This is a genomic window from Enhydrobacter aerosaccus (genome assembly GCF_900167455.1).
GTDB lineage: Bacteria > Pseudomonadota > Alphaproteobacteria > Reyranellales > Reyranellaceae > Reyranella > Reyranella aerosaccus.
Genome location: NZ_FUWJ01000003.1, coordinates 277,640 through 334,716, shown reverse-complemented (window position 1 = coordinate 334,716; position 57,077 = coordinate 277,640). Strand labels below are relative to the sequence as shown.

Genomic DNA, 57,077 nt, shown 5'->3' with positions numbered 1-57,077 from the left:
TAGAGCATCACGCCATCTCCTCATGTTCGGCGAGCGCGGCTCGCACGAGGTTGGCGAGGCCCGCGATGAACTGCGGATGCGTGCCCACGGTTGGGACGCGCACATACTTGGGAACACCCGCCTTGTCGGCAAGATGGCGATATTCGATGTCGAGTTCCACCAACGTTTCCGAATGTTCGGACACGAAGGAAAGAGGATAGAGGACCACCCCGACCTTGTCGGCGCCGGCACGCGCGATCTCGGCATCGGTGGAAGGACCGATCCATTTCAAAGGTCCGACGCGGCTCTGATAGCAGACCGTCCAATCGACTCCGCCGAGTTGTGACGCAATCGCTTCGGCGGTCTGTTCGACCTGCCGTTGGTATGGATCTCCTGCCTTGATTACTTTTTCCGGCAAGCCATGCGCCGAGAAGAGCACGCGTCTCGGAGCAGCGCCGACTTCCGACAGCCCCTGCTTCACGAGTTCCACCGATGCGGCGATGAACCCGGGTTCCACGGGATAGCTCTCGACAGTGCGGGTCGGCGTCTTGAAATGAGCGACCTTGTGCCAAGCCCGGAACGAAGAGGCGGTGGTGGTGGTCGAGAATTGCGGATAGAGCGGCAGCAGGACAATACGGTCGGGGGCAAAGCGCGCTACCGATTTGACGACGGCGTCGGTCAGGGGATGCCAGTAGCGCATGCACACATAACCGCGCCATTCATGGTGATTGCCCTGGCTCAATGCCTCTTCGAGCGCGCGAGCCTGCGCCTCGGTTTGCCCCAGGATCGGAGAGCCGCCGCCGATCTGCTCATAGATGCCCAGCGCCTTGGGCGCGCGCCGCTTGGAAATGAAATGGGCCAACGGCAAGCGCAGCCAGGATGGCAGCGTGATGATTGCCGGATCGCTGAAGAGGTTGCGCAGGAAGGGCTGCACCGCTTCGAGCGAATCCGGGCCGCCCAGATTGAACAGGATGATGGCGATCTTCATGGCTGGTCGCTCACGAGGAAGAAGGCTTCCAGTGGCGCACGATATCGACGAGCTGTGCCACATGCTCGGGCGGTGTCTGGGGCACCACACCGTGGCCGAGATTGAAGACAAAGGAACCGTGACCGAGCTTGTTCAGGATACGGTGCGCCTCGCGTTCGAGCGCCGGTCCGCCGGCGACCAGCATCAGGGGATCGAGATTGCCCTGGAGGCAGATATGCGGCTGCAGTTCCTGCATGGCCCAATGCGCGCCGATGCCGGTATCGATCGACAGAGCTGCGAATGCGTCCGGCCGGCGATACATCAACGCCGCAGGACCGACCGCGCGGGGAAAGGCAATGATCGGCACTTTGGGATGGCGCGCATGGAGAGCGTGCGCAATCCGGATCATCGGTTCGAGCGACCAGCTGAAGAGCTGCTCCTCGGGCAGGACACCCGCCCAGGAGTCGAACAGTTGGACGGCGTCTGCACCGGCTTCGACCTGATAGGCCAGATGATCGACGATCGCCTCGACGAGAAGATCGATCAGCAGACCAAAGGAATCGGGATGACGATAGGCCCAGAGCTTCACCTTGGCGAAGTCACGGCTGCCGGCTCCCTCGATCATGTAGCAGGCAAGGGTGAAAGGCGCGCCGGCAAAGCCCAGCAAGGCAGTCTCGCGCGGCAAGGCGGCCCGCGTTGCCGTGATGGCCTGGTAGACCGGAGCCAGATGATCGGCCAGCCGGGCGCGAGACAACTGCCCGAACTGCACCGGGTCGGTCAGCGCTTCAAGCTTCGGTCCTTCGCCTTCCTCGAACCAGACTTTTTGGCCAAGTGCATGCGGCACGACGAGGATGTCGGAAAAGATGATCGCCGCATCGAGTCCAAAGCGACGGATCGGCTGCAAAGTGACCTCGACCGCCTTGTCGGGCGTGTAACAGAAATCGAGGAACGAACGCGTGGTGGCCCGGACGGCACGATACTCCGGTAGGTACCGGCCGGCCTGACGCATCAGCCAGATCGGTGGCGTCGGAAAGCGCGTCCCGGCTAGCGTGGCCAGAAATTTCCCGTGGCTCAAGTTCGTCCCCTCATGCCTTCCTCTTACTCTTTCATAATAGGTTGTAGGAGTCGTTGAGCGTGTGGAGCATGGGGATCAGCATGATTAGACAGTGGTCCCCAGGCGGCTGTGGATCGGAAAAGCGCGGTTCATGAGCTCTGGATACGTTTCTTCCCGATTCGCAGACCATTCATTTCATCTTATCCGGAGGGGATGACGAACGGGATGGGGCAGGCGAGTCGGGTCCCAAACCGGGCCCGATGGGAAAAGAGGTGCCCTTGTCCCCGTTTTGCTACCGCGAAACCGGATTTCTCCCCGGACCGCTGTGGAGTAAGTTGAGACGTGGCCAACCGAAATTTCCATGTCCATCTGGTGTCCGACTCGACCGGCGAGACCGTGTCGAGCGTGGCCCGCGCCTGCCTGGTGCAATATGAGGGCGTGTTCGTCCAGGAACATGTGTGGTCCCTGGTGCGCACCAAAGGGCAGATGGAAAAGGTCATGCAGGCGGTCGAGCGCGATCGCGGCCCTGTGCTCTACACGCTGGTCGATCCGGAATTGCGCGACTGCGTGCGAGATCATTGCCGCCGCCTGCAGCTTCCCTGCGTGGGCGTGCTCGATCAGGTGATGAGTGTCCTGGCCGTTCATTTTCACTCGAAGAGCGAGCAGTGGCCGGGCCGCCAGCATCAGCTCGACGATGGCTATTTCGACCGTATCGATGCGATGCACTACACGCTGGCGCACGATGATGGGCAATCCACGCACGACCTCGACGATGCCGACGTGGTCCTGGTCGGGCCGTCGCGGACCTCGAAGACGCCGACTTGCGTCTATCTGGCCAATCGCGGCGTTCGCGCCGCCAATATCCCGCTGGTGCCGTCGGTCCCGCCGCCGCCGGAACTGGAAGCGGCAACGCGGCCGCTGGTCGTGGGGTTGATCACCGATCCCGAGCGGCTGGTGCAGATCCGTGTGAACAGATTGCGGCTGCTGCAGCAGGATACCGAGACCGAGTACACGGACATGGAGCAGGTCCAGCGCGAAATCCAGGACGCGCGACGCCTCTATGCCCGGCGGCAATGGGCGACGATCGATGTCACGCGGCGATCGATCGAGGAAACCGCTGCGGCGATCCTTCAGATGTTGAATGTGCGGCGCGAACGGCGCCTACAGGCGGGAGAAGCCTCGACGCCCTGAGGGAGGGCGCAATGCAGTTCGGCCCGGCGATCCTATCGATCCTCCTCTTTGCCTGGCCGGCGCTGGCCGCCGATCCGGTCATCGAAGTTCATCGTGGTGTCGACAAGATGCTCTATGGGAGCTGTGTCCCCAGTCTCGCCGTGGACAACAGATCGATGCAGACCATCGAGTATCTCGAAGTCGATCTTCTCCTCACCCTGGCCGATGGCGCGGAACGACGCCTCGAGCTGCAGTCGGCCTATCGCGAGGGGATTCTCTTTCCGATCGCTCCAGGTGCGACGGCGTTCCTGCAGCAACATCTCGATACCTCGCGCGCCTTGGGGGTGCCCTGCGATCAGGTGAAAGATCGCAAGGTCATCACCATCGTCTGCGAGGCCGCAGGCGGAAGCGCGTGCGCTTCGCCCGTGTCGGTGACGCCCTAGCAACGGCTGCTCGAGCAGCGGCGTTTTCGTTCGAAGCCGGGGGTGGAGGCGACAGCCATGAAAAGCAGGGATCGACGGTCGGCATCGAAGATGACCGTCTATGCGGCGCTGGCGGGAAATATCCTCGTCGCCATCACCAAGTTCGGCGCCGCGACTTTTACCGGAAGCTCGTCGATGCTGAGCGAGGGGATGCATTCCCTGGTCGATAGTGGCAACGAGTTGCTGCTGCTGTACGGATATCGCGCCTCGGCACGCAAGCCCGATCCATCGCACCCTCTGGGATATGGCCGCGAGCTGTACTTCTGGAGTTTCATGGTCGCACTGATGCTGTTCGCGGTGGGCGCCGGCGCTTCGATCTACGAAGGTGTCATGCATATGCGCGAGCCCGAGCCGATCGAGCACGCTGAGGTGAACTACGTCGTGCTGGCTCTGTCCCTCGTGTTCGAGGGCGCGTCATGGTGGACGGCGCTTCGGCTGTTTCGCGAAAGGAAGGGGACGAGGAACTATTGGCAGGCCGTCCATGAGAGCAAGGATCCGCCAGCCTTCATGGTGCTATTCGAGGATACGGCCGCGATCATCGGTATCGTGATCGCCGCGATCGGAGTGTTTTCGGCCGACCAGTTGAACATCCCGGAACTGGACGGGTTGGCATCGATCCTGATCGGGATCGTCCTGGCGGTCGCGGCCCTGATCCTGGCGCGGGAAAGCAAGGAGCTGCTGATCAGCGAACAGGCCAGCAAGCGGATTTCCAACTCCATCATCGAACTGGCCGCGAGTGAGCCCGGTGTGGAAAGGGCGACTGGCGTCTTCACCGTTCATCTTGCGCCGGACGAGATCCTCGCAGCGCTCAATCTCGAGTTCGATGACGAACTGAAAACGCCCGATATCGAACAAAGCGTCGTATCACTCGAGCGGCGGATCCGCGACAAGCATCCCGAGGTGGTGGCGCTGTTCGTGAAACCGAAGGCATGCGCCAAGCACGTAGCCTGACATCATTGCCATCGGTTGTGCGCGGCGGCGGCGCGGCGCATCAGGCGGTCCATGACCAGCCGGACTGTATTGACCGGGATGGCGAAGCCGATGCCCACATTGGCGCCGCTCGGACCGATGATCGCGGTGTTGATGCCGACGAGCGTGCCGTTCATATCGACCAGGGCGCCGCCGGAGTTGCCGGGATTGATGGCGGCGTCCGTCTGGATGAAGTTCTCCTGTTCGTCGTCGCCTATGCCAGTGCGGCGCACGGCGCTGATGATGCCATGCGTCACGGTCTGGCCGATGCCGAAGGGATTGCCGATGGCGATCACGTAGTCGCCGACCTGGAGGGCGTCGGCATCGCCGAACGGGATCGATTCGAGATGGTTGGGTGGCACCTGGATGAAGGCGATGTCTGCCCGCGCATCGCCGCCAATCTTGCGACCGCGGAGCTGGCGTCCATCGGCAAGGGTCACGGCGATATCATCGGCATGCTCAACGACATGATTGTTGGTGACGATGAGGCCTTGACGCGGATCGACGATCACGCCTGACCCGACCGCCTGGATCTCGTGCATGATCGGTCCTTCGGGGATGCCGAAGAACTGCCGGAACAGCGGGTCGCTGAAGAGTGGATTCTGCTCCATGGCGACGTGACCGCGAATGGAGATGCTGACGACAGCCGGGGCGACGCGGCGCACCAGCGGAGCGAGGGTCGGGGGCGACAGGACTTGCGATGCCGCAGCGCCCCGCTGAATCTGGGCTGTTGCCGGGACAGACACGGCAACGAGGGCGGCAAGCAGGATGGCCAGAAAACGCATGGCAGTCCTCTAAAGCGCGCGAACAGGGATGAAGTTGCCGCCAGCCTCGATCGGAATTGTGGCGCGAACAGGGGCCTATTCGGCGGCTTTCGGCACCGGTTCGAACCGGGCGTCGAACTCGCGAATGGATTTTTCGACCTCCTCCGCAATCTGCTTGAGCTTGTCCTGGTTGACGATCTTCAGGCCGAACAGGTCCTTGACGTAGAAGACGTCCACTGCCCGCTCGCCATAGGTGGTGATGTGCGCGGTGGCGATTTGCAGGTTCATGCGCGTCAGGGCGCGCGTGACGATGTGCAGGAAGCCTGGCCGGTCGCGGCCATTCACCTCGATCACGGTGAAGGTGTCGGACGCGTTGTTGTCCATCAGAACGCGCGGCTCGACCGTGAAGACGCGGTCGCGCTTGGGCCACGAGCTCTTCTGGCTGTCGAGTTCGCGGGCGATGTCGAGGCGGTTGGACAGCGCGATCTCGACGCGGGCGGCGAGCCGGGCAAGACGCTGCGGCCCGTCGAAGGGCTTGCCCTCGAGGTCCTGCAACCAGAAGGTGTCCAGCGCCATGCCGTTGGCCAGGGTGAAGATCTTGGCATCGACGATATTGGCGCCGCTGATCGCCATCGCGCCGGCAAGCCGCGCGAACAGGCCATGCGTGTCGAGCGTGTAGATCGTCACTTCGGTGACGGAGCGCTCGATATCGACGCGATGTTCGATGGCGAGCGGTTGATGATCGCGCTCGGCCCGGCGGACCAACTCGGCCTGTCGCGCCAAGGTGTCCGGCGGGAAGGACAGCCAGTACGGGGGATAGCCGCGGCCGAAATGTTCTTCCTTCTCGGCTTCGGTCCAGCCGGTCAGCCGCTTGGCCACCTCGGTCTGCACGGCCTTGATGCGCTCGGCGCGCCCGCCCGACAGTGTTCCGCCCGACAGGATGTGCTCGGTGGCATGATAGAGCTGACGCAGCAGGGCCGCTTTCCAGCCGTTCCACACATTCGGTCCGACGGCGCGGATGTCGCAGACGGTCAGCACCAGCAGCAGCCGCAGCCGCTCTGGGGATTGGACCAGAGCGGCGAAATTCTCGATCGTCTTGGGATCCATCAGGTCGCGCTGGAACGCCGTCGCTGACATCGCGAGATGATAGCGGACCAGCCACGCCACTGTTTCTGTCTCGGCGGCGCTCAGCCCCAGCCGCGGGCAGAGCTGCATCGCAACGTCAGCGCCGAGAACGGAATGATCGCCGCCGCGACCCTTGGCGATATCGTGCAGCAGGACGCCGAGATAAAGCACCGGACGCGATACGATCTTGTGCACCAGCGTGGCCGAGAGCGGATGGTCTTCCTTGGAGGAGCCGTTCTCGATGCTGGCGAGCACGCCGATGGCGCGGATCGTATGCTCGTCGACCGTGTAGGTATGATACATGTCGTGCTGGGTCTGGGCCACGACCCGGCCGAAGTCGGGAATGAAGCGGCCGAACACTCCGGCCTCGTTCAGCCGACGCAGCGTCGTCTCGGGATCGTGCGACGAGGTCAGCATCTCCATGAACAGGCGATTGGCCTCGGGATCGTTGCGCAGCTTGTCGACCAGCCGGATGTTCTGCGTGACCAGCCGCAGCGTGGCCGGATGTACGTCGAGGTCGTTCTCCTGCGCGACATGGAACAGGCGCAGGATCGCCACTGGATCCTTCTCGAATGCGTCGGGTGTCGCGGCCGCAACGCGCTCGCCGTCGAGACGGAAGCCGCCGAGCTGGCGCGGCCGCAGGCTTTGCCACAGGGCCGCGAGCTTGGGCTTGCGGCGATGGCTGTCTTCGAGCGCGGCCACGAAAATGCGGGTGAGATCGCCGACCGTCTTCGCGTGCAGGTAGTAGTGCTTCATGAAGCGCTCGACGCCGCGGCTGCCCGGCCGGTCCTGGTAGCCGAGGCGGACGGCAATCTCGCGCTGGAGATCGAACGACAGTCGGTCGTCCGGGCGGCCCGTGAGGTAATGAATGTGGCAGCGGACGGTGGAGAGAAACCGCTCCGCGCGCATGAAGTGATGCGCTTCGCCGCTCGTCAGCACACCCTTGGCCACCAGCTCGGACGGCTTGTCGACGCGATAGAGATATTTGGCGATCCAGAACAGCGTGTGCAGGTCGCGCAATCCGCCCTTGCCCTCCTTGACGTTCGGTTCAACGACATAGCGCGAGTCGCCCATGCGCAGGTGGCGCTGATCGCGCTCGCTCAGCTTGGCCTCGACGAAGTCGCGACCATCGCCACCGCCGAAATGCTGGGCGAAGCTTTTCAGCAAGTCGTCGCACAATGCCCGATCGCCCCAGATGTAGCGCGCTTCGAGCAAGGCCGTGCGGATGGTCTGGTCGCGCTCGGCGTAACGGATGCTCTCCTCGACCGTTCGGGTCGCGTGACCGACCTTCAGTCCGAGATCCCACAGGAGGTAGAGCATGTACTCCACGATCTGCTCGCCGCGCGGCGTCTGTTTGTAGGGACGCAGGAACAGCAGATCGAGGTCGCTGAGGGGGGCCAGTTCGCCGCGGCCGAAGCCGCCGGTCGCCATCACCCCCAAACGCTCCGCGGCGCTGGGATTGGCAGCGGGGAAGACCTTTCCATCGGCGAAATCGAAGATCACCCGGACCAGCTGGTCCATGAGGAACGAGGTGGCGACCAGCACGGCCGGCCCGTCGTTGCGCAACGGCCCCATGCCTTCGAAGCGGCCCCGAATTTCGGCCCGTCCCTCGGCCAGGGCTGTCCGCAACAGGGCCAGAACCTGTTGTCGCGGCGGCTCGTTGCCGGTGGAAAGGTGTTCCATCAGCTTGGCCAGGGCCTCCTCCAGCGCGCGGCGCCGGATGATCGCGCGGCGATCGGGGATGTGGTCGTAGGGAGTGGGCATGTGGGCCGATACTACAGGGCGGATTGAGCGTAAAATAGGGAGGTTCTTGTCCGAGGCCGGTGCTAGAGGAGGCCCATGGCCCGGACCGTTCGAGCGCTGTTGCGTTTACCCCTCCTTGTCGCGCTGCTTGTTGCCGTCGCCGCAACTGACCCTGGCTCTGCCGGCGCCCAGCCGAAACCGACAGCGACGCCGGCATCGAGCATGATCGATCTCAACTCGGCCAGCCGGGACGACCTGATGACGCTCGAGGGAATCGGCGAGGTCCGGGCCGACGCCATCATCCGGTCGCGTCCGTTTCGAGCCAAGACCGAGCTGGTCGAGCGCCATATCATTCCCGAATCGCTGTACGAGAAGATCAGCGACAAGGTCACGGCGCGGCCCCTGCCCGCGACACCAGCCGCGCCGGTCCGGCCGGCCAACCCGCCGCAGGGCGCGCCCAAACGCTGATGGACGGGTCGACGATCTACGCCCTGGGCACGCCGGCACCGACGCTGGTCAGGCCCGGTGCCCTGGCGGTGATCCGGTTGAGCGGGCCGCGGGCGGCGGATGCCCTGGTCTTCCTGACCGAGCGGCGAGCCTTCGAGCGCGGATACTCGGCGCGTGATCCCGCGCTGCCCCCGCCACGGCATATGGCGCTGCGGACCATCCTCGACCCGGTCACCGGCGAGGTGATCGATCGCGGACTGGTCGTGTGGTTCGAAGCGCCCCGGTCGGAGACCGGCGAAAGCATGGCCGAGCTGCATCTGCATGGCGGCCGGGCGGTGGTGAACGGGACGCTGGCAGCCATCCAGAAACTCGGCTTCTGTCGCCTCGCCGAGCCGGGTGAATTCACCCGTCGTGCTTTCGAGCACAACAAGCTGGACCTGACCCAAGCCGAGGCCATTGCCGATCTGGTTGCCGCCGAAACCGACCAACAGCGCCGCCAGGCGTTGCAGCAGATGGATGGCGCGCTACATCGGCTCTACGAGGAATGGCGCACGCTCGGGCTGCGGGCCCTGGCCCATCTCGAGGCGGCGATCGATTTTCCCGACGAGGATCTTCCTGTCGGCATTGCCGACGAGGTGCGGACGGAGATCACGCACCTGCGGTCGGAGATCGCTGCCCATCTCGAAGACAGGCGGGGCGAGCGGCTGCGCGAAGGGCTCAGCATTGCCATCATCGGGCCGCCCAATGCCGGCAAGTCGTCCCTGCTTAACCTGCTGGCCCAGCGTGAGGCCGCGATCGTGTCGGAGACGGCCGGTACGACCCGCGACGTGATCGAGGTCCATCTCGACCTCGGGGGCTGGCCCGTCGTGCTCGCCGATACGGCCGGATTGCGGGCCACCAGCGACGTCATCGAACAGGAGGGCGTGCGCCGGGCCCAGGCCCGGGCCGAGGCGGCCGATCTGCGCCTGCTGGTGCTCGATGCCACGACCGACTGGCGAGCCGAGATGACCGAACTGACCGCCAGGGGCACGCGCTGGGATCCGACGCACGATATCGTCGTCGTCAACAAGGTCGATGTCGCTCCTATCGATGCCGCCCCTGTCGATGCCGTGGACGTGGTGCCACTGTCGGCACGGTCGGGCAGCGGGCTGCCGGAGCTGCTGGTCCGATTGCAGCACTCGGCCGGCCTGCTCATGGAACAGGGAGCCGGCGCTCCCCCTCTTACCCGGGTTCGCCATCGCGAGGCCCTGATCGAGGCTGTTGCCGCGCTCGACCGTGCGCTTCACGCTCCGGAAGTTGCGCTGGCCGCCGAGGACCTGCGCCTAGCCATGCGCGCGATCGGGCGGATCACCGGCACCGTGCGCATCGACGAGCTTCTGGACGTGATCTTCCGCGACTTCTGCATTGGCAAGTAAGGGGAACCGGGGTAAGCGCCTCACGTTCACCTGACTGTGCAGCCGAGGTCTTCGATGCGCAGGGACAATCTCGCCTCCTATCGTGCCAAGCGCGATTTCAGCCACACCGACGAGCCCTCGGGCAAAGCTGCGGTGCCTGCGGCCGATCAGTTGCGCTTCGTCATCCAGCGTCACGATGCGACCCGCCTGCACTACGACTTCCGGTTGGAACTCGATGGCGTCTTCAAGTCGTGGGCTGTCACCAAGGGGCCCTCGCTCGATCCGCACGACAAGCGCCTGGCCGTCGAGGTCGAGGATCACCCGCTCGACTACGGCGATTTCGAAGGCACCATTCCCGAAGGCCAGTATGGCGGCGGGACAGTGCAGCTCTGGGATCGCGGCTACTGGATTCCCGAAGGCGATCCCCATGACGGGCTGAAGCGCGGCGATCTCAAGTTCACGCTGGTCGGCGGTCGCTTGAGCGGAAGCTGGGTGCTGGTGCGGATGAAGTGGGATCGGGAACGCAGTCGCGGCAGCAAGCGCAACAACTGGCTCCTGATCAAGCATCGCGACGAGGCCGCGGTCGATGGCGACGGCGATCGTCTGCTGAAGGATCCCAGTTCGATTGCGTCGGGCCGCACCCTGAAGGAGATTGCGCTCGGCAAGGGACGTGCGCCGACACCGTTCATGACGGCGAAGAAGCGCGGTGCGAATGCGGTCTGGGACAGCAACAAGAAGGGCGGCGGCGACAAGGTCACGCTGCCCGAGTCGAAGATCAAGGCACGGAAAGTTCGGTCGATGCCAGACTTCGTCGAACCGCAATTGTGCAAGCTCGTCGACCGCGCGCCGTCCGGTTCCGGCTGGGGACACGAGGTGAAGTTCGATGGCTATCGTTTGCAGCTGCGCATCGAGGATGGCGAAGCCACGCTGCGTACCCGCAAAGGACTCGATTGGACCGACAAATTCTCGGCGATCGCCAAGGCGGCGGAGAAGCTGCCGGACTGCATGATCGATGGTGAGGCGGTTGCGCTCGACAAGGCCGGCGCCCCCGATTTCGGGGCGCTGCAGGCCGCCCTGTCGGAGGGGCGATCGGAAGACCTGATTTTCTTCGCCTTCGACCTGTTGTTCGTTGACGGCGAGGATCTGCGGCCCCTGCCCCTGCGCGAGCGCAAGGAGCGGCTGAAGGAATTGCTGTCGAAGGTGAAGGGAAAGCACCCGCTGATCCGCTATGTCGATCACTTCGAGACGGCGGGCGATGCGGTGCTGGAGTCGGCCTGCCGCATGCATTTCGAGGGCATCGTCTCCAAGGAACTCGACGCGCCCTATCGCTCGGGTCGCCATGGCACCTGGACCAAGGCCAAATGCCGGGGCGGCCAGGAAGTGATCATCGGCGGCTGGACCACCACAGGCTCCAAGCTTCGATCGTTGTTGGCCGGCGTCTATCGCAACGACCGGCTGGTCTATGTCGGGCGCGTCGGCACGGGCTTCGGCGAATCGGTGATGCGCAGCCTCGTACCCAAGCTCAAGGCGGTCGAGAGCAAGACAACGCCCTTCGCGTCCGGCGCCAGTCCGCCCAAGGAAGCCAACATGCACTGGGCAAGTCCCGAGCTTGTGGCGGAGATCGAGTTCGCCGGCTGGACGCGGGACGGGAACGTACGACAGGCCGCGTTCAAGGGACTGCGCAGCGATAAGCCGGCGGAGGAAGTGGAAGCCGAGGAGCCCGTCGAAGCAACCAAGGCCGAACTGGCGGTGCCGAAGCCCAAACGAGGCCGAGCATCGAAGGCAAAGTCGAGTGGTGCGACCGCCCCCAACGGACCGGGCGTGGTCATGGGAGTGTCGATCTCGCACCCGGACAAGGCGTTGTGGCCGGACGAGGATCCGCCCGTCACCAAGCTCGAGCTGGCGCGGTACTACGAGGAGATCGGCGAGTGGATGCTGGGGCACATCAAGGGGCGACCCTGCTCCATCGTTCGGACGCCGGACGGCATCCACGGAGACCAGAAGTTCTTCCAGCGGCACGCCATGCCGGGTGGATCACATCTGATTACCGAGGTGGTGGTGCGTGGCGATCGCAAACCCTACCTTCAGATCGACCGGGTCGAGGCCCTGGCGGCGATGGCGCAGATCGGCGCGACGGAGCTTCATCCCTGGAACAGCCAGCCGGGTGCACCGGACCTGCCCGGCCGTCTGGTGTTTGATCTCGATCCCGCGCCCGATGTCGACTTCAAGGAAGTGATCAAGGGTGCCCAGGAGGTGCGGCGGCGCCTGGAGAAGCTTGGTCTCGTTCCCTTCTGCAAGACGACGGGCGGGAAGGGACTGCATGTTGTGGTGCCGCTCACCGATGACAAGAAGACGCCGGACTGGGATGCGGCCAAGATGTTCGCAAAGGAGATTTGTCGGCGTCTCGCCGATGCGGAGCCGGACCGCTACGTGCTCAACATGGCGAAGAAGGAACGTGGCGGGCGGATCTTTCTCGATTATCTGCGTAACGACCGCACCTCGACCGCGGTGGCGCCACTGTCGCCGCGCGCCCGGGATGGCGCGCCGGTGTCGATGCCGCTCGACTGGAGCCAGGTCAAGGCCGGACTCGATCCGCAGCGCTATACGATTCGCACCGCCGCGGCCTTGCTGCGCAAGAGCAAGCCGTGGCGGGGATATGACGAGGCGGCGCGGCCGCTGCGAGCGGCAATCGAGACGCTTGTGAACAGCGAGGAATAGCTTATGGCCAAAGGTCAGCGTAAGGCGCTCCGTCCGACCTGGGAGGGCCATCTGCGGCTGTCGCTCGTCACCTGCCCCGTCGCGCTGTACACGGCGACGGAGCGCACCGCCGATATCCACTTCAACCTGATCAATCCCAAGACCAACAACCGCATTCACATGCAGACGGTCGATGCCGTCACGGGAGAGCCCGTTGACCGCTCGGAGTTGGTGCGGGGATTTGCGGTTGCCAAGAACAAGTATGTGGTGGTCGACAAGGAAGAGCTCGATGCGGTGAAGATCGAGTCGACGCGACTCATCGATATCGAGCATTTCGTGAGTGCCAACGATATAGACCGCATCTATTGGGACGAGCCCTACTATCTGGCCCCATCGGGCAAGACCGGCGTGGAGGCCTTCTCCGTCATCAGGGCGGCCATGGCAAAGGAGAACAAGGTCGCGCTTGGCCGTCTGGTCCTGCATCAGCGGGAACGGCTTTGCGCCCTGGAACCGCGCGACAGCGGCATCTTGCTGACGACCTTGCGTACGCACGACGAGATCCGCAGCAGCGGCGAAATCTTCGACCGCAGCCTGCCAAAGCCCGATGCGCGCATGCTGGAGATCGCGCAGAAGATCATCGAGCAGCAGGAAGCGAGGTTCGATCCGTCGGAGTTCACCGACCGCTACGAGGACGCGCTGCGCGAGCTCATCGACCGCAAGCGCAAGGGTAAGCCGCTGGTTACGGCGGCAGAGGAAGAGCCCGAGGAAAAGGTCGTCGACCTGATGGATGCCCTGCGCCGCAGTCTGCACGGCGGCGGTGCCGGCCGCGAGAAGGCCGAGCGTTTCATGGCCGCTCACGCCAAGAAGAAGCGGGCCAAGACGCGTAAGCGCGGCGCCGGGCGGAAGCGCGCCGCCTGATCCCATTTGTCCATTAAATAAATGGACGAAAAATGGGGAAGTCCCCGGACAGGAAAGGGTGGCGCAGTCTGCATGATCGCCGATCCTAGCTGCAGGCTCTGGTGATAACCGATTCCGGTCGTCAATGAGCGGCTGGCTGGACCGGGGCCGGGTGTGGAGCGTACAAGGCCCGCCATGTCGGGTTTTTCCTATGACGTGATCGTGGTGGGAGCCGGCCATGCCGGTTGCGAAGCAGCGGCTGCTGCGGCGCGCCTGGGCGCGCGCACCCTGCTTCTCACCCATCGCCTCGACACGATCGGCGAGATGTCCTGCAACCCAGCCATTGGTGGCCTGGGCAAGGGCCATCTCGTGCGCGAGATCGATGCGCTGGACGGCGTCATGGGACGGGCCATCGATCAAGCGGGCATCCAATTCCGCACTCTCAACCTGTCCAAGGGCCCGGCCGTTCGAGGGCCAAGGGCACAAGCCGATCGCAAGCTCTATCGGCAGGCGATGCAGGTGCTGTTGGCCGAGCAAAGCAACCTGGAGATTCGGGCGGAAGCCGTCGGCGATATTCTGGTCGATACACGCGGGACGTGTGTCGGTGTGGTAACGGAGTCGGGCCGGGAGATCACCGCCGGGCGCGTGGTCCTGACGACTGGAACCTTCCTCAGAGGCCTTATTCATCTGGGCGAACAGACAATGCCGGCTGGACGGGCCCGCGGGCAACGCAATGGCCTGCCAGCCGATCTCGCGCCGAATGCCGTCGAAGAGCCGTCGACACCACTCGCTCTGAGGTTGCAGGCGCTTGGCTTCGCGCTCGGCCGCCTCAAGACGGGGACGCCGGCACGGCTCGACGGTCGCACCATCGATTATGCCTCGTTGGAGCGCCAGGAGGGCGACACCCCACCGCGCCCCTTCTCCTACCTGACGACCGAGATCACGACGCCGCAGGTCGCTTGCCACGTCACCGAGACGACGCCAGCGACCCATGACATCATCCGCGCCAATCTGCACCGCGCGCCGATGTATTCAGGGCAGATCGAAGGCGTCGGGCCGCGCTACTGTCCATCGATCGAGGACAAGGTCGTTCGTTTCGCACAGCGGGATCGCCATCAGATCTTTCTCGAGCCCGAGGGACTCGACGATCCCACTGTCTATCCCAATGGCATTTCGACCTCCCTGCCGCGCGACGTACAGACGGCGCTTCTGCGAACCATCCCCGGCCTGGAACGGGCGGTGATGCTGCGGCCGGGCTATGCCATCGAGTACGACCACATCGACCCGCGGGAGCTGTTTTCGACCTTAGAGACCCGGCGCGTGCCCGGTCTCTATATGGCTGGCCAGATCAATGGCACCACAGGGTATGAGGAAGCCGCAGCGCAAGGATTGGTAGCCGGATTGAACGCGGCACTGGCCGCAGGAGGATCCCAACCCTTCACGGTCGACAGAGCCGATGGCTACATTGGCGTGCTGATCGATGATCTCGTCAGTCTTGGCGTTACTGAGCCCTACCGGATGTTCACGTCCCGGGCCGAGTATCGGCTATGGCTGAGAGCAGACAATGCCGATCAGCGCCTGACCCCCAAGGGCATCGCAATAGGTTGTGTCAGGTCGGAACGCGTCCGGATGTTTCACGTGAAACAACGGGCCTTGGAGTCTGGACGGGAATTGGCTGGATCGCTCCGCGCAAGCCCATCGGCTCTGGCCAAGCTCGGGATCGTGATCAATCAGGATGGCGTCGTTCGCTCGGCGCTGGACTTGCTGGCCTACCCGGAGATGTCGTGGGAGCGGCTAGCGGGCATATGGCCACAACTGGCTACTATAGATAGTGGTGTCGTCGAACAACTAACCATCGACGCCCGTTACGACGGCTATCTCGATCGCCAGCGCCAGGATATCGCCGCGTACCGTCGGGACGAGGCCTTGGAACTACCGCCCGACCTCGACTACAGCGCAGTCGGAAGCCTGAGCAACGAGGTCCGTCAGAAGCTCCAGGCGCACAAGCCGGTCACCCTAGGGCAGGCGGCGCGAATCTCGGGCGTCACTCCGGCGGCGCTGGTCGCACTCCTCAAGCATGTTCGCCGACGGGCGGCTTGATGACCGATTGCCAATCCTGTTTGAGGCCTGGGCCGCTTGCCGTCCGAGGGTCTGTGCAAAGCGTGCAAAAGGTGAAAGCCGGGGATGAAGACATTCCGCGCCTAGTCCTGAGCGGTAGTTTTCCCGGGTGCGCCTCACGGCCGGACCGGCCGAACGGCCGCTCGCCATGAGCCACGTCCATGCCGGCCGAGAGCTCTTCCTCGAAGAGATGCGGGAACTCCGGGTGGATGTTTCACGTGAAACACGGGACCGTCTTGAGGCCCTCGTCCTGACTCTTGGTCGATGGCAGAAGGCCATCAATCTCGTCGGCCGGGCTACCCTGGAAGACATCTGGATTCGCCACGTCCTGGACTCTGCCCAGCTCGTGCCTCTCGTCCCGCGCGACGCCAAGAGCCTGACGGACCTCGGATCGGGGGGCGGCTTTCCCGGCCTGGTGCTGGCGGCGATGGTGCCGAGCTTGGCCATAACGCTGATCGAGTCGGACGCCCGGAAGGGCGCGTTCCTCGGAGAAGCAGCGCGCCGCATGGACCTGCCCAAGCCGCCAACAGTGGTCGTTGGACGCATCGAGACTGTCCCACCGGCCAAAGCCGATGTCGTGACTGCCCGCGCCCTAGCTCCGCTCAAACAGTTGCTCGTTTGGGCCGCCCCGCACCGGAACGACCCCGCTATTTGCCTTTTCCACAAAGGAAAAGGCTGGCAGGGTGAATTGACCGAAGCCCGTCAGGACTGGGACATTGAAGCTCAGCCTTTTACCAGCGTAACGGATCGTGACGCCGTCCTCCTCCGAATCACAGCCTACGCCGCCAAAGATCTTCGCCATCGCTAACCAGAAAGGTGGCGTCGGCAAGACGACAACGGCGATCAACCTGGCGACAGCCTTGGCTGCCGTCGGCGATCGCGTGCTGTTGATCGACCTCGATCCCCAGGGCAATGCGTCGACCGGGCTGGGGGTCGCGCGCAACAACCGGTCCCCCGGCTCCTATGAATTTCTGCTCGGCCTGACGTCGCTCACCGATTCCGTCCGGACCACCCAAATTCCGAACCTGTCGGTCATGCCGGCCTCGGTGCAGCTCGCTGGCGCCGAGATCGAATTGATTGATCTCGAACGACGGGAGCATCGTCTGGCAGATGCCCTGGCCGCTCCTGGAAACGACGCGCGCGCCCGCTGGGACACAATCCTGATCGATTGCCCGCCCTCGCTCGGTCTCGTGACCCTGAACGCCCTGGTCGCGGTCGATGCCGTGCTGGTGCCGCTGCAGGCCGAGTTCCTGGCGCTGGAAGGGATCGGCGCCCTCTCGAACACCGTAGATCGCGTCAAAAAGAAACTCAATCCAAAGTTGCATATCGCCGGGGTCGTTCTGACGATGGTCGATCGTCGCATGACGCTGAGCCAGCAGGTCGAAGCCGACGTGCGCGGCCATTTCGGCGAGCTGGTGTTCGGCACGACCATTCCGCGCAACGTGCGTATCGCCGAAGCGCCCTCGCACGGCCTGCCGGTGATCATCTACGACAATGCCTGCGCCGGATCGCAGGCCTATATCCTGCTGGCGAGCGAGTTCATCCGCCGCCGGCGCAATGCCGCGGAAGCGGCCGTTTCACAGGCATCCGATGAGCCAGTCTCCTAAAGCACGCGGTCTCGGCCGCGGTCTCTCCGCCCTTCTTGGCGACGAGGATGTCGCCGCCGCCGTGGCGCCGTCACCTCCTCCGGCACCGCCTCAACCGACGCCGAGCGAAGCGCCGCGACCGGCGGCGGCCGCGCGAGCGCCTGCGACCTTGCCGATCACCTATCTGCGCCCCGGCAAATTCCAGCCGCGTACAGTCTTCGAGGACAAGGATGGGCTGGTCGACTCGGTCAAGCAGTTCGGGCTTTTACAACCTATCCTTGTGCGACCGCTCTATGGCGAGCCGGATACCTACGAGATCATCGCTGGCGAGCGGCGCTGGCGGGCAGCGCAGAAGGCGCAGCTGCACGAGGTGCCGGTCGTCATCCGGACGCTCGACGATCTCGATGCCCTGCAGCTGGCGCTGATCGAAAACCTGCAACGGACCGACCTGTCGGCGATCGACGAGGCCATGGGTTATCGCCGCCTGATGGACCAGTTCAATCAGACCCAGGAGCAGGTGGCCGAGACGATGGGGCGGAGCCGCCCCCACATCGCCAACACCCTGCGTCTGCTCGACCTGCCCGAAGAGGTGCGGGACATGGTCCAGCGGCACGAGCTTAGCGCCGGTCAGGCACGCACCCTTCTCGCCTTCCCTGATCCCGTGACCATGGCCGAGCGCACGGTGAAGGAGAAGCTCAGCGTGCGCGAGCTGGAGCGCCTGGCCGCGGGCGACAAGCCGGCAGCGCCGAAGGCCAAGAATGGCAAGGTGTCGGCTCCCGTCGAAGGCACCAAGACCGCCGACACCAAGGCGCTCGAGCGGCGCCTCGAGGAGGCGCTCGGGCTCAAGGCGTCGCTGTCGCTTCGTGGGCTCGGTGAGCAAAGCATCCTGACGCTCGAGATCCGCGATTACGATCAGCTCGACCTCGTCGTCGAGCGCCTGACCCGCCGGTAAGGCGTTCGCTACCCTCGCGGCGGCGGCGTCGACCCCAGCCGGTTCGCCGCGCGCGCGAGCAGACTGCGGAACCACGCATGCCCGCGCTTGCCGCTGGCGGCCAGGCTCCAATAGGCGTCGATCATCAGCCGCCGATGCGGATAGGCAAGCTCGACCAGCCGCAGGCGTCTTGATCTCATCAATTCCTGCGCCACCTTGCGCGGCACCAGTGCCACGCAGTCCGCCTGCTCGACGATAGCACCCATCACCAGAAAATTCGGCGTGGTGCAGACCAGGGAGGTCTCCAGGGCCGATGTCGGCTGCAATGCAAGGCGGATATCCAGCGGCACGCGCGGGTCGGATTTCATGCCAACCTGACGTGCCTTCTGGAACTGCTCGGCCGTGATGCGTGCCGGAATCCGCGGGTTGCTCTCGGCGGCAATACAGACGATGTCGTCGCGCCAGAGCGGCATCGAGCCCACGCGCTTGCCGAGCCGCTCGCCGAAGGCGCGGGGTCCGATCATGAAATCGACCCGGGCGAGGTCGCCCAGATTGCGGGCCCGCGCCTCGGTGAATTCCAGGACGACATGCGGCGCCTCGGCGGCGCAGATCTCGGCCAGGATCGGCGCCAGGAGCAGGCCCACATAGTCCGCTGTCGCGATCACGACATGCACCGACTCGGTTGCTGGATCGAACGGATCGGTCGAATCAAGTAACAGGCCGATCTCGCTCAAGGCCCGGTGTAGCGGCCCGATCAAGGCTTCGGCGCGGACTGTCAGCTGGGCTTCCCGCCCGATGGTGACCAGGAGCTGGTCCTCGAACGTGGTCCGGAGCTGCCGCAGGACTCGGCTGATGCCCGGCTGGGTCATGCCGAAGGACCGCGCCGTGCGCGTGACGCTGCGCGTACGCAGCAGTTCGTGAAGGATGGGCAAGCTGTCGAGGTTGACCCGATGCAGGCGCGCCACGAGATCGCGCGTGTCTGATGCTGTCGGCGTGCGTGTCACCGCCATCCGATCCTCCCATAACGATTTGTTATATGTTCTATTTCTCCTTTGTCCGTTCCGGCAAGTACCGGCGCTGACTAGCATCGACCGCAATAAGTCGCGTTCAAGCGACGACAGATCCCGGGAGGATGCGATGGCGGCGCGGACAGGCGAACAATTCCTGCGTGGTCTGAAGGACGGCCGCGAATTGTGGGTTGGCGGCGAGCGCGTGCGCTCGATCGTCGATCATCCTGCGCTGACGGGTGCTGCCCATGCCTTGGCCGAGGTGTTCGATCTCCAGCACGCGGCAGCCGACGATTGCCTGATGCCTGACCCGGAGACGGGCGAGCCGATCAATGTCAGCCACATGATCCCGCATTCGCGCGAGGATCTCCTGCGGCGTCATCGCGGCCTCGAGCGTGTGGCCGAATACTCCGTCGGCCTGATGGGCCGCACGCCCGACTACATGAACGTGACCTTCGCCGGCTTCGCCGGCCGCCGCGACGAGTGGGCGCGCAACGGTAACGACGAGGGCGCGGATAATCTGGTCCGCTACCAGAAGAAGCTCGCGCGCGAGGACATCTCCCTCACCCACACGATCGTGCACTCGACGGTCGATCTGGCCAAGGGCAAGTATCCGGTAGGCTTCGATCCGGTTCAGCTGCACAAGGTCGAGAACACGTCGAACGGCATCCTGGTGCGGGGCTCGCGCGTGCTGGCGACGTTGGCGCCCTTCGCCGACGAACTCGCCGTCTATCCCGGCAGTGCGATGCCCAACGCGGCGGACGTCCATGCGCTCGCCTTCTGCATTCCGATGGACACGCCGGGTCTCAAGTTCATCTGTCGCGACAGCGTGGCGGTCAACACCAACCGCTACGAGCATCCCTTCTCGAGCCGCTTCGACGAGCAGGATGCCTTCGTGATCTTCGACGATGTCGAGGTGCCGCGCGATCGGCTTTTCATCGACGCCAACCTCGAAGTCTACAATACGGTGATGAAGACCAGCTGGTGGTCCAACATCATGCAGCAGACCATGATCAGGGCGCAGACCAAGCTCGAGTTCGCCTGGGGTCTGGCGACGCGCATGGCCGAAGCCATCAACTCCGCGAGCCAGCCGCCCACCCAGCAGCTCCTGGGCGAGATCGCGATGTATGCGGAGTTTGCCCGCAGCTCGGTCTTCGCGGCTGAGCAGGCCGCCCATGAACATGGCAACGGTCTGTGGTGCTGCGACGGCCGGCCCCTGTTGGCATTGCGCGCGGCGCTTCCCACCTGGTTCCCGCGCGTCAACGAGATCATCCGGGTCGTCGGCTCGCACAACCTGCTGACCACGCCGGCCCTCGGCGCGTTGCAGGACAAGGACCTTCGCCCGCTGATCGACAAATATCTCCGCGGGGTCGGTATCGACGCCGAGCAGCGCAGCCGGCTGTTCCGTCTGGCCTGGGACTTCACGGGAACTGCGCTCGGCAGCCGCAACGAGCAATATGAGCGCTTCTACCTGGGCTCAGTCGGGCGTAACCTGATCAACGCACAGCTGTTCACGGACCGGAAACGGGCCAACCGTCTGCTCGACCGTTTCCTACTCGAGGATTGCGACGGCACCCAGCAGGCAAGCCCGTCGGCCTTACCGCGTTCGCTTGGGCAAGCTGCGTCATGACGCGCTAGACGTCAGACACACAGGAGGAATGGCATGAGTCGATCATCGGAATCGCTGTCGCCGCCACTTACTGCCGTGACGCCACGCGGCGTCAACCACATCGTCTTCAATGTCCGCGACCTCGAAGAGTCGCATCGCTTCTGGACGGAGATCATCGGCTTCCGGCAGGTCGGTGAATTGCGTCCGACCGCGCAACGGCCGAACCCGCCGAAGATGCGCTTCTACAGCGGGGACCGTGATGGACATACCCATCACCATGATATCGCCCTGGTGGAGAATCGCGATCTGCCGCCACCGCCGAAGGAATGGAATATGTTCGGCATGCCGCTGGCGGTGAACCATATCGCTATCACCTTGCCGAGCCGCGAGGCCTGGTTGCAGCAGCTCGCCTTTCTCCAGGCGCGAGGCGTGAAGTTCAATCGCCGGGTCAATCACGGCATGACGCACAGCCTCTACATCCACGATCCCAACGGTTACGGCGTCGAACTGCTCTACGACCTGCCGCGGGAGGTCTGGGAAGGCGATATCGATGCGGCCCTGAACTATGTCGAAGTCTTGCCGACGGAGGGCCGGGAGGCGCTGGCCGACAAGGCCGACAAGTTGCCGTCGTTCGGTACCGCAGCGTCGTAGCCGCTGGCCTGTCGGGCAAGAGGGGGAGGCCGGATCTCAGGCTGCGGTGAGATCCGAAACCACCTTACGCCATTCGACCTGCAGGTCTGCCACGTGGGTCGCCTGGCCGGACTGCTCCAGGGCCTCGGCCAGATCGCCAAGCCGGGCGGCCCCAGCGGCGCGTGCCGCACCCTTCAGCTTATGCGCCAGCTCGACCAGGCGATCGGGTTCGTCCCTGGAGCCGACGATCTCATCCACGAGCTTTGCCCCCGCCTCTCGGAACCGGTCGAGCACGCGTTCCACGGTTGCGGGATTGTCGCCAAACATCTGCGAGACGATCGAGCGGTCGAGTGCTGCCGGCCTGGCCTTGGCCAGAGCGGTCCAGCGGGCCACCGCATCCTGCAGGCGATCGAGAGTCAGCGGCTTGGTCAGATAATCGTCCATCCCGGCGGCGAGGCAACGCTCGGCCTCACCCTTCAAGGCGTTGGCGGTGAGGGCGACAATGGGCGTGCGGGGACGGTCCGGATTGGCGGTTTCCTCGGTCCGGATCTCGCGAGTCAGCTCGAACCCATCCATGTCCGGCATGTGGATGTCGGTCAGTACCAAGGAATAGGTCCGGTCCCGCCATAGCGTCAGCGCCTCAATGCCGTTCGCCGCTGTATCCAACGGAATTCCCAGGATCTCGAGCTGGCCAGCCACGACGTCGAGGTTCACCTGGTTGTCGTCGACGGCCAGTACACGCACGCCCGGCGGCGCAGTGACCACCTTGAAAGGCTCTGGCGCTCGACCCTCGATCGGGGCCGCGGCTGTCGCTGGCCGCGCGTTCACCGTCACCGTGAACGTCGACCCCTTGCCCGGGCGGCTCTCGACCATCACCCGACCGCCCATGAGTTCGGCAAGCCGCCGAACGATCGAGAGGCCAAGGCCCGTGCCGCCATAGCGCCGCGTCGTCGAGCTGTCGGCCTGCGAGAACGGCTTGAACAGGCGCTCCTGCTGCGCGGGATCGAGACCGATGCCGGTGTCGCTGACGGACAGCGCCAGAGTGACATTGCCATCGCCACCCGCCTCCAGTGCGCGCACGCGCACATCGATGCGGCCGACATCGGTGAACTTGATGGCATTGCCGATCAGATTGAACAGGATCTGTCGTATGCGCATGACGTCGACAAGCAGGGCATCGGGGGTGTCGGGCTCGATCGTCGCGGCCAATGTCAGGCCCTTCTTCTCGGCCTGGACCGCAAGCGTCTCCACCGTGCCCCCAATGACGGTGCGCAGCGAACAGGGAACCTCCTCGAGCTCCATGCGTCCCGCTTCGATCTTCGAGAAGTCGAGCACGTCGTCGATGATGCGCAACAATGCGGTGGCGGAGCTGCGCACGGTGCCGACCAGCCTCTTCTGCCGATCATTCAGGGGCTCGCGTTCCAACAACTCGGCTGTTCCGACGACGCCGTTCATCGGCGTCCGCATCTCGTGACTCATCGTGGCGAGGAAGGTCGATTTGGCGTGGTTGGCAGCCTCCGCCTCGTCCCGGGCGCGCTCGGATTCGGCGCGTGCCAGGGTGAGCTTTTCCTCCCGCTCTACGATCTCGGTCAGGTCGTGGTGGATTGTGAGAAGGCGGCCGTCGGAAAGTCGTCGATAAGTGATCTCGACGGTTCGGCCCGCGACCGTTCGCCAGCGTTCGGTGGGAATTTCGGTGCGCTGGAAGTTCGCGGCGCGCCCGGCCACCCAGGCATCGAGACCGCCCTGTAGGTCGGCCGGCGGTCCGTAATCGCCGCGCTGCGCGCGATAGCGCACGAGGGCGCCGAAGGTGGGCAAGGTCTCCAGCGCCACGTCGGATAGATCGTAGAGCTTGGTGATCGCCGGGTTGTGATACACGCGGCGGCCGTCGGCCTCGTACAGCAGGACGCCGTCGGTCATGTTGTCGAACACGGCCTGCAGCACCGCGCGCGCCTGCATCGCCTCCTTTTCGCGTCGTGCGTAAAGCGCCGCGAGGTCTTCGTGCGCGAGGCCAAGCGCGGTCTGTTTGCGTTGCATGCGGTGCTGCACGCTGTTCTGGAGCAGCAGCGCGATGAGATAGAGGATCGCGCCGATCGCCACTGGCTTGGCGAGCGGATCGTCGCTCAACAGGAACCCGACAGCCAGCAACAGCAGATCGGCGCAGACGAGCAGGACATAGCTGCGCGGTTCGAAGGTCCGACCCGGCGGCAGGGCGGCGATCGATGCCAGCGTCGCCGCCACCAGCATGCGCGGTTCCAGCGGCGGCTGCGGCACCAGTAACAATGCGGCCATGCCGTAGGAGAGTCCGGTCAGGGCGGCGAGGAAGATATACCAACGGCGCCAGCCTTCGATCGAACGGCTCTCGGGATTCACTCGATAGAGATGAGCCAGCCACAGGAAGCCGATCATCGAGCCCACATGCAGGGCTGCCGGCGCCGCGAGCATCCACCACGGCACACTGCCGCCGTAGGCGATGGCAAAGATGCCCCACATGGCGAGCGCGAGGATCCGCAGCCAATTGCCGGCCATGAGGCTGTCGGTCATGGCCCGTTCGATGCGTGGATCGTCGGGTGGGGCGGGTGCGGTCGGGGTCGGAGAGATCGACTTGATCACGCGCCTATCGTCCATCTGCCCTGTTTCCTCGCCGTAACGCGGACCACGAAAGATGTTTCGTCGGTTTCATCGACGGGCAATGACCGTGTTGGCGTAACACAAGAAACCAAATCCGCATGTTCCGCAATCATCGGGAAACCGCCGGATCGCTAACGTCCCTGCACCGATTGGCGCGACGGGTTCGCCAACGGGTCGGTAAGGAGACAGCGATGGTTGGTCGCCTGCTGATGCACCCCGTGGTGGAGGACGTGTTCAACGTGCTTACGGTGGCTCTAACCCTCCTCAGCGCCGGCCTGATCGCTTCGTTGCTGATCATGCCGCCGGCGGAAGAGCGGCGGGTAGTGCCGGCGGCCAGATCGGTCGCTGCGCCGATGGCAGCCGCCAGAATCAGCATGATGAGGAGCTGCAAGCCGGTTTCAGGGGCATTCCCGAGGCCCTCTCGGGTCGACTGCAAGCCCTAGTCGACCCCGCCAAGACAGCGTCGGTTCACATACCCCCCGACGCTCACGGTCGGTATCACCCGGTGCCAGACCGTGCTCAAACGGTGCCCCACTTCCGGGGTGCCGTTTGAGGTGCTTGAGCTTGTCTTCACCGGCCGGCAGGATGGTCGACGATGGCCATTCGCCCCAGAGATACTCGTCCCCATGTCATTGTTGTCGAGGACGAACAGTTCCAGCGTGAAACGCTTGTAGATTTCCTGGAGGCAAACGGCTTTCGGACCACCGGGGTGGAGTCGGGCGCCGGCCTTCGCAGGCTGGTTGAGAAGGATCCACCGGCTCTCGTCATCCTCGACCTCAAACTGCCGGGCAGCGAGGATGGCTTTGCCCTCGCCCGCTTCCTGCGGGAGCGCAGCCGTCGGATGGGCATCATCATGCTGACCGCCAGCGCCGATACCGTCGATCAGGTCGCGGGCCTCGAGATCGGCGCCGACGATTATGTCGCCAAACCCTACGAGGCGCGGGCCTTGCTGGCCCGGCTGAAGGCGGTTCTGCGCCGGGCGGGTGGCGCAGAAGCTGCCACGCCGGGCGCGCGCGTGCGCATGGGCAAATGCCTGCTCGATCTCACAACCCGACGCATGACCGCCCTTTCCGGTGGAGATATCGCCTTGCGGGCCGGTGAATTCGAGCTTCTGAAGCTCTTTGCCGAAAACCCGAACCGGCCCCTCAGCCGTGACTGGCTGCTCGAGACGACGAGCCACCGCGAGATGGAGGCATTCGACCGGGCGATCGACATTCGAATTCTGCGGATTCGCCGCAAGATCGAGGTCGATCCGGCAAGACCTACCTGCATCCGGACGGTGCGCGGCGCTGGCTACATGTTCGTCCCGCCAGACGACTGAGTTCATCAGGGCGACCCGGCCAGTGCCGGGAACTTCGTCTTCCATTTCGCGTTCAACCCGCGACGGCCGGACCGCGCGTTCGTCCGCAAGTGGGAGTGTGGACGGATGGCAAGTGAAACGCTGCACGAGGACCCGGAAAAGCTCGGAGACGAGGTCATCGACGTCCATCGCGCGATCGTTTCCGTGATGGAGGAACTGGAGGCCGTCGACTGGTACAACCAGCGCGCCAAGGCGACATCGAATCCCGAACTCCGCGCAATCCTCGAGCATAATCGCGATGAGGAGAAGGAGCATGCGGCCATGGTGCTGGAATGGCTGCGGCGCACGGATCCCGCCATCGAGCAGCATTTCAAGACCTACCTCTTCACCGACAGTCCCATTACGGAGATCGAGGTGGAAGCCGAACACGGAGGTGGCTACAAGGCTTCATCGCCCACCAACGGTGGCGACCTCGGCATCGGAAGCCTGCGGGGAACCAGTCGATGAACCATCTTTTTCGCGAACGCGCTCCCATCACCCCGGCCGGCTGGGCCGAGATCGAGAAGGAGGCAAAGCGGACGTTGCGGGCCCTGCTGGCCGCGCGCCGCGTCGTTGATTTCCGCGGGCCGCTGGGCTGGCAGGCATCGGATGTCGAATTGGGTCGCGCCGACCCGATTGCCTCTCCCGTCAACGGCAAGGATGTCCAGGCGCGGTTGCGGCGCATCCAGCCGCTGGTCGAATTGCGCGTTCCGTTCGAGATGACGCGCGCCGAGCTTGATGCCATCGATCGCGGAGCACGCGACCCCGATCTCGATGCGGTGACGGCGGCGGCCCGTCAGATCGCCATCGCCGAGGACCGCGCGATCTTCCACGGCTACGACGCGGCGCACATCACCGGCATCTGTCAGGCCAGTGGCACTGCCACGGTGCCTCTTGGCACCAGTCACAACGACTATCCTGGCGCGGTGGCCGCGGCCCTGACCCGGCTGCGGGATGACGGCGTCGAAGGGCCGTTCGCCGTGGTGTTGAACGAACAGCTTTACAAGGATCTCGCCGCGCGCACCGATGGCGGCTATCCGATCCTCACGCACGTGAAGCGGCTGGTGGAAGGCGATATCGTTCCTGCGCCGGGGCTCGACGGTGGCCTGGTGATTTCTCTGCGCGGCGGCGACTTCGAACTCACCGTCGGACAGGATTTCTCCATCGGCTATCTCGAACATACGACCGAGCTGGTGCGACTCTATATCGAAGAGAGCTTCACCTTCCTCGTCCTGACCGAGCAAGCGGCCGTGCCGCTCTCCGCAGGGGGCAAGAAGTAACAGCGGCTTCCGGGGCGGCGGATTTCGGCTAGTGTCCGCGCCATGGAAACCGCAGATCCCGCAGTGGCCTTCGAGCAAGGCTTCGCGCTTCATCGTCAGGGCCGGCTCGACGAAGCTGAACGGTGCTACCGTTCGGTGCTCGCCGGGCAGCCGTCCCATTTTCATGCGCTGCATTTCACCGGTCTGATCCACTATCAGCGCGGCGCCCATGCGGAGGCTGCCGACTGGATCGAGCGTGCCATCGCGGTCGACCCGAAGGTACCGGAAGCCCATTCCAATCTCGGCCTCGCGCTGCAGGAGCTGCAACGGTTCGACGAAGCTCTGGCCTGTCACCAACGCGCGCTCGAACTGGAGCCCGATGCGGCGGAATCCCTGAACAATCGGGGCAATGTGCTGCTGGCGCTCAACCGTCCCGAGGAAGCGCTGGCCGACTATGACGAAGCGCTTCGGCGGAATCCCGATTTTGCCCTGGCGCACAACAACCGTGGCAATGCGCTACAGGCGTTGGGACGCGTCGACGAGGCTCTTGCGGCCTATGACCGAGCGCTGCAGCTGATGCCGGATTTCGTCCTCGCGTTAAACCACAAGGGACGCATCTTGCGCGAGATGAAACGCCTCGACGAGGCCGCAGCCGTCTTTGGCCGACTGCTGACGCTGGCGCCTCAGCTGCCCTATCTTCCGGGCATGCTGTTCGATACGCGCCTCAACGCGTGTCAGTGGCAGGGCTACGACGCGGCCGCGGCTGCCATCATTTCCGCCATCAGACGCGGTGAGCGCGCCGATGCACCGTTCACCTTCTTCAATTACTCCTTGGTACCTGCAGACCAGCTTCTGTGCGCGCGTGCCTTCGCTGCCGCCGACTTTCCGCCTTCGCCCCGCCCGCTGGTGACCGGCCGCCCGGTGCGTCGCGACCGGATTCGCCTTGCTTATCTCTCGCCGGATTTCCGGCAACATGCGACCGCTTACCTGACAGCGGGCCTGTTCGAGCATCATCACCGGTCGCACTTCGAGGTCTTCGGCATTTCCTACGGGCCCGACGATCAGAGCCCGATGCGGGCCCGCCTGCAGGCAGGCTTCGACCGCTTCATCGACGTCCGAGAACACGGTGATCGTGCCGTGGCGGAGCTGCTTCATCAGGAAGGCATCGACATCGCCGTCGATCTCGCCGGTTACACGGCCCTGAACCGCGCGGGAATCCTGGCGCATCGGCCGGCGCCGATTCAGGTCCTCTATCTGGGCTTCCCGGCGACGATGGGGACGTCCTTCATCGACTACCTTATCGCCGACCATCAGGTCATACCGCCGCAGCATGAGCCGGCCTACAGCGAGAAGATCGTGCGCTTGCCCGACAGCTATCAGGTCAACGACAACAAGAGGGCAATCGCCGAACAAGGCCCGTCGCGCCGTGAACTCGGCCTGCCGGACAGAGCCTTCGTCTTCTGCTCCTTCAACAACAGCTACAAGATCAGGCCGGCAATCTTCGATGTCTGGATGCGACTGCTGCGCGCCGTCGAAGGCAGCGTGTTGTGGCTGCTCGACGACAATCCGTTTGCCATCGCCGCCGTGCGACGCGAGGCGCAGCAGCGTGGTGTGTCACCGAACCGACTCGTCTTCGCGCCGCGGGTGCCGCTGGACCAGCATCTGGCGCGACATCGCTGTGCCGATCTCTTTCTCGACACCTTTCCTTGCAACGCCCACACCACGGCCAGCGATGCGCTCTGGGTCGGACTGCCGCTGATCACCTTGACGGGTGATACCTTCGCCTCGCGCGTGGCGGCCAGTCTCCTGAACGCTGTCGGGCTGCCCGAGCTTGTCACCACCAATCTGGCCGAGTACGAGGCGCTGGCTTTCAAGCTCGCAACGACCCCCGACCTCCTGGCCGAGACCAAGGGACGGTTGGAGGCGCAGCGCTCTCAGGCGCCGCTGTTCGATACGGGCAGAACGTGCCGCCATCTCGAGAGTGCCTATATCGAGATGTACGAGCGCTGCCTGCGGGGCGATGCGCCCAGCGGCTTCGACGTGGCGGCGCTTCCTTAACGCCGGGCCTTGGCCTGGCGAGCGGCCTGGGCGAGGCGGAGGCAAAGACGCCGGGCGATGGTCTCGTCCGGCATGCCCGTGCGCTTGCAGTCGATCTCAGCGTCGAGGATCGTCGTCAATGCCGCGCTCAAGCGGGGCAGTGGCCAGGCGCGCAGATGCCGCTCGAAGCGCTGGCGGACCGGTCCGCCGCGCGGCAGGCCACGGGCCTTGAAGAGTGCGCTCTCGAAATTGCCGCCCTTGGCGTGGCCCGAGACGAGATGGAGCTGGTCGGCATGGCGTTGGAGCGAGCGCACCAGCTGGATGGAATTGCCACCTTCCGCGAAAACGCGGTCCAGCGCCCGGTCGAGCGCGACGATCTCGCCGTCGAATGTGGCTGCGATGACGTCGTCGATGCCGACCGCGGCCGTATCGCCGAGCACGGCGACGGCATCCTCCAGCGTGATCGTCCTGTTTCCGTCTCCGCTCTTGTAGAGCAGGAGCTTTTCCACCTCGCTGCGCGTTTGGCCACGATCGCCGCCCAGTCGGTCGACGATCCAATCGAGGGCGGCTGGATCGACCGCGAAACCGGCGGCGCGGGCCGCGCTCTCGACCAGGCCCTCCAGCGCTTCCGCGGTGTCCATGTAGCAAGGCAGGGCTGCCAGCAGCGACTCGGTTTCGGCCAGCGTCCGCAGGTTTGACCGCGGCGTCAGGTTGCCCGCCTCCAGGACGACCAGAGCGTCGCCCGCTCCTGCGGCGATCAGGTTCTCGAGGGCCGCAACCGATTCCTCTCCAGCGGGCCGCACGCGGATCACCCGGCGCCCGCCCATCAGGGACATGGCCGAGAATTCGTCGGCCAGCCGGGCCGGGTCCGCCTTCAGCACATCGCCGCCGATATCGACGACCCGGAACGGATCCTTGAGATCCTCGCACACCGTCTTGGCGAGCAGACTGCCGCGCTCGGCCACCAAGCCGTCGTCATTGCCATAGATGACGACAGCCCGGATCTTGGCATCCGGCTTCTTGAGAAAGGCTTCGGCTTGGCGCGGCTCGATCTTCACGCTGTGCTTATAGCACGACGTTGACGATCCGGTTGGGGACGACGACGACGCGCCGGGGAGGCTTGCCATCCAGCCCGCGCACGATCTCGGGCAGCGCGAGCGCCGCCTGTTCGGCGACCTCCTTGGGGGCGTCCTTGGCCAGCTGGATGGTGCTGCGCAGCTTGCCATTGAGCTGCACGGCCACCGTGACGGTGTCGTCGACCAGCAAGGCCTCCTCGGCCACCGGCCATGGCTCCTCGGCCAGGAGCGTCTTGTGGCCCAGTGCCTGCCACAGCTCTTCGGCGAGATGCGGCGTCATCGGCCCGATCAGCCGAACGAAGATCTCGAGCGCTTCGCGCACGGCCCATTTGTGGGAGTCGTCCTTGGGGACCGCGTTGCCGATGGTGCCTGCCAGCTCGTAGAGGCGCGCGACCGCCTTGTTGAAATGGAACGCTTCGATATCGGCCGAAAGCGCCGCGATCGTGCGATGCGCGGCGCGGCGCAGTTGCGTCGCCGCATCCGAGAAGGAGGCGGGCTTCGGCGCATCGATTGCCGGCAGGTGCCCCATCGCCTCACTGGCGACGCGATGCAGACGTTGCTGGAAACGCCAGGCGCCGGTGACGCCGGCCTCGGTCCATTCCAGATCGCGCTCCGGAGGACTGTCCGACAGCATGAACCAGCGAGCCGTGTCGGCGCCGTAGTCGCGGATGATCTGATCCGGATCGACGACGTTCTTCTTCGACTTGGACATCTTCTCCGATCGGCCGACCTCGACCGGACTCTTGTCGGAGACGCGTACGACCTTGCCGCCGTTCGTCCGCTCGACCTCCTCCGGCAGCAGCCAGGTGCCGTCGCTCGCGCGATAGGTCTCGTGGCACACCATGCCCTGGGTGAACAGGCCATCGAACGGCTCGTCGCGACTGGTCATCTGCACTTCGCGCATGGCGCGGGTCCAGAAGCGCGAGTAGAGCAGATGCAGGATCGCGTGTTCGACACCGCCGATATATTGATCGACCGGCATCCAGTAGTGGTTCTCGTTCCGGTCGAACGGCGCCGCCTCCAGATGAGGCGACGTGAAGCGATCGAAATACCAGCTCGAATCGATGAACGTGTCGAACGTGTCGGTCTCGCGGCGCGCCTCTCCGCCGCAGGAGGGGCAGGTGACGTGCTTCCAGGTCGGATGACGATCGAGCGGATTGCCGGGGCGATCGAAGGTCACGTCGTCCGGCAACTTCACCGGCAGATCCTTTTCCGGCACCGGCACCACGCCGCACTTGTCGCAATGGATTGCCGGGATGGGACAACCCCAGTAGCGCTGACGCGAGACCAGCCAGTCGCGCAGCCGGTACTGGATCGTGCCCTTGCCGACGCCCATTTCCTCGAGCCGGGCAATCACCCGGGCCTTGGCGTCCTCGACCTCGAGGCCGTTCAGGAAATCCGAATTGATGATGACGCCGTCCTCGACGAACGGCGCGTCGACGACGCTGAAGCTCTTGGCATCGGCGTCCTTCGGCATCACCACCGGAATGATCGGCAAGCCGTACTTGGTGGCGAACTCGTGGTCGCGCTCGTCGTGGCCCGGACAGCCGAAGATGGCGCCTGTGCCGTATTCCATCAGGACGAAGTTGGCGGCATAGACGGGCACAGTACGTCCCGGAACCAGCGGATGCTGGGCGAGCAGCGGCAGCTTGTAGCCCTGCTTCTCCGCCGTTTCGAGTTCGGCCGCGGCCGTGCCGGTCTTGCGGCAATCGGCGATGAAGTGTTGCAGACCCGGATCGTTCTGCGCCAGCTCGGCGACGCGAGGATGATCGACTGACAGCGCCATGAATGACGCGCCGTAGAGCGTGTCGGGCCTGGTGGTGAAGATCTCGAGCTTGCCGCGGTCGGCGCCGGCCGGATCGGTGAGCTCCCAGAAGACGCGGGCGCCGCGGCTCTTGCCGATCCAGTTGGCCTGCATCAGGCGCACCTTCTCGGGCCAGCGGTCGAGCGTATCGAGGCGACTCAGCAGCTCGTCGGCGAAATGGGTGATCTTGAGGTTCCACTGGGTGAGCTTGCGTCGCTCGACGAGAGCGCCGGTGCGCCAGCCCCTGCCCTCGATCACCTGCTCGTTAGCAAGCACCGTATTGTCGACGGGATCCCAGTTGACCCAGGCCTCCTTGCGGTAGGCTAGCCCGGCCTTCCAGAAGTCGAGGAACATCTTCTGCTGGTGGCGATAGTAGGATGGGTCGCAGGTCGCGAGCTCTCGGCTCCAGTCCAGCGACAGGCCCATCGACTTGAGCTGCGCCTTCATGGTGGCGATGTTTTCGTAGGTCCATTTCTTGGGATGGACCTTTTTTTCCATCGCCGCGTTCTCGGCGGGCAGGCCGAACGCGTCCCATCCCATCGGATGGAGGACGTTGAACCCCTTAGCGCGCTTGTATCGCGCGATCACGTCGCCCTGGGTGTAGTTGCGGACGTGGCCCATGTGAATGCGCCCCGACGGATAGGGGAACATTTCCAGCACGTAATACTTGGGTCGGGACGCATCCATTACGGCCCGGAACGTCTGGCGCTCCTCCCAGACCTTCTGCCACTTGGCTTCGGTCTCGCGGAAATTGTAGCGCGGCGGCTGCGGCGACACGGCTCACTCCCAAAACGACAGAGGCCGCAGCGGATGCCCCCTGCAGCCTCTCGCGTCAAGCTTTGTGAACGTCCGAACGCCGGATCAGCTGCCGCCTTGCGCGATTCGGAGTTGCCGGGCGCGCGTGAGGATCGCGTTCTCGATATCGGTATTGGTGTGCGGATCGACCGGCGCGTCCAGCCATCCGCCGCCCTTCGGGTTCATCTGCTGTTTGAACACCGATACGCGCACACCGTCCGCGCGCAGTTCTCGATCGAGGATGGTGATCTGGACCTTCATGCGCTCGTTCGGCGTCTCCGACGGCGTGTACCAATCCGTGATGATAACCCCGCCAAACGGATCGGCCTGGACGAGCGGAATGAAGTTGATCGTATCCAGGGAGGCGCGCCACAGGAAGGCGTTGACCGCCACGCCTGTGTCCGTCTCCTTCTTCTCCGATCGGGAGCCGAACAGGCCGCCCGGGCCGAACAGGGATCCCGTTTCGCGATTCTGACCGCCAAGACCCTGGGCCGCATCGATCTTGCCGGTCTTGCCCCGGTCGAGGTCGCGCTCCTTGATGGCGCTCGGATCGCCGCCACAGCCTGCGGCCAGCGAGGCAACAACTCCAGCCATCGCAAAGCGAAAGAAAGATGACCGGCTCGACATCCTGCTGCCCCTGCTGCTTCCTGCCGCGAAATATAGCATGAACCCTACCCGATTAAGCGCGCTTCCTGCCCGATAAAGCGGCGCGGGACCATAGGCGTCGCCCGACGGGACTGCAAGCAATACAGCATCCGGTTCGCTAAAAGTCCCTTTGGGAAACTTAATTAGTTTTATCAACGCACTAGTGGGCTTTTCTAATGTACGCTTCCGCGGCGGCGCGGCGTCGTTCAAATTGTGACAAAGACGCCACAGGTTCGGAGAGATTCTGGTGCGACTGCGTCCATTCCTTGACCCTGCTTTTCGCCGTGTGTTTCTATGCTGCGGTCGCATTGGCGGGAAAACGCGTGGCTGAAGCACGCAATCCGTCGGTCAGACAAAGGCCTTTGGGTATGTACCAGTCTCTGATCAATGAGAGAGGGAGAATGATGAAAAAGCTATTGCTAGGCTCGACTGCCTTGGCCGTCGGTGGCCTGGTAGCCGCCCCCGCCATGGCAGCCGACCCCATCAAGATGGGCGTTGGCGGCTACTACCAATTTTACGCGCTCGCTGGCGCGATCGAAGGCACGTACGCCCTGAACGGCACCTCGGTGCAGTACAACGGCATCCAGTTCATTCAGGAAGGTGAAATTCACTTCATCGGCCAGACCAAGCTGGACAACGGCACCTCGATCGGTCTGCGCGTCGAACTCGAAGCCTGGAACCCGGCTGCTGCCACCACCATCGGTGGTGTGACCAACGCCACCCGTCAGATCGACGAAGCCTACCTGTTCGCCTTCGGCGACTGGGGCCGTGTCGAATTGGGCGGCAAGGACGACGCTCCGTACATCATGTACTACGGCACGCCGTCGGCCCTCCTGGGCTTCGGCTTCGTGCAGCACAACACGTCGTTCAGCTGGACGAACCCGACGGCTAACGCGAACAACGCGGCTGCCTTCCACATCTCGGCGATGACGCTCGACGCCCAGTATCAGGACGTCAACCGCATCAACTACTACACCCCGCGCTTCGCCGGCCTGCAGGTCGGTATCAGCTACACGCCGAAGATGAACATCGGTACGGGCTCCATGTGGGGTCTGCAGCCGGGACCGGGCGCCAACACCGCCGGCGTCTGCGGCTTCAACGATGCCACCACGGCCAACGGCTGCCCGACCAACGACAACTCCTGGTTCAACGCTGTCGCCATCGGCGCCAACTACCTGAACAAGTTCGGTGTCGTGTCGGTTGCGGCCTACGTCGGTTACTCCTATGCCGGCTTCACCCCCAGCAACAACTACACGCCGCAGACCTCCGGTCTGATCACCGGCGCGAACCTGATCAACGGTGCCAACCTGACGAACTGGAAGCAGTTCGCGGCTGGCCTGCAGTTCAGCGCCTACGGCTTCACCGTTGGCGGTTCGTACATCTGGGACAACAACGGCCTGGGCGCGAACTACTACACGGGTCAGAACAACGATACCAACGCCTTCTCGGCTGGTATGATGTATGAAACCGGTCCGTGGCAGTTCTCGGTCGGTGGCACCATCTCCACCAACAACAACGGTAACGGTATCGGTTCCGTCGTGAACTGCGCGCAGGGCACCACCAGCTCCTGCAGCATTCAGCAGGCCGCGAGCAGCTCCGTCTACTTCGGCAACAACACCGCGGCTGGCGCGGCTCGCTTCGGCACGGTGACGGCTTCCAAGATCGAAGTCGGCGCGAACTACGCACTCGGACCCGGCATCAAGATGATGGGCGGCGCGATCTTCAACACCCTGAGCGGCCCGTCGAACGCGGTTGCCGGCCAGTCGTGGGCCGCTCTGCTCGGCATGGACTTCCGCTTCTAGTCTTCGACTGGATCAAAGCGAATTGGGAAGAGCGGGCGAAAGCCCGCTCTTTCTTTTTGCGCCAATAGTTCTCCGGAAAGTTGGCAGCAGCTCATTCTCGGCTACCGCTATTGCCGCAGTCGAGTGCCCGTACTGATCATGCCGCCTGGATGTGGGTTTCACTTCGGAACTGTATGGCCGCAGCGGTTCGCCTTAGCGCGCGTCCTGTCGGGATCCCTGTTCGCAATTGGTCAACTGCTGACGCGGCGCCGGCCGGAGTACCTCATCTGGTTTTCGGAGAAGTAACCTTGCGCCGTCGGCCGACCGGTCCTGCCCCACCGCGACGGCCCAGTATGTTTACGAACAACGTCGGGAGATAGGTACGCGACACGGGCAGGCGCTCCGTGGCCTGCCGCGAGAGCACATCGCGATTGTCCTTGTGGTCGAGGACGACCTGGAACAAGCCCTGCTCGACCGCGCCGGCCCGGGCGTCCAGCTGCGGGTGGCCATTCCGTTCGACGCGATAGGCGACATCGAGTCCGACATCTCCGCCACTGTAGAACGCCGTCAGGATTTCCAGTCGCTCGAACATCAAGGCGAGACCGCGGACGGAGAACCGCCAGTAGTCATCCGGAGCGGCATGAAACGCCTGCGACCACGGCGTGGACACGTAGGCGAGCCCGCCCGGCTTCAGCATCGATTCGATGTTCCGCGCCGCCCGTATCGGTGCCCGCGTATGCTCGAGGACATGGCAGCAGATCACGAGGTCGAACGGTTGCTCGCCAAGCACGCGTCGCAGCGCGATCGGTGTGCTGCAGATATCCAGGATCCGGTCGACATTGCTCCCCGAGACCAGATCCACGCCAATGAACTCCAACCCATCGCCGAACCGCTTATGGAGTAGGGCTCGCCAATTGAGCTCGTTGCGATCGGACACCGACGTGCGTGCCCCGATCTGCAGGACGCGGGGGCCGCCCCGTCCAACCGCTTGGCCGAGGAGCTCGAGGACTCGCTCCACCTCGCGTGCCACGCTTGTTCCGACCACATGCAACTCGCCCCGATGGTCGGCGGACCGATCGGAAGGAGCGGCATCGGCCGGCGCCTTCAATCGCGCACCACCAGGATATGGAGTCGTCGCGGACCGTGGGCGCCGAGTTCCATCGCCTGCTCGATATCGCCAGTGCGCGATGGCCCGGTGATCGTGTTCACAGTGCGCGGCATGTTGTTCTTGCCATATCGATCACGCAGCTTAGCCCAGACTTCTTCGTAGCCGCTGACGACATCGCTTTCGCGCAATACGACGATATGCGTGTCCGGTAGCAGATTGAGCGACACGGGATGGTCCGGTCCCGACGCCATCACCAGCGTGCCGGTTTCGGCAATGCCGGCGAAAGCGCCGGTAATGGAAACTTGGTCTGACCCTTCGGCACGCCCTCTGCGGAGCACCAGCAATTTCTGACTTTCCCAGTCGTACCCCCCGAGAAGGGGCGAGGGCGCCACCGCCGCCTCGGCGGGAAGGTTGTTGCGGGCGAGATAGGAGGCTACCTCGGCTGGCACGTCGCGCGGTTCGACGCGCGCCACAGTCGCGTTGTTCACCTCAGCCCATTGGCAGAACAGCGCGACCTTCTCGGCCTGGGGAAGCTGCGCCCGCGCTACGATGGGTCCGCGCTCCGGCGTTGCCAGGCGCTGCTCTACAGCCTGGCGTTGCTGCCCGCCGAGTTCGCCACGCCGGAGTGACCGGCGGATGCCATTGAGGATCTGCGCCCGGGCGCTGTTCGTCGTGTCGCTCATGGTCTGACGCGCGCGCCGCCATGGCGTGCCCACTGGGCATGGAAGGTGCCGCCCGCCGGCGGTGCCGGGAAGTCGCGGAATTGTGTCCAACCGCCGGCGAGGGGCAGCTTCCGATAACGACCATCGGCCCGGCCGAACAGCGCCAACATCCTATTGGCCACCTGCGTCACGCGGCGATAGAGCTTGGGTCGCCGCGCCAGGAAGGACCAGAGCGCCAGTCCCTGACGGACCGCTCGCGGCGTCAGATGCCGCTCGAATTCGCGTTCGCGCCAGTGCCGCATCAGGCCGGGCAGGGGAATGCGTACGGGGCACACGCTCTCGCATCGACCGCAGAAGGTCGATGCATTGGGCAGGTCGCCCGCCTCGTCGACGCCGATCAATTGCGGCGTCAGCACGGCGCCGATCGGCCCCGGATAGACCCAGCCATAGGCATGACCCCCAATGGCACCGTAGACCGGGCAATGGTTCATGCAGGCCCCGCAGCGGATACAGCGCAGCATGTCCTGCATCTCGGTGCCGAGAACGGACGAACGCCCATTGTCGAGCAAGACCACATGATACTGAGACGGTCCGTCCAGATCGCTGTCGCGCCTGGGGCCGGTATTGAGGGTCGTATAAGCGGATGACTCCTGACCCGTCGCCGAGCGCGCCAATACACGCAACAGAACGGCCGCGTCTTCCAGCGTGGGAATCACCTTCTCGATGCTGGCGAGGACGATGTGCATCCTGGGCAGCGTGTTCGAAAGATCGGCGTTGCCCTCGTTGGTGACAAGCATCGACGATCCCGTCTCGGCCACAAGGAAGTTGGCGCCCGTCAAACCGACATCGGCCTCGAGGAATTTCTGGCGCAGAACGTAGCGCGCCTCGGCGACCAGATCGTTGCGCTCGGTCAGTCGCTTGGTGAAGCCGAGCGGCGCGTGATGTTCGAGGAACGTGTCGGCGACCTGGTCCTTCGTCAAATGAACCGCGGGCGCAATGATATGGCTCGGCGGCTCGTGGCGAAGTTGGATGATGTACTCGCCAAGATCGGTCTCGATCGGCGCGATCCCCAAACCCTCCAGGTGTTCGTTGAGCGCGATCTCTTCCGCGACCATCGATTTCGACTTGGCGACCGTGCGGGCGCCGGCGCTCTTGCAAAGATCGCCGATGATCTGGCGTGCATCGGCGGCCGTCGGCGCCCAATGAACGTGGCCGCCCAGCGCCGTTACTTTGCGCTCGAATTCCTCAAGGTAGAAATCGAGATTGGCGAGCGCATGATTCTTGATGTCCCGAGCGCGATCGCGCAACGCTTCGAATTCGGGCAGACGCTCGGCTGCCTGGCGTCGTCGTTCGGAGAATCCGACCTTCAGCTTGGCAAGTGAATCCTGGAGATTGGGATCGGCAAGAGCGGTGCCGACATTCTCCTTGAAATCGTGGGCGGTCGACTGCATCAGCGTTTGCCCTCCGGCCTGCCGCGCTCCGCTTCGCCGATCGGTGCGATATCGCCCATGTCGGCCAAGACCTCGGCAACATGCCGAACCTGGATCGGGCTGCCTTCCCGCTGCAGCTTGCCGGCCATGTTCATCAAGCAACCAAGATCGCCGGCGAGAACGGTATCGGCCCCCGTGGCCGCGATATCCGCCGCCTTTTCGCTCACCATGGCGTTGGAGATCTCCGGATATTTCACGCAGAAGGTGCCGCCAAACCCACAGCAAACCTCCGGTGTCTTCATCTCGCGTAGGCGCAGCCCCTGAACCGACGCGAGAAGTTGCCGGGGCTGGCCCTTCACTCCCAGTTCACGCAGGCCGGAGCATGAATCGTGATAGGTCACCGCACCGTCGTAGTGGGCCGAGACCGTGCGCACTCCGAGCACATCGACCAGGAACGACATGAGCTCGTAGCTGCGGCCGGCGAGGCTTTCCGCCTTCGCCTTCATGACCGCGTCGTCCTCGAACAAGGTCGGGTAATGGTGCGACAACATCCCGCCGCACGAGCCCGACGGAACGACCACGGCTTCGAAGCCTTCGAACGTTTCGATCACCTGTTGGGCGATGGCGCGTGTCGTGGCGCGGTCGCCCGAATTATAGGCCGGCTGACCGCAACAGACTTGCAGCGGCGGCACTTCCACGGTGCAGCCGGCCTCTTCGAGAAGCTTCACGGCGGCGAAGGCCACAGCCGGCCTGAACAAATCGACCAGACAGGTCACGAACAGCGCCACGCGGCGCGGGGGAGCGGATCGCTCGGAGGACAGGGCGGACACGCTGGTCACCATGGCAGCGGCCAAAATGGTACGCAACGGGCCTTGTTTAGAATAATTCTAATATAATATACCATACTCGATCCGGAGCGACCCGATGTCCGAGAAGTCTGTCCTGACCAACGAAGATGGCACACCTGCCGGCCCGCCGGGTCGACGGACTGCGTCCGTGATCTGACACGGTCATGCGAGCTTCAGCGGACAAGCCATCATTGTGGTCTCGCGCGGCCGCGGGGGTCAGCGCGCTGCGCTTGTCCCTGCCTCGTTCGGCCACAGCTCCATTCTGCCCTCCCGAAGTGCGTGGCACGATCGTGGTGCCGCTTGGTCTGCCGGTCCTCCAGAAACTGCTGCGTTTCGCCGGTCCCGGCCTTCTCGTTTCCGTGGGCTATATGGATCCCGGGAACTGGGCCACGGACATCGAGGCAGGCTCACGCTACGGATATGGCCTGTTGTTCGTTGTCGTCCTGACGAGCCTTGCCGCCATCCTTTTGCAGATCCTGAGCATGCGACTGGGCATCGCCGCAGGCCGTGATCTCGCCCAGATGGTGAGAGAGCGTTACAGCCCGGCCGCGGCGCGCTTTCTATGGCTGCTGGCCGAGCTCGCGATTATCGCGACGGACGTCGCTGAAGTCCTCGGCAGCGCCCTGGCGATCAAGCTTCTGTTCGGCCTGCCGCTCTGGCTGGGCATCCTGGCGACCATCCTCGATACGGTCGTGGTCCTTGGCCTGAAAGGACAGGGGTTTCGCCAGATCGAGGCCATCATCCTGGGCCTGGTCGTCACGATCGGCATTTGCTTCGCGTTGGAACTGGCGATCAGCCGGCCCAATGGACAGGAGATCGCCTCAGGCCTTGTTCCTTCCTTTGCCTTGCTCCAGGAGCCCGGCGCTCTCTACCTCGCAGTGGGCATCCTGGGCGCGACGGTGATGCCGCATAATCTATATTTGCACTCGTCGATCGTGCAGACCCGCCTGGTGCGTCCTGACGTTGCCGGAAAGCGGGACGCTCTCCGTTACGAGACGATCGACATCGTGGGCGCTTTGCTGATGGCTGCGCTTGTGAACGCCGCCATTCTGATCGTGGCCGCATCGACGTTCCACGCCGCAGGCCACACCGGCGTGACGGACATCCAGGACGCCTACCGCCTGCTCGAGCCGATCACCGGAGCGGCCATTGCAGCGCCTTTGTTCGGTATCGCTCTTCTCGCTTCCGGCCAAAGCGCAACTTTCACCGGCACGGTTGCCGGTCAGGTGGTTCTCGAGGGTTTCCTGAATGTCTGGATACCATGCTGGCAACGGCGCCTGATCACGCGCGGTCTCGCGCTTGTTCCCGCCCTCGCCGGAATCCTGATTCTTGGCGACGACGCCGTCGGCCAACTGCTCGTCGTCTCGCAGGTCGTGCTGTCGGCCCAGCTCCCGTTCGCCATTTTTCCGCTTCTGCGCTTTACCGCCGATCGCGGGATCATGGGCCGCTTCGCGAGTCCGCTCTGGTTGACGCTGGGCGGCTGGATTGTCTTTGGCGTTATCACCGCAGCGAATATCTGGCTTGTGGCCAGGATCTTTACCTGAGGGGGCGCGACGGTCCGTCAGCCCTTGTTTGGTATCAGGACGATGGCCTTGCCGTTGCTGACCATGCGTCCGGCCCAGTCCGCCGCCTGAGGTGTCGAGCCGAAGAAGACGTCGCCCCGCGCCGGGCCCTTGATGGCCGTGCCGCTATCCTGCGCGATCATCAGCCTCCGATAGGGCTCCGTGGCACCAGCCTTGCCCGCCACGGGCCGAGCCGTATCGATCCAGATCGGCGTGCCGTAAGGCGTGAAGGTGGTATCGACGGCAAGGCTGCGCTGGGCCGTCAACGTCACGCCCTCCGATCCGCTGGCCGACGTCAGCCGCGTATCCTTGAAGAAGATGTAGCGCTCGTTCTTGCGCATCACGTCGCGCCCCTGCTGCGGATGCCGCTTCAGCCAATCGCGAATGGCTGGCCAGGTGGCATTTTCCCGCTTCATCACGCCCATATCGGAAAGGACCGTGCTGAGGGCCGTGTAGGGGCGGTTGTTCGAGCCGTCGAAGCCCAGACTCAGCGTTCCGCCTTCGGCGAGATGGACGCGTCCCGAGCCTTGCACCTGTACCTCGTAAAGGGCGACAGGATCCTGCACCCAGACGATCTCCAGGCCTTTGCCTTTCAGTGCGCCCTGCTCGATTTCCGCGCGGGTGTAATACGGCTGGTCGGTCAGATCCGGCGGGCGTCGATAAACCGGCACGGTGAACAGACGAGACGGCGCGCGGCTGCCGCGCAGCTCGGGCTCGAAATAACCGGTGAAGCTGCCTGTCGTCTGCACGACGAGCGGGCGGAAATTGTCTTCGAAGAAGCGCCGGGCGCCGCGTTCATCGCCGGTTTTGACCGTGTTCGCCTGCCCGCAGATCTGCCCCCACTCTCCCTGCGTGATGACCTTTTCGCCGCCGTCCGTGACGATCCGCGTATCGCCCGACGTCGTGAGCTTGGGACAGGAATTCTTGAAGGCAGCCAAAGCCTCGGCGTGCTTGTCGTCGGACCAACCCGGAATTTCATTGAAGGAGATGGGCGCCATCGCGACCTTGGGCGTGGTCGCTCCTCCCAGGCCGCCAGCGCATGCAGACAGAAGACCGGCGACGGCCAGCAAGGCTGCGCCGCCGGACAGAACGCTCCAGCGCATGCGGTAACTGCCTCCCCTAGCCTTCGCTCTCGGTCTTGATCAAAACCCAGTTGGGATCGCTCGACTTGGTATCGCGGCGGAACGTCCACAGGTCGACGACCTTTTGGACCTCGTTCGGATTGCCGTCGGCGATCTGACCTTCGGCATTACGGACGACATTGATTTGTTCAGTGACGAAGCGAACCGTCACCAGAGCCTGGGATCCCTGCAGTTCGGCAGACGAGATATCGGAGGCCTCGAAGCCAATCAATGTCGTCTCCGCTTTCTCGCGGCGCTCGTTGCGCCCGCGAATGGCTCCCTCGAAGCTGGCGAATGTCGGTGGATCGAGCAATGGGCGCAGCGCCGGCGTATCACCCTTGGCGAAAGCTTCGACGATGGTCGTGAATGCCGCGCGCGCGCCTTGTACGAACATCGTCGGGTCGAACTGTGAATCGGCCGTGCGGATCGCCGCGACTCCCGCCGAGGCGCTCGGCAGAACCGTGGCGCGGATGCCGCCGGGCCCGCTCGTGGCGTTCGACGGCCGCAACGTGCCCGGCATCGGCACCACGTTGTCGTTGCCGATCGGCGCATCTCCGATGCGCGGTGTCTTGCTGGATGGCGCCGGCGGAGGTGCCGGCGGCGTGAATGGATCGCGTGCCGGCGGCCGTTCGTTGCCTGTCCGTTTTCCCAATACCGCGCGCAGGCGCAGGATCAGGAACACCGCCACCAATGCAATCAGAATGATATCGTAGTTGTTGCCCACGAAGGCGCTCCGCCAACCCGTCCTCAACTCACCGCAAATTACATAGGCCCCGAATGGGGAAAGGGCAAGGCAACGGGAGGTGTCGCCTATGCCGTTCCTATGCGGCCAGCACCACAATATCGACCAATTCCGGTACGCCGGCGACGCGGCGTCCTGGTCGGTTTTCCCGCTTGGTTTGTGAAATGTAGCCTTGGTTCTGGGCGAGCGCATAGGTGCGAGCGTCCGTCAGGGCTCGTGTTCCCTCGTCCTTGTTCTGCTTTTCCAGTTTCGACGTAAAATTGACGGTGTCGCCGATCACTGTGAATTCAAGCCGTTCGCCGTCGCCGACAGCCCCGAACAAGACGGGCCCGGACGAGACCGCCAGGCCGACAACAAGCGGTGCGAGCCCGGAGAGGTCGCGCTCGCTGTTCCAATGATCGGCGGCATCGATGATCGCATCCACTGCCCGAAGAGCATCCGCTGCTGCTGTCGACGAGGGAGCCACGGCGCCGAACGAGGCAAGGATGCCGTCGCCCAGGAACTTGTCGATGCTGCCGCCATTGCCGACGATATGAGGACAGAGTCGCGCCTGGTAGTCCTGCAGAAGTTTCATCACATCGTCCGGCGCAAGCTCTGCCGAGAGATGCGTGAAGCCTCGGAGATCGACGGTGAGGATCGTGGCATCGCGCAGTTCGCCTTCGCCCGCTTTGACCGTCATCGCGGCGGTGCGAATGCGCGTTGCTACGCCGGGATCGAAGAAGCGCGACAAGTCGCGGGCCGCCGCGCCCTCGCTGACGGCGCGGACAAGCAACTGACGCGCTCGCGAGATGGACACTGCAAGCACGGCGGTCGTGAGAAGAATGGCAATGATCTTGTCGACCTCGGCATGCAGCAGGAACGCGTTGGAGGTCATGTATTCGACGAAATCGTCGGTCGGGTTGGCCGGCCCGCCGCGGCCGCCCAACGCATACAAAATGAGGGCAATCCAGCCCGCTACGGCAACCAGTCCGGTGAAGATGACGAACCGGGCCTCGAATCGGAGCGTGCGCAGGGCGATCAGGAGGAAGACGTAAAGAAGCGTCGGGACCTTCAGATAGAAGACCGCCGGCTGCGCGTACTTGTAGTGAAAGGAATAGATCAGCCCCATCAGCAGGCCGACATCGGCGATGACGGCAACATAGAGCATCCACGGACGCAGGCGCCGCGCATAGGCGAGTCCCAGCCGGATAATGCAGAACGCGCCATAAATGGCGAAGACCTGGGTCTCGAAGGAATAGTCGTCCTGCACGACGCCGGCGGGCATCGACGTGGATTCGTAGACGGTCGCGACGAGCGCCACGATGGCCAACTGGATCCAGGCAATCAGGATTTCGCTGCGTTCCTGTTGGTGCTGGATCGCAGCCTGTACGCGTTCGGGAAGCTTCTGGGTCCCGTCGCTATCAAACAACCACGACCGCAGCGCGCGCCACATCAGCGCTTCTCGAGCCAGAGGCTCGTTGCCATCGCCTCCGTCGGACGCGGCAGGCGCGGGACGACCGAGCGCGCCAGCCGGTCACCGAGCCGGCGTTCCGCCCAGACACTGGAGAACAGCGGTGTGTAGGCGCCTGTCGTCAGCAGCGGCACGACCCCTTGCTGCTCGTTGTAGTTCCGCCATCCCCATTTTGACGGATAGTCAAAGGGCAGAAAAATGTCGTGGATATGCACCAGAACGCCGGACGGCAGCCGTGGCAGCACACGATTGAGCAGCAGATCGACATCGCTGCCAGGCATCAGGATGTGGCTCGAATCGATGAACAGCATGTCACCGGCGCCGAGGCGGTCGAACAGCTCCAGCGAGGCATTCTGAAGCGTTGTGGGCACGACCTGGACACCTGGCAGTCCCGCAATATCGGCCCGCGGAGCCGGGTCGATGGCGAGGATCTCGCCGACGCCGCAGTGGGCACGTGACAGGATACGAGTCGAGTGACCCGAGCCGACCTCGACGATATGAATGGGCTTGCGCGCCCGCACCAGAGTATAGGCGACCGCCGCGTCGAGCGCGGGAAACCAGGCCTGATCGAGTAGCCCGTTGAGGCCAAGCAATGCATCCGCATGGGTGTCGATCAGATCTATCGTCGCCGTGAACGCCTTGTTCTGGCGCTCGAAGAGCGCTTCGACAGTGGCATAAGACGGCTGAGCGCCTGGCGGCGGCAGCAGCGGCGCATAGCGGTGGGGAATGAACCAACCGCGCGGAGGGAGGCCCAGGATGGTGGGCAGGCCGAGGGCCAGACGCCGCCATCGACCGCGGAGAGTGGTGGCGCTGGTCACGGGCTGAGAATCAGCCCCTCATGGGCGACGATCACGCGAGGCAACCCGTTCGCGGTCGTGCCGGGGCGGAGCAGGGCGGCGTCGCGGGCAACCGCATCCATGAACGCATCGTCATGATTTGGATCGTGATGGAAGATCACCAGGGTGCCGACCTGGGCCGCGTCTGCGACCCGAACGCCTTCCTGCCACGTTGAGTGTCCCCATCCGCGATATCGGGGATATTCGGCATCCGTGAAGGTCGAGTCGTAGATCATGAGATCGGCACCGCGGCAAAGGTCGACAATGCCGGTGTCAATTCCCTCGGGACGGTGTTCCGTATCCGTAATGTAGCACAGCGACTTCCCCTTGTGGTCGACGCGATAACCCGTCGCCCCGTTAGGATGGTTGAGGATGCCGGTCCGAAGGGAGATGTCGCCACATGACAGCACGGCGCCGCAGTCGAACTCGCGAAAAGTGATCGTGGCTTGGAAAGCCTCGAGCGATACGGGGTACAGCGGCGCCTGCATCAGGCTCTTGACCACTGTCTTCAGCGTATGGGGCCCTTCGAGGTGGCCCGCCCACATCCGGATGGAATTGCGCTTGTCGAATAGCGGGGCAAAGAACGTCAGTCCGGCCAGGTGATCGAGATGGGTATGCGTAAAGTAGATATCGATATCCAGCGGCGCCTGACGCGCCAGTTCCAACCCGAGCTCGCGAATCCCCGTGCCGGCGTCGAATATCAACCGCCGGCCTCCAGCCATGACCTCTAGACACGGCGTATTGCCGCCATAGCGGGCGTATTCGGGTCCGGGGCAGGCGATAGATCCTCGCACGCCCCAGAAACGGACTTTCAAACCATCGGCCAACGCCACAATTCCCGGATAGATAACCCCTCCGCCAGAGTCCACAGGGTTACGGCCTCCGTCAACCAACGCCGCCATCTACTTGAGGGGTGCAATTTGCGGTCGAACTGTCCGATAGGTCGAACGATCGGTGCACGATTTGGCCGCGATTTTGCGTAGAAGCCGGAGAGGCTCACCGGCTGGCCGGGTGGTTTTTGCTCGTTCCGGTCGAATTCATCCCATGCAGGTGCGTTGCCTGCGGTCCCGTTCGGAGCAATAATTTCGTCATGGAAATTGCTAACCCGACTGCCCTAACCGCGATTGCCCAGCCTCCGATGCGCACGGCCAAGTTCGCTATCGGCCAGGTGGTGAAGCATCGCCTCTACCCCTTCAGAGGCGTGATCTTCGATGTCGACCCCGTCTTCGCCAACACCGAGGAATGGCTGGCATCGATCCCGGAAAATCTCCGCCCAAGGCGAGACCAGCCATTTTATCATCTGCTGGCGGAGAATGCGCAGACGACCTACGTCGCCTACGTTTCGGAACAAAACCTTCTGGCCGACGACAGCGGCAAGCCTGTTTCCCATCCGCAGGTGCCGCACTTCTTCAAGGAACTAAAGCGCGGCCAGTACGTTTCGCGCGACCGGACCCTGCACTAAGGCCGAAGCGCCTTCTCGATCTGGCCGACGGTGGCCGTCCACCCGACGATGGCGCCCTGCGCCCGGATCATGTCGAGCGTGGCCTTCTTGAACTCCGGAAAATAGCTTTCCGTCGCATCCTCGGCGAGCAGGCACTCGAAACCGCGATCGTTGGCTTCACGCATCGTCGTCTGCACGCAGACCTCGGTCGTCACGCCGGCCAAGACGAGATGCGTGATTCCCTGGTCGGCCAGGATCGAAGACAGCGGCGTGCCGTAGAAGGCTCCCTTGCCGGGCTTGTCGAGCACGATCTCGCCGGCTCGGGCGGCGAGTTCAGGCACGATATCAGCGCCCGGCTCTCCCGCGATCAGTATCCTGCCCATGGGGCCGGGATCGCCGATGCGAAGGCTGGGGTTACCCCGGTTGCGCTTGGCCGGCGGGCAATCGGACAGGTCGGACCTGTGGCACTCCCGAGTGTGGATGATCGGCAGACCGGCACCCCGAAACGCGGCCAGCAACCGCGCGACCGTGGGCACGATCTTCTTGAGCAGACTGACATCGTTGCCGAGTGTGGCGCCGAAGCCTCCAGGCTCTATGAAGTCGCGTTGCATGTCGATCACGATCAAGGCGGTGTGCGCCGGATCGAACCTGAAATCGAAGGGCTGGGCGGCGATGGTCTTCATGGCGATCAGTGTCCGGCCATGGCACGCCCGATGGCGCCGATTTCCGCCTGGGCTGCCATCGCTTCGAACGCGAGCTTGCCGTCGAACATGACAACGATGCGATCCGAAAGCTGCAGGATTTCGTCGAGGTCTTCGCTCACCAATAGAACGGCGGCCCCGCGGTTGCGCGCTTGAACGATCCGGCCGCGGATCTCGGCAACGGCGGCGAAGTCGAGGCCGAAGCAGGGATTGGCCACGATCAACAGATCGCCCTCACTCGACAATTCACGCGCCAGCACCGCGCGCTGGACGTTGCCACCCGACAGGCCCTTGATCGGTGCGTCCGGACCCGGGGTCTTCACGCGATAGGCGTCGATCAGCTTGCGCGCGGCGGCGCGCATCGGGCTGCGTCGCAGGCGAATGCCGTCCGGCGATGCCGGCGGCTGATCGAACGACCGCAGGGCCATGTTCTCCGCCACCGACATCTCGGCGACGCAGGCGTTGCGCAACGGTTCCTCGGGCAGGCAGGCGATCTTGTGCCGGATCATCTCCGGTCGGGTCGCCCTATAGAGTTCCCCGTGAACGAGAACGCGGCCCGATTCGGCATGGCGTTGGCCGGCCAGCGTCTCGACCAGTTCGCGCTGACCGTTCCCCGAGACGCCGGCAATGCCGACGATCTCACCGGCGCGCACGTCGAGTGTGAGCTGCTCCACCGCACGCTGGCCGACATTGTCGGCGACGCAAAGCCCCTCGACCTGCAGCACCGGTTTGCCCGGTTCTCTTACGTTGCGCTCGACGACGGTGCGGTTCTCCCGCCGCCCGACCATCATCTCCGCCATCATGTCGTTGTCGAGCTCGGCCGTGGGCTTGGTGTCAATAAGCTTGCCACGCCGCAGGACGGTGACGGTATCGCAGAAGGCGTTCACCTCCCGGAACTTGTGGGTGATGGTGATGATCGTGATCTGCTTCGCGTCGGTCAGCTCCTTCAGCGTCGACAACACCTCGTCGGCTTCGTCGGGTGTCAGCACCGACGTCGGCTCGTCGAGGATCAGGAGGTTTCGCTTAAGGTAGAGCTGGCGCAGGATCTCGCCCTTCTGCTTCTGGCCGGCGGCGAGGTCTGCAACAGGGGTATCGAGCGGTACGGTAAAGGGCGTGGTCTCGAAGAATGTCTTGAGGGCGCGCCGCTCGGCGCTCCAGTCGATCACCGCCGGCAGCTGGTCCCGCGACAGGACGAAGTTCTCGAGCACGGTCATGTTCGGCACCAGCGTGAAGTGCTGATAGACCATGCCGAGTCCCAATTCGTGCGCCTGCCGCGGACGATGGATTTCGACCTCGCGACCGTTCAGGAGGATCTGACCCTGATCGGCGGCGTAATAGCCCATCGCGCACTTCACGAGCGTGCTCTTGCCGGCGCCATTCTCTCCCAACAAGGCATGGAAGGCGCCCGCCTTCACTTTCACCGACACGTCGTCGAGCGCCATCAGGCTGCCGAAGCGCTTGCAGAAGCCCAGCAGTTCGAGCGAGGGCGCGCCCTCGTGCGGGGGGAAATGCGCTACGCCGATCGCCGTCATGCGATCGCCTCGATCACGTCTGTGGATCTGGCGACGGCGCCGAAAACGCCGCCCTGCATCTGCACCATCTTGAGCGCCGCCAGGTGGTTGCCCATGTCGGTGGCGCCGGTGCAATCCTCGAGGATCAAGCACTCGAAGCCGCGATCATTGGCTTCGCGCATGGTCGTGTGCACGCAGACGTCGGTGGTGATGCCGGTGAGGACGAGATTGTCGATGCCGCGCGTGCGCAACATCAGTTCGAGGTCGGTGGCGCAGAAGGAACCCTTGCCCGGCTTGTCGATCACCGGCTCGCCTTTCGCCGGCGCAAGCTCCGGGATGATCTCCCAGCCCGGTTCGCCCCGTACCAGAATGCGGCCGCACGGTCCCGGTTCGCCGATGCCGGCGCCGATCTGTTGCGAGCGCCAGCGCTTGTTGGCCGGCAGATCGGAAAGATCCGGGCGATGGCCTTCGCGAGTGTGGAAGATATGCCAGCCCGCCTGTCGACTGGCTGCCAGCAAGGTGCGGATCGGCTCGATGGGCGCTCGCGTGAGCGACAGATCGTAGCCCATCTTGTCGACATAGCCGCCCACGCCACAGAAGTCTGTCTGCATGTCGATGACGATCAACGCCGTGTTCTCTGGCCTCAGGTCGCCGTTCCAGGGCCAGGGATAGGGGCGCGAGTTGACATGCTTCCGGGCCATTGACGCATTTCCTTCTGGCGTACGGCGCCAAGTTCGCCGGGAGCGCCGCGCAGGCTGCGCTCGGGCGAGCAGGTGGCGATCATCAGGACAAGCGTGAGAACATAGGGCGCAGCGCTGAACAGATAATATCCTTCCGTCACACCGACCGATTGGAGCGCCGGGCTGATGGCGCCCGCCGCGCCGAACAGCAGTGAGGCCCACAGGCAGCGCACGGGATCCCAGCGCGCGAAGATGACCAGTGCCACCGCCATCAGGCCTTGGCCGCTCGACAGGCCTTCGTTCCAGCTCCCCGGGTAATAGAGCGAGAGGAAGGCGCCGCCGATTCCAGCAAAGGAACCCCCGACAGCGGTGGCGATCATGCGCACGCGGCCCACATGCGTTCCGATGGCAAGCGCCGCATCGACGCTTTCACCGGCCAGACGCACGATAAGACCCCAGCGCGTTGTCTTGAGGGCCCAGGCAAGCGCGAAGGCGAGCGCAATGCCGAGCACGAAAAGGTAATTCACCTGCAGGGCCTGGCGGACCTGCGGAATGCTGCTCCACCAGCCGAGGTCGATGGCACCCAGATTGGGCGCCTTGGGCTGGATGAAGGGTTTGCCGAGAAAGAAGGCGAGGCCGGTTGCGAACAGCATCAGGCCGATGCCGGTGGCGATATCGTTCACCCGCGGCAGTTGGCAGATGCCGGCGTGCAGGGCACCGAGCAGCAGGCCGACCAGGGCCGCGACGCCGACACCGAGCCAGGGAGAGCCGCTTGCGAGGGCTGTGCCATAGGCACTCATCGCTCCCATCACCAGCGTGCCCTCGAGGCCGAGATTGATGCGGCCCGATCGTTCCGTGAGGCATTCCCCGACGCTTACGAAGATGAATGGCGTGCTGACGCGAATAGCGCCGGCCAGCATGGCCAGTGGTACGCCCCAAAGCCCGATGCCGCTCTGATCCATGGCTCAGCTCCCCTGGCGCCGCGGCAGCAGGCGCCCGTAGAGCGTCTCGCTGGCCAGGATCACGACGAAGATGATGCCCTGCAGCACCACGACCGCCGCATCGGGCAAGTCCAGCCGGCGTTGCAGCAGGCCACCGCTGGCGCTGATCCCTCCCAGCAGCACCGCAACGGGTATGATCGCCAACGGATTGTGACGCGCGAGAAACGAAACCAGGATTCCCGAATAGCCGTAGCCGACGGCGAGCGAGGCGTTGGCGCGTCCCATCACGGCTGCCACTTCAACGGTGCCGGCCAGTCCGGCCGCCGCGCCGCCGGCGCCACAGGCGAGCAGGACGTAACGGCCGACATTCAGGCCCATCATGCGCGCGGTCTTGGGATTGCCGCCGATCACCTCCATGGCGAAGCCCCAGGTGGTGAAGCGCTGGAACAGGAAGACGGCGATGCAGGCGACGATCCCGAACGCCAGGCCCCAATGCACGTCCATGCCGGGAATGGTGCCGATCATGTTGATGTCGCCGATCGCCCGGGTGGAGGGTTTGTTGAGGCTCTCCGGATCGCGCAGCGGCCCTTCCACGAAATGATTCATAAGGGCGATCGCGATATACGTAAGCAGCAGGCTCGAGATCGTCTCGTTGACGCCGCGATACTGGCGCAGCGCACCGGCAAAGGCGATCCACAGCCCGCCGGCCAGCATGCCGGCGACGATCATGGTCAGCTGCACGACCAGGGGAGACGCTGCCGAGACGGCGACGCCTGCCGCTGCAGCCGCAACGCCGCCCAGCACCAGCGCCCCCTCGTTGCCGATGATGACCAGCCCCAGCCGGGCCGGCAGAGCGGTACAAAGCGCGGTGAGTATCAGCGGCGCCGCTCGCGTCAGCGTGTTTTGCCAAGAGAACCAGGTGCCGAAGGCACCCTGGTACATCAGCGCAAAAGCCTCGAGCGGATCGACGCCGGCATAGATCGCCAGCAGCAGGCCAAATATGACGGCCGATGCCAGCAAGGCCAGCGCGGGGACCGCAATCCTCTCCAGGATCGCCCGCATGTTGTCGCGCGCCGACGATGAAGCCGGCGCCGTCACGAGCGCAGCTGGAGGGGATTCAAGCGCGACTTGATCCTTCGGACTCATCACCCCTCCGACGCCTTGGCGATCATGTTCCGTTTGGTCGGGAAAAGATCGTGCCGGGCTCGTTCGTCTACGAGGTCGAACCGACGACGCCCTCGACCAGATAGTTCATGCTCTCCAGCGCCGGGTCGGTCTGGATCTGGCTTGTGCCGGCGGTGATGACGGTGTTGCCCTTGTTGTCCTTGAGCGGACCTTTGAAGATCACGAAATTGCCGTTCAGCATTTCGAGCTTCACGGCGTCGGCTTTGGCCTTGGCCGCGTCCGACACCGCGGGGCCATAGGCCGAGGTGCGCACGAAGCCTTCCTTCAGGCCGCCGCGCACGAAATTGGCGGGGGCCTTGCCGGCCTTCATCGCCTCGACGAAGCCGGTATAGACACGCTCCCAGTTCCACTCTGCGCCCGTCAGGTAGCCCTTGGGGGCGAGCTTGGCCTGGTTGGTGTGGTAACCGCAGGTATAGATGCCGGCGCGCTCGGCCGTCTCGACCACGACCTTGGGCGAGTCGACATGGCAGGTCACGACATCGACGCCTTGGGCGATCATGCTGTTGGTCGCCTCGGCTTCCTTGACCGGCATCGACCAATCGCCGGTGAAGATCACCTGCGTGCTGATCTTGGGATTGATGGATTGGGCGCCCAGCGTGAAGGCGTTGATGTTGCGCAAGACCTGCGGGATCGGCTTGGCGGCGACGAAGCCGAGCTTGCCGCTCTTGCTCGTGGCGCCGGCGACGATGCCGTTCAGATACTGGCATTCGTCGATGTACCCGAAGTAACTGCCCGTATTGACGGGATGCTTGCCTTCCTGCCACAGGCCGCCGCAATGCCGGAACTGGATCTTCGGGTTCTTGGTGGCTTCCTTCAGCATGTACGGGTCGAAGTATCCGAACGACGTCGGGAACAGCAGCGTGGCCCCGTCGAGGTTGATCATGCTTTCCATCGTCTTCTCGACCGCGACCGTCTCGGGTACTTTTTCTTCCTCGACGATCTTCACGCCTGGCATCTTCTTCAGGACGGCTGCCGCCTCGGCATGGGCCTGGTTGTAACCGTAGTCGTCACGCGGCCCGACATAGATGAAACCGATCACAAGTGGCTTCTGCGCATGAGCCGTTCCGGCGAGACCTAGAGCCACCGCGCTCGCGCTGCTGGCCAACAGGGTCCGTCGGCCGATAGCGAACTTGTCGATCATGATTATTCCCCCGCGTTCCTGAACCCGGCCAGTGGCGGCCGTAAAGATGGTCGCAAGGGCTGTGCCATCCGCTGAAAAGTCGGCCTTTCCGCTGGTTCTTGCGAAAAAGCTGGGCAATTGCGCTGGATTCCGTGGGCAGGGCTGCGCGTTGGGTAATCCTTTCGGATCTCGTGGCGTGCATTAATGAGCGCCAAATTGTATGCAATTTCCGCTGTTTGCATTCTTTTTGGGCATATATAATGCAAGTTGCGGTGTTTGGCCCTCTTAATGCATGCAGCACCTCCATGAAGATCCTCCGCCCGGACATGCAGGCCGAAAATCCGACCCTGACCGAGAAGCTGGCCTCGGCGATTGCAGATGGAATTCTGAACGGTGCCTTGGCTCCGGGATCGCGCCTGGATGAAATCTCTCTCGCTCAGCAGCATGGCGTGTCGCGCACGCCGGTGCGCGAAGCGCTGCGGCAGCTCGCCATGAGCGGGCTGATCGACATGCGGCCCCGAAAGGGAGCGGTCGTCTCCAAGGCGACGCCGGAGGAACTCGAGAGCCTGTTCGTCGCCATGGCCGAGATGGAAGCAACCTGCGCCCGGCTCGCCGCGATGAGCATGACGCCGATCGATCGGCGACGGCTGCAGGCGCGCCACGAGGCCATGACGACGCTGGCCGCGGCGGGCGATCCCGACGCATATTCAGATGCCAACAACGCCTTTCATTCGGCGATCTATGCCGGGGCGCACAACGCGCCACTGGCCGAGTTCACGCTCGGATTGCGGCGGCGTCTCGGCCCCTTCCGTCGGGCCCAGTTCCGGATGGAAGGGCGATTGACCCGCTCGAACCAGGAACATGAAGCGGTGGTCCGTGCGATCCTCGCCGGCGACGCTGTGGCCGCACACGCCGCGATGATTCACCATGTGAGCCTGGTAGAGGATGCCTATGAGGCCTTTTCTGCGATCAACGCCGCCTGAAAGCTGGGCTCATCCGTTGAGCGAGAAGGGAAAGTACTTGGCGTTCAGCTTCTTGTAGGTGCCGTCGCCAATCATCTCGCTGAGCGCCTTGTTGAATGCCTCCCGCAGCTTCACATCTTCGCGCCGTATGCCGGCGGCGACGCCGATGCCTAGCGTCGGCGCATCCTTGATGTCCTGCCCGACGAGTTCGCAGCACTGACCCTCCGGCTTCTGCGACCAGAGCCAGAGCTGCGCCTTGTCGCCAAACACCGCATCCACCTCGCCATTGGCGAGAGCCTGCAGCTCGTCGGCGACCGACGCGTACCGTTTGATCTGCGCCGAGCGCCGGAAGCTCTTGTCGACCCAATCGGCATGCGTCGAATCCTTCTGGACGCCGATACGCTTGTTGCGCAGGAGTGACGGCGGGCCGTCAAAGGGGGCACCCTTGGCGGCGATGAACGCGCCCGGAGAGAGGTAGTAGCGACGCGACATTCCAAGCCGCCGGCGCCTCTCCGGCGTCACTTCGAGAGAGGCCATGACGATATCGAATTTCTTTTCCACCAGCCCCGGTATCAGATCGTCCCATTTGGCGGCGACGAATTCGCACTCCGCCTTCATGCGCTGGCAGATCTCCTGGGCCAGATCCATCTCGAAGCCGGCGGGCAGGCCTTTGCGATCGAGATAGTTGAACGGCGGATAACTGCCCCAGGTCGCGATCGTCAGCTTGAAGGCCGGCGCGGGGAACGGCGATTTCGGCGCTGCCGGCTTTGCCTGGGCTGCCGGCTTGGTCTGGGGAACGGGCTGCTTCGTGGCCGGCTTGGCGGTTTGGGCCATCGAGCCGCTTGCCAGCATGACCAGGCCGAGGGCGGCCAATACCAGACGCTTCATGAGATCAACCGCCCGAGAACGGCATTGAGGCGCTGCCGGCCGGCCGCAGTCGCTCGCAGACGGATGGCATCGACCTCGAGGAATCCGGCTTCGACCAGGGGAGTGAGCCGGGCTTCGCCCAGCGCCTCGACGGGATCGAGACCGGCCATTGTCGCAAAGGTGCCGCGGTCGATTCCCTCGACCAGTCGCAGCCCCATCATCAACGCTTCCTCCACGCGATCTCGCCCGATTATATCCGTCACTTCCGCGGTTCCATGACCTGACCGCTCCACCGCTTCCAACCAGGCCTCTGGGCCGCTCGTGCGCCGGGTCGCCCGCTTGGCGTTCCCGGCGGCAAAGCGTCCATGGGCACCCGGCCCGATACCGACGTAATCCTGATAGCGCCAATAGATCAAATTATGGCGGCATGCGGCGTCCGGGCGGGCATGATTTGAGATCTCGTAGGCCGGCAGTCCGGCTGCATGGAGACGGGCCTGCGTCTCCTCGAACATCTGTGCGGCCGCGTCTTCGTCGGGCAAGGCGAAGCTGCCCCGCGCGTGATCGATGAAGAAGCGCGTGCCGCGCTCGATGGTGAGCTGATAGACGGACATATGGTCTCCAGCCAGCGTCAGGGCGCGCTCCAGCTCTTGAGCCCAGGCTTGCGCCGTCTGGCCGGGACGGGCGTAGATCAGGTCGAAGGAGAAGCGCGGGAAGTGGCGTCGCGCTGTCGTGAGCGCGGCTACGGCCTCATCGACCGAATGCTGCCGCCCCAAGAAGCGGAGCGCCTCCGGATCGAGCGCCTGGACTCCCAGCGATACGCGGTTGACGCCCGCCTGGGCCAAGGCTGCGAAGTTTCCCGCTTCCACCGAGGTCGGATTCGCCTCCAGCGTGACCTCGATATCAGGAGCGAGATCCCACAACTGCCGAACGCGGTCGATCAGGGCGGCCACCGTTGCCGGTTCCATCAGCGAGGGCGTGCCGCCGCCGAAGAAAATGGTCTGCACCTCGCGATCCGGCGCTTCGCGGGCGGCGTGCTCGAGTTCCGTCAGGAGAGCGGCTCGCCAGCGCGTCTGCTCGATCGCCTCCCGCACATGGCTGTTGAAATCGCAATAAGGGCACTTTGACTTGCAGAACGGCCAATGAACGTAGACGCCCAGCGGCGGGGAGCTCATCGAAAGCAGGCCTCGACAAGCATCTTGAAAGCCCGACCCCGATGGCTGATCGCGTTCTTTTCGTCGTCGGTCATCTGCGCCGTCGTGCGCTTCATCCCAACGGGCTGGAAACAGGGGTCGTAGCCGTGACCGCCCAGGCCGCGCGGCGGCCAAATGATCGTGCCGTCGAGGGTGCCATGGACCAGCTCGACATGCTGGTCAGGCCAGGCGAGAGCCAAAACGCAGTGAAAGGTCGCGGTCCGGGCGGTCTCCGTATCGGCGACGCGCCGCTTGGCGAATTCCTCCTGGATGCGTTTCATACCGACCATCGGATCGCGCGTCGGTCCTTCCCAATCGGCCGTGTACACACCCGGTTGGCCACCCAATGCGTGGACGCTCAGACCGGAATCGTCGGCGAGGGCCGGCAGACCGCTGGCTTGTACCGCCGCCAGGGCTTTGAGGGTCGCGTTCTCTTCGAAGGTCGTGCCGGTTTCCTCCGGCGCCGACAGGCCGAGTTCGCCGGCCGACACGATCTCCACCCCAAAAGGATGGAGCATGGCGCGGATCTCGCCCGCCTTACCCCGATTGTGGGTCGCCACGACCAGCTTGGGGAGGGAGAAATGCCGGGCCATCAGGCCTTTCCGATCGCAAGCCGCTGCAGCTGCGTGAGTTCGCCGATGCCCTTCTTTGCCAGCGCCAGCAGCTCGTGGAATTGCGCTTCGCTGAACGGCTCCTGTTCGGCCGTGCCCTGAACCTCGACGATGCCGCCGGCTCCAGTCAGAACGAAATTGGCATCCGCCGCAGCCTGGGAGTCCTCCGGATAATCGAGATCCAGGACCGGCGTTCCCTGCCACAGCCCGCACGAAACAGCGGCCACCTGGCCCGTCATGGGATTGGCCGTCAGTTTGCCTTGCTTGATCAGCCATTCGAAGGCGAAGTGCAGCGCCACCCAGGACCCGGTGATGCTGGCCGTACGCGTACCGCCATCGGCCTGAAGAACGTCGCAGTCGATGTTGATCTGACGCTCACCCATGGCGGTCAGATTGACGACGGCGCGCAGGGACCGGCCGATCAGCCGCTGGATTTCCTGGGTTCGTCCGGACTGCTTGCCGCGGGCCGCTTCGCGATCGCTGCGGGTGTGGGTCGAGCGGGGTAGCATCCCGTATTCGGCCGTCACCCACCCCCGCCCAGTATTGCGCATCCAGGGCGGCACCTTCTCGTCGACCGAGGCGGTGCACAGGACATGGGTATCGCCGAACTTCACGAGACAGGAGCCTTCAGCATGGCGGGAAAAGCCAGGCTCAAGGGAAATCTTGCGAAGCTGGTCGGGCGCGCGGCCGGAAGGGCGCATGGGTGACTCTCCTACAATGCGACAGGGCTTATGACCAAAGCCGGCGGTGGGAACAAGTTCTCGGGTTTCCGTTCAATCAGTCGTGCGAGCGGATCATCCAGCCGCGGCGGCGGAAGCCGGTCTTGATCAGGGAGACCATCATCATTCCCTGAACGACCACGATGGCGGGCAGGCCGACGACCAGTGCCAGGAATTGCTGAAGGGGGGCGATATAGGACGTAATGCCCAGAAACAGGACTGTCCCCACGGCGAAGGCGAGATTGATGGCCACCGCCTGCAGGACGCTGCCGTAACCGACCCAGCGGACATAAGCCGCCCCGAACAGCCCGGCCCAGATATAGGACAGACCGTGGACGACGACAGATCGTTCGGTCTTGGGATGTTCAAATCGATAACCGCGCAGCAGCACGGCCCGTTTCTACACGGAAACGGGCAGCGGAGCGAGAATTGCCCGCGTTGACCGGACTGGCGGGCC

The 57,077-nt window shown here is 64.1% G+C and carries 51 protein-coding genes and 1 pseudogene (1 of these 52 cut by a window edge); 22 read left to right on the top strand and 30 right to left on the bottom strand.

The genetic code is table 11. The features are described 5' to 3' along the window. The 3 genes in view from hemJ to hemE are tightly spaced (at most 10 nt apart) and all read right to left on the bottom strand, a layout consistent with a single transcriptional unit that may run on beyond the window. Nucleotides 1-8, bottom strand: partial view of a protoporphyrinogen oxidase HemJ gene (gene hemJ, locus B5D62_RS16920; protein ID WP_085935080.1) — the beginning only. Its footprint begins 418 nt before the window's first position; only the first 8 of its 426 coding nucleotides appear in the window; the start codon lies at nt 6-8; its stop codon lies off the left edge, out of view. After that, complete coding sequence (gene hemH / locus B5D62_RS16915) at nt 8-967, bottom strand: ferrochelatase (protein ID WP_085935079.1); 960 nt, start codon at nt 965-967, stop codon at nt 8-10. Before hemH ends, hemJ begins: the two co-directional genes overlap by 1 nt. 10 nt (nt 968-977) lie before the next feature. Beyond that, nucleotides 978-2,021 carry a uroporphyrinogen decarboxylase gene (gene hemE / locus B5D62_RS16910; RefSeq protein WP_085935078.1) on the bottom strand — a complete coding sequence of 348 codons (1,044 nt, stop codon included), beginning with the start codon at nt 2,019-2,021 and terminating at the stop codon, nt 978-980. 321 nt (nt 2,022-2,342) lie between these two features. On the opposite strand from hemE, the gene B5D62_RS16905 reads away from it, so the two are divergent. From B5D62_RS16905 to B5D62_RS16895, 3 genes are read left to right on the top strand one after another with little or no spacing between them, the layout of a single operon-like run. Further along, nucleotides 2,343-3,191: a pyruvate, water dikinase regulatory protein gene (locus B5D62_RS16905; RefSeq protein WP_085935077.1), complete on the top strand. Its 849-nt coding sequence runs from the start codon at nt 2,343-2,345 to the stop codon at nt 3,189-3,191. An 11-nt stretch (nt 3,192-3,202) separates the two neighbouring features. Beyond that, nucleotides 3,203-3,613, top strand: a complete 411-nt coding sequence (locus tag B5D62_RS16900; protein WP_085935076.1) for a hypothetical protein — start codon at nt 3,203-3,205, stop codon at nt 3,611-3,613. Between the two features lie 57 nt (nt 3,614-3,670). After that, a complete protein-coding gene (locus B5D62_RS16895) occupies nt 3,671-4,603 on the top strand; it encodes a cation diffusion facilitator family transporter (RefSeq protein WP_085935075.1) in 933 nt (310 codons plus the stop codon). A 2-nt stretch (nt 4,604-4,605) separates the two neighbouring features. Here B5D62_RS16895 and B5D62_RS16890 read toward each other — a convergent pair whose 3' ends face one another. Continuing rightward, nucleotides 4,606-5,406: a trypsin-like peptidase domain-containing protein gene (locus B5D62_RS16890; RefSeq protein WP_085935074.1), complete on the bottom strand. Its 801-nt coding sequence runs from the start codon at nt 5,404-5,406 to the stop codon at nt 4,606-4,608. A 75-nt stretch (nt 5,407-5,481) separates the two neighbouring features. After that, a complete protein-coding gene (locus B5D62_RS16885) occupies nt 5,482-8,274 on the bottom strand; it encodes a [protein-PII] uridylyltransferase (RefSeq protein ID WP_085935073.1) in 2,793 nt (930 codons plus the stop codon). A 201-nt stretch (nt 8,275-8,475) separates the two neighbouring features. On the opposite strand from B5D62_RS16885, the gene B5D62_RS16880 reads away from it, so the two are divergent. The 8 genes from B5D62_RS16880 to B5D62_RS16845 all read left to right on the top strand — a co-directional run bounded on the left by B5D62_RS16880 (nt 8,476) and on the right by B5D62_RS16845 (nt 18,344). After that, nucleotides 8,476-8,721 (top strand): ComEA family DNA-binding protein, encoded by a 246-nt coding sequence (locus B5D62_RS16880; RefSeq protein WP_170920981.1) that lies wholly within the window; start codon nt 8,476-8,478, stop codon nt 8,719-8,721. Further along, the gene (mnmE, locus tag B5D62_RS16875) at nt 8,721-10,115 is read left to right on the top strand and encodes a tRNA uridine-5-carboxymethylaminomethyl(34) synthesis GTPase MnmE (protein ID WP_085935071.1); all 1,395 of its coding nucleotides are present in this window, start codon (nt 8,721-8,723) and stop codon (nt 10,113-10,115) included. Before B5D62_RS16880 ends, mnmE begins: the two co-directional genes overlap by 1 nt. Before the next feature lie 54 nt (nt 10,116-10,169). Further along, on the top strand, nt 10,170-12,812 hold the full coding sequence (gene ligD, locus B5D62_RS16870; RefSeq protein ID WP_085935070.1) for a DNA ligase D: 2,643 nt from the start codon (nt 10,170-10,172) through the stop codon (nt 12,810-12,812). A 3-nt stretch (nt 12,813-12,815) separates the two neighbouring features. Then, nucleotides 12,816-13,709, top strand: coding sequence for a non-homologous end joining protein Ku (gene ku / locus B5D62_RS16865; protein ID WP_085935069.1), 894 nt, complete (start codon nt 12,816-12,818; stop codon nt 13,707-13,709). Between the two features lie 174 nt (nt 13,710-13,883). Further along, nucleotides 13,884-15,788, top strand: a complete 1,905-nt coding sequence (mnmG, locus tag B5D62_RS16860; RefSeq protein WP_085935068.1) for a tRNA uridine-5-carboxymethylaminomethyl(34) synthesis enzyme MnmG — start codon at nt 13,884-13,886, stop codon at nt 15,786-15,788. A gap of 127 nt (nt 15,789-15,915) precedes the next feature. Next, a complete protein-coding gene (gene rsmG, locus B5D62_RS16855; RefSeq protein WP_231714837.1) occupies nt 15,916-16,614 on the top strand; it encodes a 16S rRNA (guanine(527)-N(7))-methyltransferase RsmG in 699 nt (232 codons plus the stop codon). Then, entirely contained in the window at nt 16,556-17,413 is an 858-nt protein-coding gene (locus B5D62_RS16850) for a ParA family protein (protein ID WP_170920980.1), read from the top strand. The genes rsmG and B5D62_RS16850 overlap by 59 nt, the downstream gene beginning before the upstream one ends. Then, nucleotides 17,397-18,344: a ParB/RepB/Spo0J family partition protein gene (locus B5D62_RS16845; protein ID WP_085935067.1), complete on the top strand. Its 948-nt coding sequence runs from the start codon at nt 17,397-17,399 to the stop codon at nt 18,342-18,344. The genes B5D62_RS16850 and B5D62_RS16845 overlap by 17 nt, the downstream gene beginning before the upstream one ends. 8 nt (nt 18,345-18,352) lie before the next feature. Here the strand turns inward: B5D62_RS16845 and B5D62_RS16840 are convergent, their stop codons facing one another. Next, nucleotides 18,353-19,333, bottom strand: coding sequence for a LysR family transcriptional regulator (locus B5D62_RS16840; RefSeq protein ID WP_170920979.1), 981 nt, complete (start codon nt 19,331-19,333; stop codon nt 18,353-18,355). A 127-nt stretch (nt 19,334-19,460) separates the two neighbouring features. On the opposite strand from B5D62_RS16840, the gene B5D62_RS16835 reads away from it, so the two are divergent. Both B5D62_RS16835 and B5D62_RS16830 read left to right on the top strand, forming a co-directional pair. After that, nucleotides 19,461-20,960, top strand: coding sequence for a 4-hydroxyphenylacetate 3-hydroxylase family protein (locus B5D62_RS16835; RefSeq protein WP_085935065.1), 1,500 nt, complete (start codon nt 19,461-19,463; stop codon nt 20,958-20,960). Nucleotides 20,961-20,993: 33 nt separating this feature from the next. Next, complete coding sequence (locus B5D62_RS16830; RefSeq protein ID WP_085935064.1) at nt 20,994-21,590, top strand: VOC family protein; 597 nt, start codon at nt 20,994-20,996, stop codon at nt 21,588-21,590. Between the two features lie 36 nt (nt 21,591-21,626). Here B5D62_RS16830 and B5D62_RS16825 read toward each other — a convergent pair whose 3' ends face one another. Continuing rightward, a complete protein-coding gene (locus tag B5D62_RS16825; protein WP_085935063.1) occupies nt 21,627-24,194 on the bottom strand; it encodes a hybrid sensor histidine kinase/response regulator in 2,568 nt (855 codons plus the stop codon). 194 nt (nt 24,195-24,388) lie between these two features. Here B5D62_RS16825 and B5D62_RS16820 point away from each other — a divergent pair, with 194 nt between their 5' ends. The 5 genes from B5D62_RS16820 to B5D62_RS16800 all read left to right on the top strand — a co-directional run bounded on the left by B5D62_RS16820 (nt 24,389) and on the right by B5D62_RS16800 (nt 28,853). Beyond that, on the top strand, nt 24,389-24,640 hold the full coding sequence (locus tag B5D62_RS16820) for a hypothetical protein (protein ID WP_085935062.1): 252 nt from the start codon (nt 24,389-24,391) through the stop codon (nt 24,638-24,640). A 152-nt stretch (nt 24,641-24,792) separates the two neighbouring features. Continuing rightward, complete coding sequence (locus B5D62_RS16815; RefSeq protein ID WP_085935061.1) at nt 24,793-25,518, top strand: response regulator; 726 nt, start codon at nt 24,793-24,795, stop codon at nt 25,516-25,518. Between the two features lie 105 nt (nt 25,519-25,623). Next, nucleotides 25,624-26,004, top strand: a complete 381-nt coding sequence (locus B5D62_RS16810) for an encapsulin-associated ferritin-like protein (protein WP_085935060.1) — start codon at nt 25,624-25,626, stop codon at nt 26,002-26,004. After that, nucleotides 26,001-26,816: a family 1 encapsulin nanocompartment shell protein gene (locus B5D62_RS16805; protein ID WP_085935059.1), complete on the top strand. Its 816-nt coding sequence runs from the start codon at nt 26,001-26,003 to the stop codon at nt 26,814-26,816. Before B5D62_RS16810 ends, B5D62_RS16805 begins: the two co-directional genes overlap by 4 nt. Nucleotides 26,817-26,858: 42 nt before the next feature. After that, the gene (locus tag B5D62_RS16800) at nt 26,859-28,853 is read left to right on the top strand and encodes an O-linked N-acetylglucosamine transferase, SPINDLY family protein (RefSeq protein ID WP_085935058.1); all 1,995 of its coding nucleotides are present in this window, start codon (nt 26,859-26,861) and stop codon (nt 28,851-28,853) included. Here B5D62_RS16800 and holA read toward each other — a convergent pair. The 3 genes from holA to B5D62_RS16785 form a co-directional block, all read right to left on the bottom strand. Beyond that, nucleotides 28,850-29,890 (bottom strand): DNA polymerase III subunit delta, encoded by a 1,041-nt coding sequence (gene holA / locus B5D62_RS16795; protein WP_170920978.1) that lies wholly within the window; start codon nt 29,888-29,890, stop codon nt 28,850-28,852. The two genes, B5D62_RS16800 and holA, sit on opposite strands and share 4 nt — an antisense overlap. Before the next feature lie 7 nt (nt 29,891-29,897). Next, entirely contained in the window at nt 29,898-32,489 is a 2,592-nt protein-coding gene (gene leuS / locus B5D62_RS16790) for a leucine--tRNA ligase (RefSeq protein ID WP_085935056.1), read from the bottom strand. An 84-nt stretch (nt 32,490-32,573) separates the two neighbouring features. Further along, nucleotides 32,574-33,362 carry a DUF3576 domain-containing protein gene (locus tag B5D62_RS16785; protein ID WP_231714836.1) on the bottom strand — a complete coding sequence of 263 codons (789 nt, stop codon included), beginning with the start codon at nt 33,360-33,362 and terminating at the stop codon, nt 32,574-32,576. Between the two features lie 191 nt (nt 33,363-33,553). On the opposite strand from B5D62_RS16785, the gene B5D62_RS16780 reads away from it, so the two are divergent. Then, nucleotides 33,554-34,954, top strand: coding sequence for a porin (locus B5D62_RS16780; protein ID WP_170920977.1), 1,401 nt, complete (start codon nt 33,554-33,556; stop codon nt 34,952-34,954). 262 nt (nt 34,955-35,216) lie between these two features. Here the strand turns inward: B5D62_RS16780 and B5D62_RS16775 are convergent, their stop codons facing one another. The 4 genes from B5D62_RS16775 to B5D62_RS16760 are packed head-to-tail and all read right to left on the bottom strand — an operon-like array spanning nt 35,217 to nt 38,975. Next, a complete protein-coding gene (locus tag B5D62_RS16775) occupies nt 35,217-35,978 on the bottom strand; it encodes a class I SAM-dependent methyltransferase (RefSeq protein ID WP_170920976.1) in 762 nt (253 codons plus the stop codon). Between the two features lie 59 nt (nt 35,979-36,037). After that, nucleotides 36,038-36,724, bottom strand: a complete 687-nt coding sequence (locus B5D62_RS16770) for a LutC/YkgG family protein (RefSeq protein WP_085935158.1) — start codon at nt 36,722-36,724, stop codon at nt 36,038-36,040. Further along, on the bottom strand, nt 36,721-38,154 hold the full coding sequence (locus tag B5D62_RS16765) for a LutB/LldF family L-lactate oxidation iron-sulfur protein (RefSeq protein ID WP_085935052.1): 1,434 nt from the start codon (nt 38,152-38,154) through the stop codon (nt 36,721-36,723). Before B5D62_RS16765 ends, B5D62_RS16770 begins: the two co-directional genes overlap by 4 nt. Continuing rightward, nucleotides 38,154-38,975: a (Fe-S)-binding protein gene (locus tag B5D62_RS16760; RefSeq protein ID WP_085935051.1), complete on the bottom strand. Its 822-nt coding sequence runs from the start codon at nt 38,973-38,975 to the stop codon at nt 38,154-38,156. The genes B5D62_RS16765 and B5D62_RS16760 overlap by 1 nt, the downstream gene beginning before the upstream one ends. A gap of 170 nt (nt 38,976-39,145) precedes the next feature. On the opposite strand from B5D62_RS16760, the gene B5D62_RS16755 reads away from it, so the two are divergent. Further along, a complete protein-coding gene (locus B5D62_RS16755; protein ID WP_085935050.1) occupies nt 39,146-40,525 on the top strand; it encodes an Nramp family divalent metal transporter in 1,380 nt (459 codons plus the stop codon). Nucleotides 40,526-40,542: 17 nt separating this feature from the next. Here B5D62_RS16755 and mltA read toward each other — a convergent pair whose 3' ends face one another. From mltA to B5D62_RS16730, 5 genes are all read right to left on the bottom strand, one after another. Next, complete coding sequence (gene mltA / locus B5D62_RS16750) at nt 40,543-41,646, bottom strand: murein transglycosylase A (RefSeq protein ID WP_085935049.1); 1,104 nt, start codon at nt 41,644-41,646, stop codon at nt 40,543-40,545. Between the two features lie 16 nt (nt 41,647-41,662). Further along, a complete protein-coding gene (locus B5D62_RS16745) occupies nt 41,663-42,388 on the bottom strand; it encodes a Tim44/TimA family putative adaptor protein (RefSeq protein ID WP_231714835.1) in 726 nt (241 codons plus the stop codon). 97 nt (nt 42,389-42,485) lie between these two features. After that, entirely contained in the window at nt 42,486-43,838 is a 1,353-nt protein-coding gene (locus tag B5D62_RS16740) for an adenylate/guanylate cyclase domain-containing protein (RefSeq protein ID WP_085935047.1), read from the bottom strand. Beyond that, the gene (locus B5D62_RS16735; RefSeq protein ID WP_085935046.1) at nt 43,838-44,674 is read right to left on the bottom strand and encodes a class I SAM-dependent methyltransferase; all 837 of its coding nucleotides are present in this window, start codon (nt 44,672-44,674) and stop codon (nt 43,838-43,840) included. Before B5D62_RS16735 ends, B5D62_RS16740 begins: the two co-directional genes overlap by 1 nt. Next, a complete protein-coding gene (locus tag B5D62_RS16730) occupies nt 44,671-45,519 on the bottom strand; it encodes an MBL fold metallo-hydrolase (RefSeq protein ID WP_139373930.1) in 849 nt (282 codons plus the stop codon). Before B5D62_RS16730 ends, B5D62_RS16735 begins: the two co-directional genes overlap by 4 nt. A 311-nt stretch (nt 45,520-45,830) precedes the next feature. Between B5D62_RS16730 and hspQ the strand changes: the two genes are divergently transcribed. After that, a complete protein-coding gene (gene hspQ / locus B5D62_RS16725; RefSeq protein WP_085935044.1) occupies nt 45,831-46,154 on the top strand; it encodes a heat shock protein HspQ in 324 nt (107 codons plus the stop codon). Here the strand turns inward: hspQ and B5D62_RS16720 are convergent. The 6 genes and pseudogenes from B5D62_RS16720 to B5D62_RS16695 all read right to left on the bottom strand — a co-directional run bounded on the left by B5D62_RS16720 (nt 46,151) and on the right by B5D62_RS16695 (nt 52,292). Further along, a complete protein-coding gene (locus B5D62_RS16720; RefSeq protein ID WP_085935043.1) occupies nt 46,151-46,816 on the bottom strand; it encodes a cysteine hydrolase family protein in 666 nt (221 codons plus the stop codon). The two genes, hspQ and B5D62_RS16720, sit on opposite strands and share 4 nt — an antisense overlap. A gap of 5 nt (nt 46,817-46,821) precedes the next feature. Then, the gene (locus tag B5D62_RS16715; RefSeq protein WP_085935042.1) at nt 46,822-48,366 is read right to left on the bottom strand and encodes an ABC transporter ATP-binding protein; all 1,545 of its coding nucleotides are present in this window, start codon (nt 48,364-48,366) and stop codon (nt 46,822-46,824) included. After that, on the bottom strand, nt 48,363-49,046 hold the full coding sequence (gene biuH / locus B5D62_RS16710) for a biuret amidohydrolase (protein ID WP_085935041.1): 684 nt from the start codon (nt 49,044-49,046) through the stop codon (nt 48,363-48,365). The genes B5D62_RS16715 and biuH overlap by 4 nt, the downstream gene beginning before the upstream one ends. A gap of 17 nt (nt 49,047-49,063) precedes the next feature. Then, nucleotides 49,064-49,987, bottom strand: a pseudogene (locus B5D62_RS16705) (ABC transporter permease); the annotation flags it as partial. Nucleotides 49,988-49,990: 3 nt separating this feature from the next. After that, nucleotides 49,991-51,112, bottom strand: coding sequence for an ABC transporter permease (locus B5D62_RS16700; RefSeq protein WP_419188788.1), 1,122 nt, complete (start codon nt 51,110-51,112; stop codon nt 49,991-49,993). A 67-nt stretch (nt 51,113-51,179) separates the two neighbouring features. Then, the gene (locus tag B5D62_RS16695) at nt 51,180-52,292 is read right to left on the bottom strand and encodes a BMP family ABC transporter substrate-binding protein (RefSeq protein ID WP_085935039.1); all 1,113 of its coding nucleotides are present in this window, start codon (nt 52,290-52,292) and stop codon (nt 51,180-51,182) included. Between the two features lie 170 nt (nt 52,293-52,462). Here B5D62_RS16695 and B5D62_RS16690 point away from each other — a divergent pair, with 170 nt between their 5' ends. Further along, nucleotides 52,463-53,254: a GntR family transcriptional regulator gene (locus B5D62_RS16690; protein WP_231714834.1), complete on the top strand. Its 792-nt coding sequence runs from the start codon at nt 52,463-52,465 to the stop codon at nt 53,252-53,254. Between the two features lie 9 nt (nt 53,255-53,263). On the opposite strand, the gene B5D62_RS16685 is transcribed toward B5D62_RS16690, so the two are convergent. The 5 genes from B5D62_RS16685 to B5D62_RS16665 all read right to left on the bottom strand — a co-directional run bounded on the left by B5D62_RS16685 (nt 53,264) and on the right by B5D62_RS16665 (nt 57,011). Beyond that, nucleotides 53,264-54,121 carry a transporter substrate-binding domain-containing protein gene (locus B5D62_RS16685; protein WP_085935038.1) on the bottom strand — a complete coding sequence of 286 codons (858 nt, stop codon included), beginning with the start codon at nt 54,119-54,121 and terminating at the stop codon, nt 53,264-53,266. Continuing rightward, nucleotides 54,118-55,272, bottom strand: a complete 1,155-nt coding sequence (gene hemW / locus B5D62_RS16680; protein ID WP_085935037.1) for a radical SAM family heme chaperone HemW — start codon at nt 55,270-55,272, stop codon at nt 54,118-54,120. Before hemW ends, B5D62_RS16685 begins: the two co-directional genes overlap by 4 nt. Further along, nucleotides 55,269-55,883, bottom strand: coding sequence for an RdgB/HAM1 family non-canonical purine NTP pyrophosphatase (rdgB, locus tag B5D62_RS16675; RefSeq protein ID WP_085935036.1), 615 nt, complete (start codon nt 55,881-55,883; stop codon nt 55,269-55,271). The genes hemW and rdgB overlap by 4 nt, the downstream gene beginning before the upstream one ends. Continuing rightward, a complete protein-coding gene (gene rph, locus B5D62_RS16670; protein ID WP_085935035.1) occupies nt 55,883-56,602 on the bottom strand; it encodes a ribonuclease PH in 720 nt (239 codons plus the stop codon). Before rph ends, rdgB begins: the two co-directional genes overlap by 1 nt. Before the next feature lie 76 nt (nt 56,603-56,678). Continuing rightward, entirely contained in the window at nt 56,679-57,011 is a 333-nt protein-coding gene (locus B5D62_RS16665) for a hypothetical protein (protein ID WP_085935034.1), read from the bottom strand. Nucleotides 57,012-57,077: the final 66 nt, after the last annotated feature.

Excerpts from the sequence above, each read along its gene's own strand:
- B5D62_RS16880 (WP_170920981.1), top strand. The coding sequence starts at position 8,476 with ATGATCGATCTCAACTCGGCCAGCCGGGACGACCTGATGACGCTCGAG.
- B5D62_RS16840 (WP_170920979.1), bottom strand. The coding sequence starts at position 19,333 with ATGGCGGTGACACGCACGCCGACAGCATCAGACACGCGCGATCTCGTG.
- B5D62_RS16715 (WP_085935042.1), bottom strand. The coding sequence starts at position 48,366 with ATGACGGCGATCGGCGTAGCGCATTTCCCCCCGCACGAGGGCGCGCCC.
- B5D62_RS16820 (WP_085935062.1), top strand. The coding sequence starts at position 24,389 with ATGGTTGGTCGCCTGCTGATGCACCCCGTGGTGGAGGACGTGTTCAAC.
- mnmG (WP_085935068.1), top strand. The coding sequence starts at position 13,884 with ATGTCGGGTTTTTCCTATGACGTGATCGTGGTGGGAGCCGGCCATGCC.
- B5D62_RS16815 (WP_085935061.1), top strand. The coding sequence starts at position 24,793 with ATGGCCATTCGCCCCAGAGATACTCGTCCCCATGTCATTGTTGTCGAG.
- B5D62_RS16760 (WP_085935051.1), bottom strand. The coding sequence starts at position 38,975 with ATGGTGACCAGCGTGTCCGCCCTGTCCTCCGAGCGATCCGCTCCCCCG.
- rdgB (WP_085935036.1), bottom strand. The coding sequence starts at position 55,883 with ATGGCCCGGCATTTCTCCCTCCCCAAGCTGGTCGTGGCGACCCACAAT.
- hspQ (WP_085935044.1), top strand. The coding sequence starts at position 45,831 with ATGCGCACGGCCAAGTTCGCTATCGGCCAGGTGGTGAAGCATCGCCTC.
- B5D62_RS16895 (WP_085935075.1), top strand. The coding sequence starts at position 3,671 with ATGAAAAGCAGGGATCGACGGTCGGCATCGAAGATGACCGTCTATGCG.
- B5D62_RS16805 (WP_085935059.1), top strand. The coding sequence starts at position 26,001 with ATGAACCATCTTTTTCGCGAACGCGCTCCCATCACCCCGGCCGGCTGG.
- B5D62_RS16770 (WP_085935158.1), bottom strand. The coding sequence starts at position 36,724 with ATGAGCGACACGACGAACAGCGCCCGGGCGCAGATCCTCAATGGCATC.
- B5D62_RS16845 (WP_085935067.1), top strand. The coding sequence starts at position 17,397 with ATGAGCCAGTCTCCTAAAGCACGCGGTCTCGGCCGCGGTCTCTCCGCC.
- rph (WP_085935035.1), bottom strand. The coding sequence starts at position 56,602 with ATGCGCCCTTCCGGCCGCGCGCCCGACCAGCTTCGCAAGATTTCCCTT.
- hemH (WP_085935079.1), bottom strand. The coding sequence starts at position 967 with ATGAAGATCGCCATCATCCTGTTCAATCTGGGCGGCCCGGATTCGCTC.
- B5D62_RS16720 (WP_085935043.1), bottom strand. The coding sequence starts at position 46,816 with ATGAAGACCATCGCCGCCCAGCCCTTCGATTTCAGGTTCGATCCGGCG.
- biuH (WP_085935041.1), bottom strand. The coding sequence starts at position 49,046 with ATGGCCCGGAAGCATGTCAACTCGCGCCCCTATCCCTGGCCCTGGAAC.
- B5D62_RS16740 (WP_085935047.1), bottom strand. The coding sequence starts at position 43,838 with ATGTGGCGCGCGCTGCGGTCGTGGTTGTTTGATAGCGACGGGACCCAG.
- B5D62_RS16825 (WP_085935063.1), bottom strand. The coding sequence starts at position 24,194 with ATGGACGATAGGCGCGTGATCAAGTCGATCTCTCCGACCCCGACCGCA.
- B5D62_RS16800 (WP_085935058.1), top strand. The coding sequence starts at position 26,859 with ATGGAAACCGCAGATCCCGCAGTGGCCTTCGAGCAAGGCTTCGCGCTT.
- B5D62_RS16700 (WP_419188788.1), bottom strand. The coding sequence starts at position 51,112 with ATGAGTCCGAAGGATCAAGTCGCGCTTGAATCCCCTCCAGCTGCGCTC.
- mnmE (WP_085935071.1), top strand. The coding sequence starts at position 8,721 with ATGGACGGGTCGACGATCTACGCCCTGGGCACGCCGGCACCGACGCTG.
- B5D62_RS16685 (WP_085935038.1), bottom strand. The coding sequence starts at position 54,121 with ATGAAGCGTCTGGTATTGGCCGCCCTCGGCCTGGTCATGCTGGCAAGC.
- hemW (WP_085935037.1), bottom strand. The coding sequence starts at position 55,272 with ATGAGCTCCCCGCCGCTGGGCGTCTACGTTCATTGGCCGTTCTGCAAG.
- B5D62_RS16695 (WP_085935039.1), bottom strand. The coding sequence starts at position 52,292 with ATGATCGACAAGTTCGCTATCGGCCGACGGACCCTGTTGGCCAGCAGC.
- ku (WP_085935069.1), top strand. The coding sequence starts at position 12,816 with ATGGCCAAAGGTCAGCGTAAGGCGCTCCGTCCGACCTGGGAGGGCCAT.
- B5D62_RS16810 (WP_085935060.1), top strand. The coding sequence starts at position 25,624 with ATGGCAAGTGAAACGCTGCACGAGGACCCGGAAAAGCTCGGAGACGAG.
- B5D62_RS16755 (WP_085935050.1), top strand. The coding sequence starts at position 39,146 with ATGCGAGCTTCAGCGGACAAGCCATCATTGTGGTCTCGCGCGGCCGCG.
- B5D62_RS16835 (WP_085935065.1), top strand. The coding sequence starts at position 19,461 with ATGGCGGCGCGGACAGGCGAACAATTCCTGCGTGGTCTGAAGGACGGC.
- B5D62_RS16890 (WP_085935074.1), bottom strand. The coding sequence starts at position 5,406 with ATGCGTTTTCTGGCCATCCTGCTTGCCGCCCTCGTTGCCGTGTCTGTC.
- B5D62_RS16830 (WP_085935064.1), top strand. The coding sequence starts at position 20,994 with ATGAGTCGATCATCGGAATCGCTGTCGCCGCCACTTACTGCCGTGACG.
- B5D62_RS16900 (WP_085935076.1), top strand. The coding sequence starts at position 3,203 with ATGCAGTTCGGCCCGGCGATCCTATCGATCCTCCTCTTTGCCTGGCCG.
- B5D62_RS16780 (WP_170920977.1), top strand. The coding sequence starts at position 33,554 with ATGATGAAAAAGCTATTGCTAGGCTCGACTGCCTTGGCCGTCGGTGGC.
- ligD (WP_085935070.1), top strand. The coding sequence starts at position 10,170 with ATGCGCAGGGACAATCTCGCCTCCTATCGTGCCAAGCGCGATTTCAGC.
- B5D62_RS16885 (WP_085935073.1), bottom strand. The coding sequence starts at position 8,274 with ATGCCCACTCCCTACGACCACATCCCCGATCGCCGCGCGATCATCCGG.
- B5D62_RS16765 (WP_085935052.1), bottom strand. The coding sequence starts at position 38,154 with ATGCAGTCGACCGCCCACGATTTCAAGGAGAATGTCGGCACCGCTCTT.
- mltA (WP_085935049.1), bottom strand. The coding sequence starts at position 41,646 with ATGCGCTGGAGCGTTCTGTCCGGCGGCGCAGCCTTGCTGGCCGTCGCC.